We start from the raw sequence: 55,693 nt of genomic DNA on the forward strand, positions 1-55,693 counted from the left end.
GAATTTCTTGACGACCATAGAGCATTGGAACCACCTGATCCCATCCCGAACTCAGCAGTGAAACGATGCATCGCCGATGGTAGTGTGGGGTTTCCCCATGTGAGAGTAGGTCATCGTCAAGATTAAATTCCGAAACCCCTATCTGCGTATGCAGGTAGGGGTTTTGTTTTAAGTAGAAGTCACCAATTTTGCTGGCACGTTACCGCGTAACGGGTCGGTCACAGAATTTCTTGACGACCATAGAGCATTGGAACCACCTGATCCCATCCCGAACTCAGCAGTGAAACGATGCATCGCCGATGGTAGTGTGGGGTTTCCCCATGTGAGAGTAGGTCATCGTCAAGATTGAATTCCGAAACCCCTGTCTGCTAATGCAGACAGGGGTTTTGTCGTTTCAGGCCTGAGAAAAGCACCAATAAAACTAAATTCGCAAAAACAAAAAAGCCAGCCCCTGAAAATCCGGGGCTGGCTTTTTTATGCATAGAATTCAGAAATGAAAGCTGATCGTAGCTGCGACATTGTGTAGGTTTCCGTAGGAAGTCGCTGAAGTCAGCGTTGAGTGCTAACTGAACGCTCTAGTACACCGTTCGGCGGGTATCTGACGGAATTGCCGACCATTTTGTAAATGACCCTAAGATTTATCCGGGATGTGCCGACAGACTGGTGAGACATGCGTGCACCAAAGTAGAGCGGCCACAGAATGCCGCTCGTGCTGTACATGGAATGTTGCAACCCGGAACGCATCCCCACTTTCTGCATAGAAGTCCCATCAAATGAATCTCAAGTTCAGCCATAAAATCCTGTTGGCCGCCTCTGGCGTCGTAGTGCTGGCCTTTGCGTTGTTTACTTTGTACAACGACTACCTGCAGCGAAACACCATTCGGCAAAACCTCGAATCCTCGGTCGAACAAGCAGGTGACCTTACCGCCAGCAGCGTGCAGAACTGGATGAGCGGCCGCGTGCTGGTGCTGGAAAACCTCGCGCAGAACGTTGCTCATCAAGGCGCCAATGCGGATTTCCCGGGGCTGGTTGATCAACCGGCCTTTACCTCGAACTTCCAATTCACCTACGTCGGCCAGGCCAATGGCGTGTTCACTCAGCGCCCGGACGCGAAGATGCCGGACGGTTATGACCCACGTCAGCGTCCCTGGTACAAGCAAGCGGTTAGCGCCGACAAGACCATGCTGACTGCGCCCTACATGGCCGCCGTGGGTGGCCTGGTCGTGACCATCGCCATGCCGGTGAAAAAGAACGGCGAGTTGCTCGGCGTGGTTGGCGGTGACCTGAGCCTGGAGACCCTGGTGAAGATCATCAACTCGGTGGACTTTGGCGGTATCGGTCACGCCTTTCTGGTCAGTGCCGACGGTCAAGTGATCGTCAGCCCGGATAAAGATCAGGTCATGAAGCAGCTGAAGGACATCTACCCGAATGCGGGCGTGCGGATCGAAAAAGGTAACCAGGAAGTCACCCTGAATAACCAGGCACGGATCCTCTCGTTCACGCCGGTGAGCGGCTTGCCGAATGCCGAGTGGTACATCGGTCTGTCGATCGACAAGGACAAGGCCTACGCACCACTGAGCCAATTCCGCACCTCGGCGCTGATCGCGATGTTCATCGCCGTCACCGTCATTGCCGTGCTTCTGAGCCTGCTGATCAGCGTGCTGATGCGTCCCCTGACCACGATGGGCCGCGCCATGCAGGACATCGCTCAGGGCGAGGGTGACTTGACCCGTCGTCTGTCTGTGGAAAGCAAAGATGAATTCGGCGAACTGGGCGGCGCCTTCAATCAGTTCGTGGAGCGCATTCACGCATCGATTTCTGAAGTGTCGTCAGCCACGCGCCAGGTCCATGACCTCTCGCAGCGAGTAATGGCCTCGTCCAACGCGTCGATCGTCGGTTCCGACGAACAAAGTGCGCGCACCAACAGTGTGGCGGCGGCAATTAACCAATTGGGCGCCGCCACTCAGGAAATCGCCCGCAATGCTGCCGACGCTTCGCAGCACGCCAGCGGTGCGAGCGAGCAGGCCGATGATGGTCGTCAGGTGGTGGAAAAAACCATTCTGGCCATGACCGAGCTGTCGCAGAAAATCAGCCTGTCGTGCACCCAGATCGAAACCCTCAATGCGAGCACCGACAACATCGGGCATATCCTTGATGTGATCAAAGGCATCTCCCAACAGACCAACCTGCTTGCGCTGAACGCGGCCATCGAAGCGGCCCGCGCCGGTGAAGCCGGTCGTGGTTTTGCGGTAGTGGCGGACGAGGTGCGCAACCTGGCCCATCGCACGCAGGAGTCGGCCGAGGAGATTCACAAGATGATCACTTCGCTGCAGATCGGCTCGCGCGAAGCGGTGACCACCATGAACGCCAGTCAGGCCTCCAGCGAAGAAAGCGTCGAAGTGGCGAACCAGGCGGGGCTGCGATTGGTCAGCGTGACCAAACGCATTGGCGAAATCGATGGCATGAACCAATCGGTGGCGGCTGCGACAGAAGAACAGACGGCGGTGGTGGAAACGCTCAACGTCGACGTCAACCAGATCAACCTGCTGAACCAGCAGAGCGTCGCCAACCTCAATGAAACGTTGAAGGATTGCGATGCGTTGTCGATGCAGGCGAACCGTTTGAAGCAGTTGGTTGATAGCTTCAAGATCTGATTCAGATCTGTGAACCGAGTTATCGTTCTTCGCGAGCAGGCGATTCAGCTCGCCTGTCGCCACGATTTATTTCGAGGTTTTGCGGTTCTTTGCTTCGGGGCTGGCGAGGTAGCGGGTGATGACCTCGACGCCCCGATTAAGGTGTTGCTCAAGCAGTTGCACCGAGCGCTCGATGTCGCGGTCATCCACGGCGCGTAACAGCGCCCGGTGATCTTCCTGGGACAACTTGCCCAGGCCCATGGCTTCAAGGTTGAAGCGCAGGAAGCGTTCTTCTTCGTTCAGTCCATCTTCCACCAGCCTCAACAGCCGACGGTTAGGCGCCTTGCTGTAGAGCGCCATATGGAACAGGCGATTCAACCGGCCGATCTCGGTGTAGTCGTGTTCGGTTTCCAGTTCATCGATATAGCGGCCCGCCTGTTCTATGTCACTGTCAGTGAGCAGCGGAATCGAGCGGCGCAGGGCTTCGGATTCCAGCAGGATGCGCAACTCATAGGTTTCGGCGGCATCGCCCTGCACCAAGGGGGCAACCACCGCGCCTTTATGCGCGACCACATTGAGCAACGCCTGCGCTTCGAGCTGGCGCAACGCTTCGCGGACCGGCATGCGGCTGACCCCGAACAGGTCGGCGAGGTCCTGTTGACGGACCGCTGTGCCACAAGGAAGACGACCGTCGAGAATGGCGGCGCGCAGGGTTTCTTCGATGACCGAGCGGGCCAGGTGAGCGGGAATCGGCCCGTTGACCTTGATACTGCTAAGAGGGTTGGGCTTCTGTGTCACTACAACGCACCCTGTCTGACTGAGGTAATTTGGATCCAAGGGGACACTAGTGACTGCCTGGCGGGTTGTCAAACGCGCTTGGGAAACGGCTCACACCCCAAAGTTTAGCGTGCTCCCGGTGATCTCACCGCGCCATTGTCTTTTAACCGGCTAACCTTCACCATCAATCGATTCCAACTGCCTGACCTGGAAATTTCGCATTGGCGGTACGTTTCGCGATCCCTCGGACTTTGCGCTGGCTGTGCTGCGCGTTGCTGCTGGCCGGTACCTTGCCGGGCGGTCTGCATGCCGATTGGGATTTTTCCCAGATCAGCCGGCGCGCGCAGGCCTTGTACGGGCCACTTGGCGCGGGGCAGCAGCGCATTGATGCCTGGCAGAACCTGCTGGCGACGCAGAAGCAACTCAGCGAGCTGGAACAGCTCAACGTGGTGAATAAGTTCTTCAATAAACAGGTGCGCTACCAAGAGGACACCGACCTGTGGCGTCAGGTCGATTATTGGGAAACCCCGATTGAAGCCTTGTGGAAAGGCGCCGGTGACTGCGAAGACTACGCCATCGCCAAGTATTTCAGCCTGCGCCACCTCGGCGTTTCCAGCGACAAACTGCGGATTACCTACGTCAAGGCCGTCAGCCTGAACCGCGCGCACATGGTGCTGACGTACTATTCCAGCCCCGACGCGATGCCGCTGGTGCTCGACAGCCTGATCGACACCATCAAACCCGCCAGCCAACGAACCGATCTTTTGCCGGTCTACGCTTTTAATGCCGAAGGGGTGTGGTTGCCGGGCGCCAAGGGCAATAAAAAAGTCAGCGACACCAAACGCTTGTCCCGTTGGCAGGACGTGCTGAAGAAAATGCAGGCCGAAGGTTTTCCGGTCGAGACGACTAACTAGGAGCACGCGCTCAGATGTCTTTGTTCAAACAGCTGTTGATCGCTATCTGTCTGTTCCTGGTGGTCGCCTTCACCGGCAGCTTCATGGTCAGCCTCGAAAGCTCGCGCACTCAATACGTCAACCAGTTGCGCTCCCACGCACAGGACGCCGCGACGGCGCTGGCGCTGTCGTTGACGCCGAACCTCGACGATCCGGCGATGGTCGAGTTGCTGGTCAGCTCGATTTTCGACAGCGGTTACTACGCGAGCATCCGTGTGGTCGATCTGGCGGACGACAAGACGCTGGTCGAGCGCAGCGGCAGTCCGGCGGTGAACAACGTGCCGGACTGGTTCGTCAAACTGATCGGCCTCGAGCCGGCCGGCGGCGATGCGATTGTCAGCCGTGGCTGGGAGCAGGCGGCACGGGTCGAAGTGGTCAGCCATCCGATGTTCGCGGTAGCCAAGCTTTGGCAGAGCGCCTTGGGCAGCCTTGGCTGGTTGCTGCTGTGCGGCGCAGTGAGTGCGACGCTGGGCGCGTTGCTGTTGCGCCGGCAATTGAAACCGCTGGATTACATGGTCCAGCAATCGCGCGCGATTGCCCGCCGCGAATTCCTCAGCCTGCCCGACCTGCCGCGCACCCCGGAATTGCGCAGGGTGGTGCAGGCCATGAACCAGATGGTCGAAAAGCTTAAGGCGTTGTTCCAGGAGCAAGCTGAACGCAGTGAAAAACTGCGCGACGAGTCCTATCGGGACACGTTGACCGGATTGGCGAACCGGCGTTATTTCGAGATGGAATTGAACGCACGGGTGAGCAATCCTGAGACCGCCAGTTCGGGTTATTTGTTAATGCTACGGGTCAAGGATCTGGCCGGACTGAACCAGCGCCTGGGCGGTCAACACACCGATGAATTACTCAAAGCCGTCGGCCAGCAGCTGTCGCGTGAGTGCGCCAAATACCCGGAGACGCTGAACCTGGTGACCCGCGTGCGGGGCGGCGAGTTTGCCGTGCTGGCGCCGGGACTGATGCGCGCCGAAGCGCTGCAACTGGCGCAAAACCTCGACACTGCGCTGGCGAGCCTGCATGCAACCGGCGCCACCGATGTGGCGGCGGTGGCCTATATCGGGCTCGTGCCGTTTATCCACGGTGACTCGCCGCTCGCCGTGCTTGGTCTTGCTGATCAGGCACTGGCGCAGGCGGAAGGCCAAGGCGATTCGCGGTGGATTTGCCTGGATCACACGGCACCGGCGAGCCTTGGCGACGATCACCACGCCTGGCACCGCTTGCTCGATCAGGCACTGAATAAGCAGCGGTTTGAGTTGTATTTCCAACCGGTGGTGGCCAGCCACGACACCACGCTGGTGCTGCATTACAAAGTGCTGTCGCGCCTGATCGACGACGAGGGTCAGACGATTCCTGCGGGCCGCTTTCTGCCGTGGCTCGAGCGTTTCGGCTGGGCGGCGCGACTGGATCGGCTGATGCTGGAACGCGTGCTTGCGCAAATGGCTGACCATGAAGAGTCGCTGGCGCTGAACCTGTCGTCGGCGACCCTGACCCATCCGGCGTCACTGAACAAAGTCTTCGATATCTTGCGCGCTCATTCCAATCTCGGCTCACGGTTGACCCTGGAAATCGGCGAGGAACAACTGCCGGAGCAAGCGAAGCTGGAGCATTTGACGCAACGTCTGCGTGAACTCGGGTTCTCACTGGGCCTGCAACACTTTGGTGGTCGCTTCAGCATGATCGGCAACCTGGCGCGGCTTGGGTTGGCGTATTTAAAGGTGGATGGCGTGTACATTCGCGCGATCGATCAGGAAAGCGACAAGCGATTGTTCATCGAGGCGATTCAGCGCGCGGCACACAGCATTGACCTGCCGCTGATTGCCGAGCGCGTTGAGACCGAGGGGGAATTGGCGGTGATCCGCGAGATGGGGGTTTATGGCGTGCAGGGGCGGTTGGTGGGTGAGCCGAGGCCTTGGGGTTAGGCATCGGGAACTGAGGCGTTGCTCAGATCGCTTTCGCGAGCAGGCTCGCTCCCACACTTGATCTTTGGTGATCACAGAATCTGTGTTCACTGAAGATCCCCTGTGGGAGCGAGCCTGCTCGCGAAGGCGTCAGAAAAGACGCCACCAGAGCCAGTGTGGGAATGGTCTGACTGACGACAGCAGCGTCGGAGATTTCCTTCAAGTTGCGGCGGTGTTGGTGAACTTGTGGGGCCCATGGCCTGGGGATAGTCTGAGTTTGTCACTGAATTAACAGTGACACGGACGTGCAGGTCCGAGTAAAACCTTAATCCCAAAAAACGACACGGGCTATTCATCGGGCATTTATGCTCGCTGTGATCTCTCTATGGCGGCCGTGTGCGGGAGACCTTAGGGTCTGCCGAGGTTTTGGGATTGGGTGACTCGGTCTTGCACCCCGCACATAGCTGCCACCCTATTTGCGTGCAAGCGAACTGGGTTCAGCGTCCCTTTTCAGGAGGCACCCATGTCCAACATTACTTCCGATTCGCCAGGTCATTCTGGCCCTTCCGAGCCCGAGCCCGGCAAAGGCCACCTCTTCACCGTTTCCCCCCACGTCAACATCGAAACCCTGCTGGCGAACGCCTCAGAAGACCTGCTCTCCATCAGCGCCATCGCGGCCAACCTCGCCGATGATGTGGACGGCTCAAGCCGATCCGTCGCGCTGGCGCTTAACCGAATGGCCGAAGGGGTTCATTTGTTGGTGGAGCGGGCGCTGGATCACCTGGAATCGCCGGAGTTGTTGGCGTTTTTGTTCAAGAAGGATAAGCCTGCGGTGACATGAAGACCGCCATCGCGGGCAAGCCCGCTCCCACAGGTTTTGGGGTTGGTTACAAATGTGTGATCAACCGTTATCCCTGTGGGAGCGGGCTTGCCCGCGATAGCGTCAGAACAGACAACAAAAAAGGCTTAGATCAACCCCGCCTCATCCTCATCCACCAAATGGCTCAACCCTCCCATCTCCTCCCGGAACTGTGTCCGGTTCGACAGTTTGGCTTGCGCAGCCGCCGGCAGATCGGTAACGCGGATCACGCCTTTGTCGGTCAGCACCTGAATCAAGTCGTCGAGTACCCGGATCATGTCCAGGTCGCTCTGTCTCAATTGCTTGAGTTGCTTAATTTGCTGAAGTTGTTTTTGACTGGTCGCCATAACCTCGCTGGCAAACCACTCCTGCAGATCAGGGTGTTCAGCGGCCAGTGTTTCAGTGGATTCAGCATAAGCCTCAGCTTCCACGCGCATCAATTGACCATCGGCATTGCGTTGCACGTAGAACATTCAGCGTCCCTCACGAGTTGAGCAGCGTCATCCTGTCAGCAGCATAGGCGAAATACGCCATATGGTTATTCGCTAACGGTATTTAAATTTAAGTTCTTATACCTATAAAGTCACACTCCTGCGTACCTGCCGACCAATCGGCGCGCCGCCTGACACGAACCAACACGGGACCTCCGTGAGTTTCTGATCAACGTGCGCGCCCCTGAGCGTGCCGTGCGTGGGAGTGATTTATGTCTGCAGCTACTGCTACCCCTAGCGCCGCGAACATCGCGCGGCAAATCTTCGAGATCCGCCCGTTCAGCGGCGCCGTCGGTGCCGAAATCATCGGCCTCGATCTGTCCCGCCCGATCAATGACGAGGATTTTGCCCGCATCCACCGCGCGCACCTGGATCATCACGTGGTGGTGTTCCGCGACCAACGCATTACCCCTGAACAACACATCGACTTCAGCCGCCGTTTCGGCGTGTTGCAGATCCACGTGCTCAAGCAGTTCCTGCTGGCCGGGCACCCGGAAATTCTCATCGTTTCCAACATCATCGAGAACGGTCAATCCATCGGTCTCGGTGACGCCGGCAAATTCTGGCACTCCGACCTGTCCTATAAAGCACTGCCGAGCCTCGGTTCGATGCTGCACGCCCAAGAGCTGCCATCCGAAGGCGGCGACACCCTGTTTGCCGACATGCACAAAGCCTGGGACAACCTGCCCGAAGCGTTGCGCAAAGCCGTCGCAGGACGCAGCGCAGCGCACTCCTACACCGCACGCTACAGCGAGACCAAGTTCGAAGGCAACTGGCGCCCGACCTTGACGCCGGAGCAACTGGCGCAGGTCGCCGAAGTCGTCCACCCGATTGTTCGCACACACCCGGAAAACGGTCGCAAGGCGTTGTTCGTCAGCGAGGGTTTCACCACCCGCATCGTCGGTCTGCCGGACGACGAAAGCAAGCAACTGCTCGACGAGCTCTACGCCCACAGCGTGCTGCCGCAGAACATCTACCGCCATCACTGGCAGCCCCACGACCTGGTGTTCTGGGACAACCGCTCGCTGATTCATCTCGCCGCCGGATGCCCCAGCCATCTGCGCCGCAAGTTGTATCGCACCACCATCCAGGGCGACGCGCCTTTCTGATTTGTCGGAGAATTTTCATGTCCAAACGTCTTCCATTTGCACCGCTGGCCGCGGCCATCGGCCTGGGTTTCAGCCTGATCGCCGGCAGCCTGGTGGCGCCGACCGTAGCCCACGCCGAAGGTGAAATCCGCATCGCCGAACAATTCGGCATCGTTTATCTGCTGCTCAACGTAGTGCGCGATCAAAACCTGATCGAGAAGTACGGCAAGCAGGAAGGCATCGACATCCAGGTTGACTGGACGCAGCTGTCCGGTGGCGCGGCGGTCAACGATGCGTTGCTCTCCGGTTCGATTGATATCGCCGGCGCGGGCGTCGGTCCGCTGCTGACCATCTGGGACCGCACCCACGGCAAGCAGAACGTCAAAGCCGTCGCCTCCCTCGGCAACTTCCCGTATTACCTGGTGAGCAACAATCCCAAGGTCAAAACCATTGCCGACTTCACCGAGCAGGATCGCATTGCCGTGCCGGCGGTGGGTGTGTCGGTGCAGTCGCGCTTCCTGCAATACGCGGCGGCCAAGCAGTGGGGCGACAAGGAATTCAATCGCCTCGACAAGTACACCATCGCCGTTCCACACCCCGACGCCACGGCGGCGCTGATCGCCGGCGGCACCGAGTTGAGCGGGCACTTTTCCAACCCACCGTTCCAGGACCAGGCGCTGGCCAACCCGAACGTGCACGTGGTGTTGAACACCTATGACTTACTCGGCCCGAACTCGCCGACGGTGCTGTTCGCCACCGAGAAATTCCGCAATGAAAACCCGAAAACCTACAAAGCTTTCGTTGAGGCGTTGACCGAAGCCGCGCAGTTTGCCCAGAACGATAAAGGCGCCGCTGCCGACACTTACATCCGCGTGACCAAGGCGAAAATCGATCGCGCGGCCCTGCTGAAAATCATCGACAACCCGCAGTTCGAATTCAGCGTTACACCGAAAAACACCTACCCGCTCGCCGAATTTCTCTACCGCGTCGGCGCGATCAAAAACAAACCGGATTCGTGGAAGGATTACTTCTTCCAGGACGCCAAACCGCTGCAAGGGAGCTGACCGACATGAACGCCCCTTTGCAAGGCCACACGGTCAGCAAACCGACCGCAGCAACCCAGGCGTTGCTGTCGGTCGACAACGTCAGCCTCGAATACCGCACGCCGCAACGGGTGGTTCGGGCGACTCATCAAGTCAGTTTTGAAATCGATCCGGCGGACCGCTTTGTACTGCTGGGGCCGTCCGGTTGCGGTAAATCGACATTGCTCAAGGCTGTCGCCGGATTTATCCAGCCGGTTGAAGGGGAAATCCGTCTGCAAGGGCAGCGCGTCGATGCGCCGGGGCCGGACCGGATCGTGGTGTTTCAGGAATTCGATCAGCTGCCGCCGTGGAAAACCGTCAAACAGAACGTGATGTTTCCGCTGCTGGCGTCGAAAACCCTCAAGCGAAAAGAGGCCGAAGAACGCGCGCTGCACTACCTCGACAAAGTCGGGTTGGCGGCGTTTGCCGATGCCTATCCGCACACCTTGTCTGGCGGCATGAAAGCGCGCGTCGCCATCGCTCGTGCCTTGGCGATGCAGCCAAAAATCCTGCTGATGGACGAACCCTTCGCCGCCCTCGACGCACTGACCCGCCGCAAGATGCAGGAAGAATTACTGCTGCTCTGGGAAGAAGTGCGCTTCACTCTGCTGTTCGTCACGCACTCCATCGAAGAAGCGCTGGTGGTCGGTAACCGCATCCTGCTGTTGTCGCCGCATCCGGGGCGCGTGCGGGCGGAAGTGCACAGCCATCAATACGATTTGCACAGCCTCGGTGGCGTGGCGTTTCAGGAATCGGCACGACGGATTCATCGCTTGTTGTTCGATGAAGGCCAGTCAGCGGAAACCGAGCGCGAGCTGGATTTTTCCGACATTCGCATCGCTTATTGAGCCATTGAAAGGAGTGCCCGATGAGCCCGTTTTCATCTGTGCGTGAAGAATTTGAAACCGCTTTGCAACCGCTCACCAGCGTGCCGCTCGAGCGTGAATTGCCCCTCGGCCAGCGTCTATGGCAACAGGGCTGGGTGCGTAAAAGCCTGATCCTGATTTTGCTCGCGGTGCTGTGGGAAGTGGTGGCGCGGATTCAGAACAACGACCTGTTGCTGCCGAGTTTCGTGCAAACGTCCAGCGCGCTCTACGACGGCCTGCTCAGCGGCGAACTGCTGGGCAAGGTGTGGATTTCTCTGGTGGTGTTGCTCAAGGGTTACCTGATCGGCATCGTCCTGGCGTTTGGCCTGACGACCCTGGCGGTGTCGACGCAGTTCGGACGCGACTTGCTGAGTACGCTGACGTCGATGTTCAACCCGTTACCGGCGATCGCGCTGCTGCCGCTGGCGCTGTTGTGGTTCGGGTTGGGGCAGAACAGCCTGATTTTTGTGCTGGTGCATTCGGTGCTCTGGGCGCTGGCGTTGAACACCTACGCCGGATTTTTGGGCGTCTCGGAAACCCTGCGCATGGCCGGGCGCAATTACGGCTTGAAGGGCATGCGTTTTGTGCTGTTCATCCTGATTCCGGCGGCGCTGCCGTCGATTCTTGCCGGGCTGAAAATCGGCTGGGCGTTTGCCTGGCGTACGCTGATCGCCGCTGAACTCGTATTCGGCGCAACCAGCGGCAAGGGTGGATTGGGTTGGTACATTTTTCAGAATCGCAATGAGCTGTACACGGACAAGGTGTTTGCCGGGCTGGCGGTGGTGATCTTGATCGGGTTGCTGGTGGAGAATCTGGTGTTCGATACGCTGGAGCGGGTGACGGTGAAGCGGTGGGGGATGCAGCGGTAGTCAGGGAATTGAGTGTCATCGAAAAAGATCGCAGCCTTCGGCAGCTCCTACGTTGGAATACGGACATTCGTAGGAGCTGCCGAAGGCTGCGATCTTTTGATCTGCTAGCATTGCGCCCGGATCAATCCAGATCTGCCACGAGTGCTCAGCATGCAACTCCCGGACATGAATCTTCTGGTCGCCCTCGACGCTTTGCTCGACGAAGGCAGCGTGGTGGGCGCTGCGCGGCGGATGAACCTCAGCCCGGCGGCGATGAGCCGCACGCTCACACGCATCCGCGAAGCCATGGGCGATCCGATTCTGGTGCGTGCCGGTCGAGGCCTGGTGCCGACGCCCAAGGCATTGGAGTTGCGCGAGCAGGTGCGGGATCTGGTTGAGCAGGCTGCGTTGCTGTTCCGCTCCGCCGATGAAGTGGATCTGGGCAGTTTGCGGCGACGCTTCAGCATTCGCGCCAACGATTTTTTTGTGGGTGTGTATGGCGGCAAGCTGTTTGACACCATGGAGCGACAGGCGCCGCACTGCGAGCTGCGCTTCGTTCCGGAGGGCGATGGCGATGATGAAGCGTTGCGTGAAGGCCGCATCGATTTAAGCGTGAGCAACAATCGGCCGGTGATGCCGGAGGTCAAAGTGCAGAACCTGTTCCCCACGCACTTCGTTGGCCTGGTGCGTGAAGACCATCCGCTGTTCGACAAGGAAATCACCGCGGAGCGCTACGCCGGTTTTTCTCACATCAGCATGTCCCGTCGCGGCATCGCCCGCGGCCCGATCGACACGGCGCTCAATGCCCTGGGGCTGGAGCGGCGGGTGGCGGTGATTGCGCCGAGCTTCCATGCGGCGATGTTCGCGTTGCCCGATTCTGACCTGATCCTGCCGGTGCCGAAGGAAGCGTTGCTCAGCGTACGAAGGCTGGGCTTGAAACTGCGCTCATTCACGCTGCCGATCCCGTTGCCGACGATCATGTTGACCCAGGCGTGGCACCCGCGCTTCGACAAGGATCCGGCGCACCGCTGGATGCGTGAAACGTTGAAGGCGTGTTGCGATGAGACGTGGCAGGCTGCGCAACCTTGAAAAACCAGGATCGCAGCCTTCGGCAGCTCCTACAGGGTATCGCGTGCCCTGTAGGAGCTGCCGAAGGCTGCGATCTTTTGTTTCGACAGTTGCGTCAAGCGCACTTATAACTTGCCAATAAGTTGATTTTCGTCAGCTTCCGCACTTCTTAGAATGCTCCGCAATCCAACCCCCGGAGCTTTCAATCCATGACTTCCCTCACGGTCACGGCGCCTGTTGCCGCGACCAGCCCAGCCGCCGTGACGCCGCCGGTTTTCGGCCCGCGGATCATCATCGGTCTGGTGGGCGTGTTGCTGGCGGTGTTGGTGTCGGGCCTCAACGAGATGGTGACCAAGGTCGCCCTCGCGGACATACGCGGCGCATTGGCCATCGGCTACGACGAAGGCACTTGGCTGGTCGCCAGTTACACCGCGACGTCGGTGGCGGCGATGGCGTTCGCGCCGTGGTGCTCGGTGACGTTTTCGTTGCGCCGTTTCACCCTCTGCGCGATCAGCCTGTTCACCCTGTTGGGTGTGCTGTGCCCATTTGCCCCCAACTACGAAAGCCTGCTGCTGATGCGCACCTTGCAAGGTCTGGCGGGCGGTGCGTTGCCACCGATGCTGATGACCGTTGCCCTGCGTTTTTTACCGGCCAACGTGAAGCTCTACGGCTTGGCCGGTTATGCCCTGACGGCAACATTCGGCCCCGGGCTCGGCACCCCGTTGGCGGGGTTGTGGACCGAGCACGTCGGCTGGCAATGGACGTTCTGGCAAATCATCGCGCCGTGCCTGATCGCCATGGCGGCAGTGGCCTACGGTTTGCCTCAGGACCCTGTGCGGCTGGAGCGTTTCAAGCAATTCAACTGGCGCGGGTTGCTCTTGGGTTTTCCGGCGATCTGCATGCTGGTCATCGGTATCTTGCAGGGCAATCGCCTGGACTGGTTCGAGTCGAGCCTGATCTGCGGATTGCTCGGCGGCGGGTTGCTGTTGCTGGTGCTGTTTCTGATCAACGAATGGTCGCAGCCGATCCCGTTTTTCAAGATGCAGATGCTCGGCATCCGCAACTTGTCGTTCGCGTTGCTGACGCTGGCGGGCGTGCTGGTGATCTTGCTGGCGGTGATCATTATTCCGTCCAGTTACCTGGCGCAGGTCCAGGGTTATCGCCCGGTGCAGACCGCGCCGATCATGCTGCTGGCGGCGCTGCCCCAATTGATCGCGCTGCCGCTGGTGGCGGCGCTGTGCAACCTGCGCCGGGTCGATTGCCGGTGGGTGTTGGGCCTCGGCCTGAGCATGCTGGCGCTGTCGTGCGTCGGTGGCTCGCAATTGACGTCGGTGTGGATCCGCGACGATTTTTACGTGCTGCAACTGCTGCAAATCTTCGGGCAACCGATGGCGGTGCTGCCGCTGTTGATACTCGCGACCGGCAGCATCAGCCCGATGGAAGGGCCCTACGCTTCGGCCTGGTTCAACACCGTCAAAGGCCTGTCGGCGGTGATCGCCACCGGCGTGATCGAAGCGCTGACGACCTCGCGGCTGCACTTCCATTCGACCATGTTAGTGGACCGTCTCGGCAATTCGCCGCTGGTGGACAGCGACAGTGCGGGCCTCGCCCATCGACTGCATGAGCAGGCCGTGGTGCTGACGGCCTCTGATCTTTATCTGTGCATGACCGGCATCGCTCTGGCGCTGATCCTGCTGATTTTCTGGCTGCCGACGCGGGTGTATCCGCCGCGTGCGCCGACTTGAATGCTTCACTGAAACAGAAGGTTTTTATGACGACTCAATCCAAGCAAAAAGTCGCCGTGAGCGTTGCCGCCGTGGTGGCAATCGGTGTGCTGGTGTACCTGCTGGCACCGGTATTCGGCAAGCGTACGCAACAGACCACCAACGACGCTTTTGTCTCCGCCGACTTCACCTTGGTGGTGCCGCGCGTCGCCGGGTTTATCAAGGAAGTGCTGGTGGAAGACAACCAGCAGGTCAAGGCCGGGCAAATGCTGGCGCTGATCGATGACCGGGATTTGCGCGCCGCCGCTCAGGCCGCTGACGCCGAAACCCTGGTGGCGCGGGCGCAGTTGCAAAACGCTCGCGCCACGCTTGAGCGACAGACGTCGGTGATCGCTCAGGCGCAGGCCACCGTCGTGTCGGCGAAGGCTGAAATGGCCTTCGCCGAACATGAATTGAACCGCTACAACCACCTCGCCGGCGTCGGCGCGGGTACGGTGCAGAATGCCCAGCAAGCCCGCACGCGGATCGATCAGGCCAACGCGCGGTTGGCCAATGCGACGGCGGTGCTGGCGGCGGAACGCAAGCAAGTCGAGATCCTGGCCGCACAGCGCGACGCTGCGGACGGTGGCTTGAAACGGGCGCAAGCGGCGCTGGAAATGGCCAGCTACGAGTTGTCGTATACGCGCATCGTGGCGCCTCAGGACGGCATGGTCGGCGAGCGAGCGGTGCGCGTCGGCGCCTATGTCACGCCGGGCAGCAAGCTGCTGGCGGTGGTGCCATTGTCACAGGCCTATGTGGTCGCCAATTTTCAGGAAACGCAACTGACCGATGTAAAACCGGGGCAGGGTGTTCAGGTACGAGTGGACAGCTTGGGTGGCGAAGCGCTGCGCGGTCGCGTCGAGAGCATTGCCCCGGCGACAGGGGTGACTTTTGCTTCGATCAAACCGGACAACGCGACCGGGAACTTCACCAAGGTGGTGCAGCGGATTCCGGTGAAGATCGTCCTGGAACCGGGGCAGCCGTTGGCTGAGCGGCTGCGGGTGGGGATGTCGGTGGAGGCGAGTATTGATACAGCGGGCACGCATGATCATGAGGTTGTTCAGCGATGAAGATTTTCGTTGGCTGTTCTGACGCCTTCGCGAGCAAGCTCGCTCCCACATTAGATCTATGCACTACGCAAAATTCGCACTCAAAAAGAGATCCCCTGTGGGAGCGAGCTTGCTCGCGAAGAGGCCGTCAGCTTCACTTCACTTTTTGCGCCCTGCTGGTCATGAGCCTCACCGCCTGCACCGTCGGCCCGGACTTCAAGAAGCCCGAGGCTCAGCAGATTTCCGAATGGTCCAAGCCACACAATGCGGCTGCCAGCCAAGCCGTCGCCCAGGACATGGACGAACGCTGGTGGGAAGTTTTTCGCGACCCGCAACTTACCGCCCTGACCCAGCGCGCGCTGACCGACAACCTCGACCTGAAGCTCGCCAGCAGCCGCTTGCAGCAAAGCCGCGCCGCACGTCAGGTGATCACTGCCGAGCGCTACCCGAACACCGCCGCCACCGGCAGTTACGGGCGTAAACGCAACAGCGGCGAAGGCCTGAGCGATCCATCGGGGCATGACGGCAACTCGGCCTTCAACCTGTGGGATGCAGGGTTTTCGGCCTCTTGGGAACTGGACTTCTGGGGTCGCGTGCGGCGCGAAACCGAAGCGGCCGACGCCACGCTGGAAGTCGCGGAAAACGACCAGCGCGGCGTGTTGCTGTCGGTGCTCGCTGAAACCGCACAGGACTACATTCAGCTGCGCGGCGTGCAAAATACCCGCGCCGTCACCGAGCAGAACCTCGACGTCGCCCGCCACAGCCTGAAGCTGTCGCAACTGCGCCTGGCAGACGGTGTCGCCACCGACCTGGACGTCGCCGAAGCTGCGGCGCAAGTGGCGGCCATCGAGTCGCGCCTGCCGGCATTGGAGCAGCGCCAGGCACAGCTGATCAATGCCCTGAGTTTGTTGATGGGCGAACCGCCACAAGCGCTGCATGCCGAGTTATCCACAGACGCGCCGGTGCCGCAAACCCCGCGTCAGGTTGCCATCGGCCTGCCGTCGCAACTGGCCGAACGGCGCCCGGACATCCGCCAGGCCGAAGCGCGCCTGCATGCGGCCACCGCCAACATCGGCGTGGCCAAGGGCGATTTTTATCCGCGCATCACCCTGTCGGGCAACCTCGGCTCGCAAGCCATGCAACTGAGCGACTACGGGTCATGGGGTTCACGGGCATTTGGCATCGGCCCGCAATTGAGCCTGCCGCTGTTCGATGGCGGTCGCCTGCGCGGTGTTCTCAACCTGCGTGAAGCGCAACAACAGGAAGCCGCGATTGCCTACCAGCACACCGTGCTGCGGGCCTGGCATGAAATCGACGATCAGCTAAGCGCGTACAACGCCAGCCAGCTGCGCCGCGACAGCCTAGCCGAAGCCGTTCGCCAAAACCAGATCGCCCTGCGCACTGCGCAACAGCAATACGTGGAAGGGGTGGTCGATTTCGTCAACGTCCTCACCGTGCAAGGCGAGTTGCTGGCGACGCAGCAGCAGTGGGTCGAGAGCTCGACCGGGGTTTCGTTGGCAATGGTTGGGTTGTACAAGGCGTTGGGCGGGGGATGGGAGTCGGTGTATCCCATTTCCGTGCAGCGTTGATAACTGTAGGAGCGAGCTTGCTCGCGATGGTCGTTAACGAAAACGCGTAGTGATTGTGAAAACGCGGCGCCCGAAGTTTTTCGCGAGCGAGCTCGCTCCTACAAAGGGCATTTTCGTTTTCAGGGTTATGGTTTCGACGACAAATCCGCCATCCCCTTGAGCAATTCAATCGGCAGCGGAAAGACGATGGTCGAGGTTTTGTCTCCGGCAATCGAGCTCAGGGTCTGCATGTACCGCAGCTGCATGGCGCCCGGTTGGCGGCCGAGCATTTCGGCGGCTTGCATGAGTTTTTCCGAGGCCTGCAATTCACCTTCGGCGTGGATGACTTTGGCCCGGCGTTCGCGCTCGGCTTCGGCTTGTTTGGCGATGGCGCGGACCATCGATTCGTTGAGGTCGACGTGTTTGATCTCGACGTTGGCGACTTTGATGCCCCAGGCGTCGGTCTGAGCGTCGAGAACTTGCTGGATATCGATGTTCAGGCGTTCGCGCTCGGCCAGCAGTTCATCGAGTTCGTGCTTGCCGAGCACCGCGCGCAAGGTGGTCTGGGCCAGTTGGCTGGTGGCCATCAAAAAGTCTTCGACCTGGATGATCGCCTTCTGCGGGTCGAGCACGCGGAAGTACAGCACCGCGTTGACCTTGACCGAAACGTTGTCGCGGGTGATCACGTCTTGCGGCGGCACGTCGAGAACCACGGTGCGCAAATCCACCCGGACCATTTGCTGCACCACTGGAATCAGCAGGATCAGGCCGGGGCCTTTGACCTGCCAGAAACGGCCGAGCTGGAACACCACCCCGCGTTCGTATTCGCGCAGGATACGGAAGGTCGATCCCGCCAGCGCGATCAGCAACAGCAGCAGTGCGGCAAAACCCAGTTGCAGGCCCATGGTTAGTCTCCAGCCGGCGCCGCGTCAGCCGCGGCCACTTGCAGCAGTAATCCCTTGCGTGCCACCACCCGGACGTGTTGCCCGCGTTGCAGCGGCGTGTTGCTCAGTACCTGCCACTGTTCTCCTTGCAGGTGCACCCAGCCGTTACACGCATTGTCGGGCTGCAAAGACATCACGCGGGTGACGCTGCCGACCAGGCCGGCATCGCCACTGACGGTGTGGCGCGGTCGGGTTTTCAGGGCGTGAATCAGCAGGAAGATCAACAGCAACGCGCTGATCAATCCCAAGCCGACCATCAAGGGCACAGGCACTTCGGTGTTGGTCAAAATCACCGCACCGATGACAAACATCACAATCCCGCCCAGCCCGATCACGCCGTAATTGGGCAAGGCCGCTTCTGCGATCAGAAACGCGATGCCAAACGTGATCAGCCAGATGCCGATGGGGTTGGGCATAAGAATCACGGTGTCCGCCGCGAATGCCGATCCGCTCAGGGCCAACAGCAACGCAACTGCACAACAACGAGTGTTCACGTGACCCTCCATGTGGGAGCGAGCCTGCTCCGGGCGGCGTTCCGACGATGAACTTGAGAGCGCCGCGCTGATCCAGACAACCCGCGTCACCGTTAACGCCCATCGCTCTACTCAGTCTAGTCCAGCTGCGAATTGTACGAATTTTGACCCGTTGTCGACGGTGTTCCGGCGGGCAGATTTCCCCCGCGAAGGCGCCACCCGGCCTAAACTTTCCAATGGCGAAACAAGGTTTATCCCATCGTCCGCGAACCTCATTGCGGACACCGAGGTGCATCATGCGTATGGCAAGAACGGTGCAGAGCAGCCTGGAAAAGGCGCGCTGCGAATTCGACATCGTCACCCACCCCCACTCGGCCAGCAGCCTCGAAACGGCGCGGGTCGCGGGCATTCCCGCCGAGCGGGTGGCCAAATCGGTGATCCTCGACGACCACCATGGTCATTACCTGATGGCCGTGTTGCCGGCGAGTGAGCACCTGGACCTGAGCAAAGTGCGCAGCAGCGGCGAGTGGCAGGTCACCCGGGAAAGCAACCTGGCGCATCTGTTCGGAGACTGTGAACGCGGCGCCGTGCCGGCGTTGGGTGAGTCTTATGGGCTGGACATGGTCATCGACCCGATGCTGACCCGCCAGAAAGACATCTACCTGGAGGCCGGCAACCACAACAACCTGCTGCACATGAGCATGCCCGAGTATCTGAAAATGGTGCCGCATGCCGAGGTGCGGGAGTTGAGTCATTGAGTAATGTGTCGTCAGTGACACCGCTATCGCGAGCAGGCTCGCTCCCACAGGGGCACGCGTTCAACTGTGGGAGCGAGCCTGCTCGCGATAGCGGAGTAACTACCCTCAATCAATTGCCACAAAAAAGGTATTCAACATGGAATCCCCAACCCACAGCCTCCCCGCCCTCTTCAAACAACTCGGCCTGGACAGCGACCCCGTCAGCATCGACCAATTCATCGCCACCCATTCACCGCTCAAACCGGAACTGCATCTGGCGGATGCGTTTTTCTGGAGCAAGAGCCAGGCGGCGTTTTTGCGCGATGAGATTCTCGATGACGCGGATTGGGCGGAGGTGGTGGATCAATTGGATGTGTTGATGCGGAAGGGGCGGGGGGTGTAAAGAACATCGAAAACTCAGTTCCTTGGTTTCCACAGGTTGCTCACGGACGACAAATAGACCAGAATTGCGACCTTATTTGAGGTCTTATTTATGCAGAATGTTCTGGCCGACATGGCCGTTAGTGTGTCCGAACTGAAGAAAAATCCTTCTGCCGTTTTAAGCGGCGCTCATGGCGGACCCGTCGCAGTGCTAAATCACAATCGAGTCATGGGGTACATGGTCCCGGCTGATGTATTTGAAGCCATGATGGAGCGCCTCGATGATCTCGAATTGGCAGAAATCATTCGCTCCCGTAAGCACGAGAAACCAGTCCCGGTAAACCTGAATGACTTATAGGCTCGAATTCCTGCCATCTGCCCGCAAGGAGTGGGAGAAGCTGGGACACACGCTGCGTGAACAATTTAAAAAGAAACTGGCAGAACGACTTGAAATGCCTCGGATCCCGGCAGACGCGCTGCATGGAATGCCTGACTGCTACAAAATTAAACTGAAGTCGTCGGGATACAGATTGGTCTACGAGGTAATTGATGAGCGGGTGGTGATTTCTGTGGTGGCAGTTGGTAAGCGCGAACGCAGCTCTGTTTACGAGCGGGCGAAGAAGCGTTAGCAGGGCTCTCGAGCTGTTTACTTAGCGACTTTCGCTCGTCTGAGGGCGAATTGCTTTTCCATCTCCTCGTTGCTGATACCCCTCTACATCTCTAGCGAGAGTCGCGCTGCGTCTACTTTCTTTTGTAGGAAACAGCGATAAGTGTCGGCGATTCAACTACCCGTGCAAGGGTCCGCCTTCGGTGTTGAGCGTTCGGTCATTGGGTCCTCCTTAAGTCAGGCCCGCACAGGGAACGTGATCCTTTCTAATATCGGCTGTCTCAAGGCCATAAAATTGTTACAAAACTTGACCAGCTTTCCCCTCCAGTGCCATATTGATAGTTAGCAAACTAACAGTGTGCCTTGCCCCTCGTGCCGAAAAACCTCGACGCTCTCCAGATGAACATCAGCAGCTCCATGGTGGTGGCCGCCAGGCATTGGCGGAAGATCTGCCAGACCACGCTGGTCAACTATGGAATTTCTGAAGCCTGCGCCGTTCCGTTATTGATGATCGGGCGGTTGGGTGAGGGTGTGCGCCAGGTGACGGTGGCGCAGGCGGCCGGGATGGAGAGCCCGTCGCTGGTGCGTTTGCTCGATCAGCTGTGTCATGCGGGCTATGTCCGTCGCACCGAGGATGCCCTTGATCGGCGCGCCAAATGCCTGAGCCTGACCGACTCTGGCCGGGAACTGGTGCAAGCCGTCGAAATCGAGTTGGTGCGCCTGCGTCGTGAAGTGCTGGAAGGCATCGCCCCCGGTGATCTGGAAGCAGCGTTGCGGGTTTTGCGAGCGTTTGAGGCGGCCAACGCGCCGTCGGTGGTGAGCCCATGAACGGGTTTTTCGCCGGCGTTCCCTCGGCGCGAGACTGGTTTTACGGTGTGCGCACCTTCGCGGCGTCGATGATCGCGCTGTACATCGCCATGCTCATGCAAATGCCCCGTCCGTATTGGGCGATGGCCACGGTTTACATCGTCTCCAGCCCCTTCGTCGGCCCGACCAGTTCCAAGGCGCTGTACCGCGCCGTCGGTACATTTCTCGGCGCGGCGGCGGCGGTGTTTTTCGTGCCGATGTTCGTTCAGAGCCCTTATGTGTTGGTGGTGGTTATCGCGCTGTGGACCGGGATTCTGTTGTTCCTGTCGCTGCACCTGCGCACCGCCAACAGTTACGCCTTGATGCTTGCCGGCTACACCTTGCCGCTGATCGCCTTGCCGGTGGTGGATAACCCGTTGGCGGTGTGGGACGTGGCTGAAGCGCGCACGGAAGAAATCTTCCTCGGCATCGCCGTCGCGGCGGTGGTCGGCGCGATGTTCTGGCCTCGGCGGCTGGCGCCGGTGTTCAACGATTCAGTGAACAAATGGTTCGCCGATGCCTCGACTTACAGCCTGCGATTCCTCAGCCGCAGCGTGCAGCCGGACGAAGTCAGTGCCCTGCGTTCGTCAATGGTGGTGACCTTCAACACCCTGGAATTGATGATCGGCCAGTTGCCTCACGAGGGCGCGCGCCCGCAAACCGTGCGCAACACCAAGGAACTGCGCGGGCGCATGATCCACCTGCTGCCGGTGATTGACGCCCTCGACGACGCGCTCTACGCCCTCGAGCGGCGCACGCCGGAGCTGGTGGACAAATTTGCGCCGTTGCTGGCCGACGCCACCGAATGGCTTGATCACAAAGATGCCGACCTCGCTCGCTGGCAAGCGCTGAAAGACCAGGTCGAAGCGCTGCAACCGAATGCCGAAGCGCTGGACGATCGCAAACAACTGCTGTTCTCCAACGCGCTGTATCGCCTCGCCGAATGGATTGATCTCTGGCAAGACTGCCGCAGCCTGCAATACGCAATTCAGTGCGAAAGTCAGGACAGCTGGCGCGCGGTGTATCGGCACTGGCGCCTCGGTCGCCTGTCGCCTTTTATCGACCGTGGGCTGATGCTTTACTCGGCGGTGTCCACGGTGACGGCGATCATCGTCGCGTCGGTATTGTGGATTCTGCTCGGCTGGACCGACGGTGGCGCTGCGGTGATTCTGGCGGCCGTGGCGTGCAGCTTTTTTGCGTCGATGGACGATCCTGCACCGCAGATCTATCGGTTCTTTTTCTGGACCGCGATGTCGGTGTTATTCGCCAGCCTTTATTTGTTTCTGGTCCTGCCCAATCTGCATGATTTCCCGATGCTGGTGCTGGCGTTCGCCGTGCCGTTCATTTGCATCGGCACCCTGACGGTCAAGCCGCAGTTCTATCTCGGCATGCTGCTGACGCTGGTCAACACCTCGTCGTTCATCAGTATCCAGGGCGCATATGACGCGGACTTTCTCGCCTTCGCCAACTCCAACCTGGCCGGTCCTGTCGGTTTGCTGTTTGCCTTTGTCTGGACCCTGATCGCCCGGCCGTTCGGGGCGGAACTGGCGGCCAAGCGGCTGACCCGTTTCAGCTGGCGCGACATTGTCAGCCTCACCGAGCCGGCCTCGCTGGCCGAGCATCGACGCCTCGGTGTGCAGGTGCTTGATCGCTTGATGCAGCATTTACCGCGCCTGGCCATGACCGGCCAGGACACCGGCATCGCATTGCGCGAAGTCCGCGTGGCGCTGAACCTGCTCGACTTGCTCGCCTACACCCCGCGCGTGCTGGGCGTACCGCAAACCCTGTTGCATCAGGTTGTGGCCGAGGTCGGCGACTATTTCAAGGCCTGCCTCAAGGCTGACGAGCGTTTACCGGCGCCCAGTGCATTGTTGATGACCATGGACCGCACCCGCCGCGCCCTCAACCGCGAATGCGATGACGGTGCCCGCCTGCACCTGCTGCACGCCCTGAGCGGCTTGCGTCTGGCGTTGCTGCCCGGTGTTGAATTCGTCGGCGCCGGCGAACTCGAAGAACCGCTTCCCCATGGCATCGATGGAGCGCCTTTATGATCGGTGATCTGGACATCAGCGGGGTGTTCCTGCCCACGCTGCTGGTGCTGATGGGCATTACCTATGTGATTTTCCTGTTGGTGCACGGGTTGCTGACACGCCTGCACTTTTACCGTCTGGTCTGGCACCGGGCATTGTTCAACGTGGCTCTCTACGCCCTGCTGCTCGGCGCCGTGGACTCACTCAGTCGATACCTGATGACATGAAAAAACCTTTTTTGACCCTCGGCCGCGTGGTCCTGACCTTGCTGATCGTGACCTTCGCCGTGGTCGTGGTCTGGCGCATGGTGATGTATTACATGTTCGCCCCCTGGACCCGCGACGGCCACATCCGTGCCGACATTGTGCAGATTGCGCCGGACGTGTCCGGGCTGATCCAGCAGGTCGACGTGCGCGACAACCAGTTGGTCAAGCGCGGCCAGGTGCTGTTCAGCATCGATCAGGACCGTTTCAAACTCGCTCTGCGTCAAGCCAAAGCGGCGGTCGCTGACCGCCGGGAAACCCTGGCCCAGGCGCAACGCGAGGCCAAGCGTAATCGTGGCCTCGGCAATCTGGTGCCGGGCGAGCAACTGGAAGAAAGCCAGTCTCGGGTGGCCCGCGCCGAAGTGGCGTTGATGGAAGCGCAAGTGGCGGTGGACAGCGCCCAGCTTAACCTTGACCGCTCGACCATCCGCAGTCCGGTGGACGGCTACGTCAACGACCGAGCGCCGCGCGCGCAGGAATTCGTCACCGCCGGGCGGCCAGTGTTGTCGGTGGTGGACAGCAATTCGTTTCACATCGACGGCTATTTTGAAGAAACCAAACTGGACGGCATTCATGTCGGCCAGTCGGTCGATATCCGCGTCATCGGCGACCGTGCGCGACTGCGCGGCCACGTGGAAAGCATCGTCGCCGGCATCGAAGACCGCGATCGCAGCAGCGGCAGCAACCTGCTGCCCAACGTCAACCCGGCCTTCAGTTGGGTGCGGCTGGCGCAGCGGATTCCGGTGCGGATCGCGTTTGATGACGTGCCCGCAGACTTCCGCATGATCGCCGGGCGCACCGCGACGGTGTCGATCATCGACGATCAGCCGCAGGCGTCGGCGCAATGAGCAGGGCCTCGGGTTTGGCGGTGGCCGGATTAGGCCTGTTGCTGTCGGCGTGTCAGGTGGTCGGTCCGGATTATCACTTGCCAGACGAAGCCGCTGTGCACCGTGCAGACTTGCAGGGCGAGTTGGCCGTGCATGACAACGATGTCGTTTCGGCACCGGTGCCTGGCGATTGGTGGCGACTGTACAAAGACCCGCGCCTGGATCAGCTCGTGCAGCAAGCCATGGCCTCCAACACCGATTTGCGCGTGGCAGCGGCGAACCTTTCCCGTGCCCGCGCTCAGGTCGATGAAGCGCAGGCGGCGGGTGGCTGGAGTGGCGGCGTGAAGATCGGCGCCCAGCGTTTGCAGGAGTCTGGCGAAGCCTTCTTGCTGGCGGATAAAGTACCCGTGGCCAACGTTGGCGACATCGGCATCACCACCTCGTATCAGTTCGACCTGTTCGGCACTTTGCAGCGTGGTATCGAAGCGGCCAAGGCCAATGCCGATGCGACTCAAGCCGCAGCGGACACGGCGCGAATCACTTTGGTGGCGGACGTCGTTCGGGCTTACACCCAAGTGTGCGCGGCCAACGAAGAGCGGGAAATCGCCCAGCATTCCCTCGACCTGCAAGCCCAGGGCACCACGCTGATCCAGCGTTTGCGCGACGCCGGGCGTGGCGATGAAACCCAGGTCACCCGCTCGCAAACCCAATTCAAATCCTTGCGCGCCGACATGCCGCGCTATGAGGCGGCGCGCCAGGCCGGGTTGTTCCGCTTGTCGATGCTGCTGGCGAAACCGGTCGAACAACTGCCGGCGGGCACCGCCACGTGTGCCGAGCTGCCGAAGATCGCGCAACTGCTGCCGGTCGGCGATGGCGCCACCCTGCTTAAACGCCGCCCCGATGTGCGTCAGGCCGAACGCCGACTGGCCGCCGCGACCGCCGGCATCGGCATCGCCACCGGCGAGTTGTACCCGGACATCAGTATCGGCGCGACCGTCGGCACCGTCGGCATTCTGGAAAACCTCGGCAAACCGGCCACCAACCGTTGGGGCTTCGGTCCGCTATTGAGCTGGACGGTGCCGTCGAATGGCTCCCGTGCACGCATTCGCGAAGCCGAAGCGGCGACCCAAGGCGCGCTGGCGCATTTCGATGGGGTGGTGCTCAACGCCATTCGCGAGACCCAAACCGGTCTGGCCCAATACTCCGCGCTGCTGCAGCGTCGCGATGCCTTGGCGGACGCCGAGCAATCGGCGCAACTGGCGGCAGATCAGACTCACCGCTTCTTCACCGCCGGTCGCGCATCGTTCCTGGCCGACCTGCAAGCCACCCGCACCTACACCGATGTGCGGGCGCAATTGGCCTCCGCCAACACGCAAGTTGCCATGAGCCAGATCGATTTGTTCCTGGCCTTGGGCGGCGGCTGGGAAAGCGGACGAACGCAAGGCTCGAATACCGGCAAACCCTGAGGCCGTTGCTATGCTTTGATGTGTTGGGCTGAGGCGCCACGAGCCACGCCAGTCCGCAGATCAAGGCTCGCGTTGGTCATGGGGACTCTAATAATGAAAAACCCTTATGCTCCCGGCTTCTGGTGCGCTATCGCAGCGTTGGTTCTGCTGTCGGCCACCTATTTCTACGGCATCATGCTGGCTCACCAGATCGACAAGGCGCTGGTGTTTCTCGACAGCGCTGCCGCGCTGATCGCGGTGATGGGTATCGTGGTGGTGGCCTGGGCGTCCGTCCAGGGCCAGCGGGTGAAGAAAAGACAACTCGAGCAAGGCAAAACCCTGGTGCTGATCTGGGACACCAAGGTCGCTTTGCGCCGGGTCGAAACAGTGTTCGACCGTTATTTCTGGGGCAGTTACTGGCAACCGGGGCGCACGTTCCAGGAAGTCATGGGCGAACTTACCGGCACGCCGCTGGAAAAAAGCCTCGAAACGCTGAAGAAGCAATGTCTGGAGCTGGACAAGCAAATCGCCGAGGACGGCTGGCACTGGCTGAACAATGCCCGTGAACTGTCCGACGTCGCCGCGGCCATGGCCCGCGAGCGCTATCAACTGGATTTCTGCGACCCGCGCGCAGAAGTGACGGGCGGGGCGGTGATCAATCGGGATTTTGAAGTGCTGGTGTATACGTGGACGGCTCGTCTCAAAAGCTTCGATCATCAGCTGGATGCGATGGAAGTCCAATATTCCTGAATGGTTGTTGGCCGAACTGACGCCATCGCCAGCAAGCCGGCTCCCACAGGGTCCCCCGTAATCCTTGTGGGAGCGGGCTTGCCCGCGATGGCGATTTTGTGTGCGCCGAAACTCCCGACCCTTGCGCACGGTCCATAGACACTCTTTCACCGTTTATCATTGGGCCACCGGGTGCGCCCAGTGCTAATCTCCTTCGCACTTTCAGCGCAGTCGTTACCGCAGCCTGTCATGGGTTCAGGGAAGACGACCACACTTCAAACAACGGACATTGATCAGGTTATTCATGAATAAATCAGCAGGCGTGCTCCTTGGAATTGTCGTGGCCATCGGTGCAATCAGCGCCGGCGGTGCCTGGTTTACCGGCACCAAGATCGAAGGGGTACTGAACACCTCGATCGCCGACGCCAACAAAGAACTGCAAGCTGCGCTGGTCGGCTCCAACGGCACCGCCACGCTGGAACTGGTGTCGCTGGAGCGTCATGTATTCAGCAGCACCGCGCATTACCGCCTGAAGGGTGAAGGCGAGATGTTCGGCGAAGCGCCAATTGAATTGCTCTTCGTCGATCACATCGAGCACGGCCCGCTGCCGTTCTCGCGCCTGATGTCGCTGAAGTGGTTGCCGGTCATGGCCACCAGTCATTACGAGCTTGAAAAGACCCCGCTCACCGAGAAGTGGTTCGCCGCTGCCAAGGACAAGTCGCCGCTCAAGGGCGTGGTCAACATCGGCTATGACAACGCCACCAACGGCACGCTCGAGTTACTGCCGCTGGACGTGGCGCTCGATGACAAGTCGCACCTCAAATTCTCCGGTCTGAACCTCGACGTCGATGCCAGTCCTCAAGCGAAGAAACTCAAAGCCAATGGCTACATGGATACGCTGACATTGAGCACCGTGGCTGAAGATCAGACCCCGGTTAAGGTTGAACTGAGCGGATTGACCGTCGCCAGCAACCTGGTGAAAAGCACTTATGGCTACTACACCGGCGAGAACACCCTTGAGCTGACCGACAGCAAGACCACCTTCGGTGCGAAGCAGTCGGTGCTGGGCTTGAAAAAATTTGAAATGAAGAACCAGACCGAGGAATCGGGCACCAGCGCTTCGGGGCGTGCCGATTACAAGGTCGGCGAAGTGTCGTTGAACGGTAAAACAGTCGGCTCCGCGAAGATGGCCATGAGCCTGAAAAATCTCGACATCCCGGCCACCATGTCGCTGATGCAAATTTACCAGACCAAGCTGCAACCGTACGAGAAGGCCGCCGCCGAAGCAGCCGCTGCCGGTGAACCGGCACCAGAGCTGGTGCTGACTCCGGCTGAAGAGGCGCAGGTGAAGTCCGGGCTGGAAAAACTGCTGGCGGCCGGTCCGCAGTTGGCGCTGGAAAACCTGTCGCTCAACACCGCTAACGGTGAAAGCCGCGCCAACCTGGTGCTCGACCTCACCAAGCCGAAATCCATGGACCTGCCGCCAGATCAATTGACCCAGCAACTGATCGCTCTGCTGGATATCAATCTGAAAGTGTCCAAACCGATGCTGGTGGATTTGCTCAGTGTGCAGGGTCAAATCGACGGTCAGACTGACGCCAAGCTCATCGCCGATCAGGCCACGGCCACTGCGGACATGTTCGGCGCCATGGCAGTCGGCACGCAGTTCGCCAAACTGGACGGCAACGACATTGTCACGCAACTGCATTACGCCAATAACCAGGTGGAATTCAACGGCCAGAAAATGACCTTCGAAGAGTTTGTCGGCTTCGTGATGAGCAAGCTCGGCGGTGTTGAAGTCGCCCAGTAAATCGCCCATTGCACTGCCCCGTAGGAGCTGCCGAAGGCTGCGATCTTTTGATCTTCAAAGACAAAAGATCGCAGCCAGCGGCAGCTCCTACGGGTATTTAAAGCATCAGGTTCTGATCAGTCGCCAGGCCTCGTCCATCGAAAGCGGCTGTTTCATCCGCTCGGCCAGCATCGCTATCGCCCGTTCTTCCTCGCAGGCGATGGCGGCGGCTACGACACCGTTTTTGCCGAACAACCCGATAAAGGGCGGGTGATAGGGGTCACCCTTGAACTCGACCTCATCCCACTCCTCGACGTAACCGAGGTAGTCGTAGTTTTTGCCGAAATGGTACGTCCAGAAGTACGGCACATTCAGGTAACGCTCGTCCCCGCCCAGCATATTCGCCGCCGCGATTCGCGCATGTTGCTGTGCCAGGCGCCAATGCTCGATGCGCTGTGGCTGGCCGTGGAGCGGGAAGGTCGCGATGTCGCCCGCCGCCCACAGTCCTTCGATCACGCGCATCCCGCCGTCGACCTTCAGTGAATGATCTTTCTCCATGGGCAAGTCTTTAAACGGTCCTGTTGCGGGGCTGACGCCAATGCCGACCAACACCAGATCCGCCGGCAAACGCTGCCCGTTCTGCAATATCACCGCTTCAACCCTGGCAGTGCCCTCAATCTGCGCGGCTTCACTGTCGGTTTGAAACGCCACACCGTGAGCCATGTGGCGGGCGAGAATCGCTTTGCCGACCGTTTCGCCGAACTGCTTCGCGAAGGGCACGGGGTGGCGGGCCAGTACGGTGACGTCGAGGCCGTATTCGCGCAGGGCCGCAGCGGATTCCATCGCAATAAAACTGTCGCCGATGATCACCGCTCGCTGGCCGGGCTGGGCGGCGGTCAGGATCTTTTGCGCCTGATCTTTCGAACGCAGCAAGAACACCTGCGGCAGGTCGGCACCGGGCAAATCGAGCGGGTTGGGAGTGCCGCCGGTGGCGATGAGCGCGGCGTCATAGGTCAGCGTCTGCCCGTCCTTGAGTTTTACAGTGCGATTCTGTGAATCCAGGCTTGCCACTTCACCGTGGATTCGCTCGATGCGTTGCTCGCGATAAAAATCGTCATCGCGCAATGGCGGCACTTCTTCTGGCGGCATCTGTCCGGCGATCACGAATTTGCTCAGCACGGTTCGGTCGTAGCCGGCGTCCGGTTCGCGGTCGATCAGCAGCACTCGGCCGCCGAAACCTTTTTCACGCAGGGCCGCAGCACCCGCCGTGCCGGCGGCCCCAGCGCCGATAATCACAAACGTGCGTTCATCGTCAGCCGGTGGTGAGTGGGCATCGGGTAGCGGAAGTTCGTCGACCCACACCTCGTCATCGCGCAGCTCCAGCGGGTAGCGCTTGAGGCTGTCCAGCGCCGGCGGTTCGCACAATCCGCCATCCTCGATCCGGAACGCCGCCTTGTGCCACGGACAGATCAGGCGCCCGTGACACAGCGCGCCTTCGGCCAGCGGCGCCCCGGCGTGTGGGCATTCGCCCTGATAGGCGCGCAACGCCTCGCCCACGCGCAGCAAGACGATTTTGCTGTCGCCGATCCGGACTTCTAGGCCACGGTTTGCGGGCACATCGGCGAAACGGGCAACGCGGTGCAGTGCCATGATTGCTCTCCAGAGAAGCTTTCACTTTTGAGTTTGGCGTTTATCCCCAGGTTCAGACAATTCCCACTGCCACCGCACGAACGGTCCGGCTATAGTTTGCACGCCGACCACGGCCCCACCCGCACAAGGTGCTCCGGTATGACCCGATTGACCTCTCTGAACCCTTGGCTGGCGGCCGTTGCAGTCGCCCTTTGCGTGCAGTTTCCGGCGCATGCTGCGGAGCGCTTCACCGTCAGCATTCCCGGTGTTTCCGATAACCGCCTGTTCACCTCGATAGCCGCCAGCGATGCTGCTGGTTGCGGCGGCAAGAACCAGTCCCCGGCCCTGAGCTGGACTGCCGCGCCACCGGGCACGTTGAGCTACGCCATCGTCATGCACGACCCGGATGGCCAGAAAGGCCTGGGCGTCGATCATTGGGTTCATTACGGCATCAAGGCCGCCACTCGCCAAATCCCGGCTGGCGTTGGCGCCAAGTCTGCATTTGAAGGCGTGGCCGGCACCAACAGCAAAGGCACAGTCGGCTACATCGGCCCTTGCCCGCCGGTCGGTGACAGCTCCCACCACTACATCATTCAGCTGTACGCCCTGGACCTCGCGCCGGACGCCTTGCCCGCCGGCCTGACCCGCGCGCAGTTGCTGGAAAAAATCAAAGGCCATGTGTTGAAAAACAGCAGCGTGGTGCGGCGTTATCACCGCTGAATTTTTTTCAGCGGGTTTAACCCGAACCGGTCGGGCTGCCCGTCTCAGAGGATGAATGGATCAATTCATCCCGAGGTCAGCCCCCATGTCCCTTCCTCTGCATTTCCTCCGCCCGGCCGCTCAGGGTTTCGCCGTTGGGCTATTGCTGGCTGTTGCCGGTTGCGGGGCATCGTCCACGCCTGATTCCGAGGCGGCTGCTGTTCCACCTCCGGCTCAGGCTGATTTGGTGCGCACTGAGGCGGTCATGGCTGACGCAACCATGGCCAAACGCAGCATGCTGCCGGCGCCGAGCTTTGCACCCGAGGTTTCACCAGAGGGTTATCGGGACGAACCGCGGGAGCACTATCAAGCGCTGGCGGATAACCCGATTCACAGCGTGGCCAACGCGCCGGTCTCAACCTTCAGCGCCGACGTCGACACGGGCGCTTACGCCAACGTCCGCCGCTTGCTCAATCAGGGTCGCCTGCCACCCGAGGGCGCGGTGCGGCTGGAGGAGATGGTCAATTACTTTCCCTACGATTACGCGTTGCCCACCGATGGCTCGCCGTTCGGCGTGACCACTGAACTGGCGCCGTCACCGTGGAACCCGCACACCCGCCTGATGCGCATCGGCATCAAGGCCTCGGACCTTGCGGTGGCTGAGCTGGCGCCGGCCAATCTGGTGTTTCTGGTGGACGTGTCCGGCTCGATGGATCGCCGCGAAGGTTTGCCGCTGGTCAAAAGCACGCTGAAATTATTGGTCGATCAATTGCGCGCGCAGGATCGCGTATCGCTGGTGGTCTACGCCGGCGAATCGCGCGTGGTACTCGAGCCCACTTCCGGACGGGAAAAAGCGAAAATCCGGACAGCTATTGATCAGTTATCCGCAGGCGGATCCACCGCCGGCGCATCCGGGATCGATCTGGCCTATCAAATGGCGCAGCAGGCCTTTATCCCCAAAGGCATCAACCGCATCCTGCTGGCCACCGACGGTGACTTCAACGTCGGTATCAGCGACTTCGACAGCCTCAAGCAAATGGCTGTGGATAAACGCAAGACCGGCGTGTCCCTGACCACCTTGGGTTTTGGTGTGGATAACTACAATGAACACCTGATGGAACAACTGGCCGACGCCGGCGATGGCAACTACGCCTACATCGACAATCTGCGTGAGGCGCGCAAGGTGCTGGTGGATCAGCTCGGCTCGACCCTCGCGGTGGTGGCGAAAAACGTGAAGCTGCAAGTGGAATTCAATCCGGCGCAGGTCAGCGAATATCGGTTGTTGGGCTATGAGAATCGGGCGTTGAAGCGTGAGGATTTCAGCAACGACAAGGTCGATGCCGGAGAGATCGGTGCAGGACATACCGTGACCGCGTTGTACGAAATTGTGCCCAAGGGCGAGAAGGGCTGGCTGGAGCCGTTGCACTATGGCAGTGCCGAGTCGGCTGTGTCCGCCAAGTCTGGAGAATTGGCGATGCTGCGCGTGCGTTATCAGCTGCCGGAAGGTGGGAATAGTCGTCTGATCGAGCGTCCGATTGTGCCTGCTTCAGAGGGCAAGGCCAGCGATGACCTGCGATTTGCAGCGGCTGTCGCGGCGTTTTCCCAGCAGCTCAAGGACGGACGCTATACCGGCGAATTCAGTCTGAAGGACACCGAGGCATTGGCTCGTGGTGCGCGGGGCGAGGATCGTTTTGGCCTGCGCGCAGAATTCGTGCAACTGGTGGAATTGGCGCAGAGTTTGCGAACCACCACGGCCTCCAATAGCGAGCCACAGAAAGGAGGCTACAACTGACATGTCTGCTCACGAATCGAGCGACGAATCACTGCTGGCCCGCTATCGCGCAGGCGACGGGCCAGCGTTCGAGATTCTGTACGCCCGTCACCGGCAAGGGCTGTATCGGTTCCTGCTCGGCTTGAGCGGCAAATCCGAACTCGCCGAAGAGGTCTATCAGGACACCTGGCTAAGCCTGATCCGCAGCACCAGTCAGCCACAAGGCAGAGCGAATTTTCGTACCTGGCTTTACCAGATCGCCCGCAATCGCCTGATCGATCACTGGCGCAAACACGGGATCCACAACCCCTTGCACGACAGCTATGACGAACAGACCCATGCTCAGGCGGATGACACCGGCGATCCCGAACAACTGCTGAGCCTGAGCCGCGACAACCAGCGCCTCGAATCCGCCCTGCAAAACCTGCCCGCCGACCAGCGCGAAGTGTTCCTGCTGCGCGCCCACGGCGATCTCGACCTGCCACAGATCGCCACCCTCACCGACACACCGCTGGAAACCGTCAAAAGCCGCTTGCGCTACGCCCAGCAAAAACTGCGTCGGCTGCTGGCCGAAGAGGTACTGACATGACAGACGCCCGCAAACCATCGGAAGACCAAGTGCTTCAGCATTTCCGCGAACACTCGAGCGGCGAGCCGCCGGCACATCTTGATGCCTTCATCCTGGCCGCCGCACAGCGTGAAGCGCCTGCGCCGAAACCGAGTATGTGGCAACGCTGGGTTCAGGCTTGCCAGAAACCCCGTTGGCAAGTGGCTTTTGCCAGCCTTGTCGGCGTCGCGCTGATGCTGGCGTTGGTGCAGCGAACTCCAGAGCCGACACCGAGTTACGATTTCGCCCCCAAAGCGTCTGCGCCGGTAGCCAGAAAAGAGGCCGGGCAAGCATCCTCGTCGGTTGCGCGCTCACTTTCAGCCCCGGCCCCTGCGGCACCGATGGCAGATTTTGCGCCACCTGCACAGAGCGAATCGATCAGCGCCGAAATGGCCGAAGAAGCAAAAGTCAGCAAACGCGCTGCCGCTCCAGTGGAAACTTTCGATGAGCAATTGCTTGAAGTCCTGCGCCTGCAAAATGCCGGTCAGACACGCGAGGCGGATGCGTTGTTGGCGACATTGCAAAAACGCTTTCCCAATGAAAACCTCGCCGATCGACTCAAAGCGCTGCAAAAAAACCAAGGCAAAAAACACTAATCCCTTGTAGGAGCAGCCGGTCGACGCTCGATTGCTCGCGATGGTCGTTAACGATAACGCGTGTTTTGCGGATAAGTGCGTCGTCTTGAAGTTCATCGTCGGAACGCCGCCCGGAGCAAGCTCGCTCCTACAGAGTCAAAGAGTGCTCGGCAATTTGGCATCCACCCGCAAAAGCGCGCACTATCGGCCTATAGCCGATGCGTTGGAGGATGCCGTGGCAAAAAAAATCGACCGCATCGCCCAAATGTTCAATTGCCCGCAAAAGGGTGAGGAATTGCGGCGAGCGATTACCGAAAGTCGTAAGGAGTTTCTTCTGGCCAAGCAGGCAGAGGCAGCGCCTGAAGAAGACGTTCTTGATGAGGAAGAGATCGAGGACGAAGAGGATGATGAATACGACGAGTTTGACTGGACGACTGAGTGACATTTCTTGGAAGAATGATCACCTGTAGGAGCGAGCCTGCTCGCGATGGGCCTTAACGATGACACGGGCAATCTGATTGTCCCTTGCTGTCCGGAAGACCATCGCGAGCAGGCTCGCTCCCACAGGAAAGCCCCACAGGTCAGTGATTTTGGGCTTGTTTAAAAGGGCTTCGGTTTACTTCCTGCAAGCTACAAATTCTTGCGTCATTGCCTACGGCTAAGCCAGAATCCGCCGGCTTGTGCGCTTTGGGAGCGGTCTGTAATTTGAATCGCGTCACTGGTTGTCAGTGATCGGGTTTAGCAGCCCGCCGTGGTTAGTGAAGTGCATAGCATCCTCTTCAGTCAGGTTACTAACCTGCACTTTATGGTAGCTGTGCGTGGGGCGCCTTCGGGCGCGCCGGTTTGCTAACTCCCCGGTCTGCTAACCCGCGCACAGCCGCCACCCATCGTTTAGCAGCGACGTGTGAACGGCTCCACTTCTGGAGTTAGTCAAATGTCCAAAATAGTCCCCGACCCACCAGCCACCGAACCAGAGCAACCTGAACGCAAAGGCTCGCTCTTCACCGTCAGCCCCAATATCAACACCGAAACCCTGCTCGCCAATGCCTCGGAAGACCTTTTGTCGATCAGCGCCATAGCCGCCGACCTCGCCGACAATGTAGACGGTTCGCGCCGCTCCAAAGCCCTGGCACTCAGCCGCATGGCCGATGGCGTTCACCTATTAGTGGAACGAGCGCTGGATCACCTGGATGAGCCAGAAATGGCGGCGATTTTCGCCAGGCAGCAAAACCGCCGTGACCTGTAGGAGCGAGCCTGCTCGCGATGGACGTTAACGATGATGCGGGCATTCTGAATGCCCGCGTTGTCCAGATGCTTCGGCGTTTCTCCTCAAACTCGGAGTAATCGCCGCAGCGGCTACTGGTCAGAACGCGTTGACCGTACCTATTTAGGTACCTTGGAGCCTACCCGTGGAGCAACTACTAGCTAGCCGCTCAGTCAGCATCACAGAACTCAAGCGCAGTCCAAGCACTGTGATTGAGCAGGCCGGCTCAGAGCCTGTGGCGGTGTTAAACCACAATCGCCCAGCCGCCTATCTTCTACCGCAAGCGACTTATCAACGACTTCTTGATCGATTACAGGCTGCCGAAATTCGTGAGGCAATCGCTGCTGGTAGAAACGACGAGCGCCCGCCTATTGACGCAGACACGGTTTTTGCAGAGCTGGACGCGATTATTGATAACGTCGCGGCCGAGCAAAATCGTAGATGAGGCAACTGAAATTCGCCGCAATGGCGCGTGAGGACTTGCAGCAAATCGCCCGTTTTATCGCTAAAGACAGTCCCGTCAGGGCAAGGTCTTTTGTCGGTGAAATCAGCCCCCTATGTGAGCGACTTCGTTGATCAGCCTGATGAGATGGGGGTTTCTCAGGAGGATTACGCGAAGGGTTTGCGCAGAATTAGCCACGGTTTGTATTTGATATTTTACTCCCGGGCGCAAAACGACCTTTTGATCGAGCGGGTATTGCACAGCGCCAGAGACATAGGCCAACAGCTCGGTACGCCCGCTCAAGATTAGTAAGTGTCGCCGTTGTGCCACGCTTCCCATCTGCACGAAAAGGCTCGCCCTTCACAGTCCGCCCCAACATCAATACCGAAGCTCTGGTCGCCAGCGCCTCTGAAGACCTGCTGTCGATCAGCGCCATCGCCCCGACCTCGCCGACGATGAGATTAGGCCGAAACCGCAGGGGTAAATCAGGATTGCCAGGGGCTGTTAGCTTCATGTGTATCAAACAAAAAAAGCCCGCAGGAGGGCGGGCAAACCGTAGTTTCTTGAATGAGCAAGGCGAATGTACAGGTTGGCGTTCGGGCGTGAGGTGAAGAAAAGTTCATCTGTCGGCGGATGGGTGACGCAGGCATGCAGCGCTGCATCCACCCATTGAAATCCACCCGATGTCAGAAGTTGTACTTGAAACTGGTCATGACATTGCGCGGGGCACCGTAGACACCGTACAGGCCGGACTGGCTGTAGTACTCGCGGTCGAACAGGTTGTTCAGGTTCACCGACGCACTTAGGTTGTGGCTGATGTCGTACCGCGCCAACAGGTTGGTGACTGCATAGCTGCCTTGGCTGAAGGTGTGCAGGTCGGCGCCCACTTTGCTCTGCCAGTTCACGCCGCCGCCCACCGTGATTTTGTCCAGTGGCCCTTGCAAGCGGTAGGTGGTGAACGTCTTGAGGCTATTGCGTGGCAGGTTGGTGCTGATGCGCTGGTCGTCGGCATCGGTGGTCACCGAGTAGGCATACCCGGCAGATGCTTGCCAGCCCTCGGCCAGTTCGCCGTTCAGCTCCAGCTCGATACCTTTGGAGGTGGTGTCCTGCTCGGCGCTGTAGACGTTATCGTGTTGCCAGATCGCCAGGTTGTCCTGCTCCAGTTTGAACAGCGCCAGACTGGAATTGAGCTTGCCGTCCAGATGCGTGCCCTTGATGCCGATCTCATAGCCTTTGCCTTCCATTGGGTCCAGAGGCTTGTTGTCTTCGTCGGTCACCCATGACGCTTGCGGGTTGAAAATCTTGGTGTAGCTGGCGTATACCGACCAAGTGTCGTTGAGGTCATAGACCACGCCGGCGTAGGGAATGAACACTCCGTTTTCTTCCCGGTTGACCTCAGTTTCTTCAACACCGTAAGGGCGGTCCGAGGTGTCGCGCTTCCAGTTGATCACGCGGCTGCCGAGGATCAGGCTCAGATCATCCATGACGCTGAATCGCGAGGTCAGGTAAGCGGCGTATTGGTCTTCGTCGATCGACGACTTGCCGCTCTCGGTGAACTCCGGTTTGGCAGAGTTACCATCCCAGTTGTACAGGTTGTCGATGGCGCCCGCCGGCGAACCGGCGTAGTCGTAACGCCAGCCACCCCAGCTCGGTACGTTCTCTTTGTACTTGGACAAAGTCATGCCGGTGATCAATTCGTGCTCTCGCCCGAACAGGCCGAACGGGCCGGTGACGTAGAGGTCGAGGTTGTCCTGGCGCGGTGTGCCGGAGAAGCGCACCGGCAACTGCGAAAGACCGCTGCCATCCTTGTTGAGATCGCCCATGGCGAAGTTGAACAGCTCGTCGAATTGGTTTTCGGCGTGGGTGAGTTCGATCTTGCCGCTCCAGCCATTGCCCAGTTGCTGCTCGATGGAGGTAAAGAAACTGGTCTGCTCGTGATCGTTATACGACCAGTCCGGTGCGGCGTTGATCGAGCGTTTGAGGTTGGTGCGCTCACCGGTGCTGAAGCGGGTCGGCAGGCCGGAGCGCAGCGGCGAGTCGACATCGGTGCGCTGATAGCTAAAGCCCATGGTCAGCAACGTATCTTCGGTCAGGTCGAACTCGGTGATGCCGTAGATCAGTTGCGATTGCAGGTTGTAGCGGTCGATCCAGGCTTTTTCGGTATTGTAGTCGGCGACGAATCGCCCGCGAACATTGCCCGTTTCGGTCAGCGGCCCGGATACGTCGAAACCGGTGCCATAGCGATCCCAGTTGCCGGCCTCGCCGGTCACGCTGGCCTGGGCTTCGGCGGTGGGGCGTTTGCGGATCAGGTTGATGGTCGCGCTCGGGTTGCCCATGCCGCTGATCAAACCGGTGGCGCCACGCACGATTTCGATACGGTCGTACATCGCCATGCTTTGCGCATAGTTATCGAGGCGGGTGTTGGTGGGAACGCCATCGATCTCATAGTTCTGAATCGCAAAGCCGCGCGACCAGTAGGCGTCAGTCTCCGACCCCAAGCCATCGCGCACGACCGTGATGCCGGGCGTGGCTTCCATGGCGTCGGTGAGGTTGGTCAGGCGCTGGTCGTCCAGACGCTGGCGAGTCATGACCGTCAGCGATTGCGGGGTTTCCCGCGGGGTGAGGTTCAGGCGTGTCGAGCTACTGGACGAGTAGGTGGTGTAGAGTCCGGTGCCTTCGGTGGTCGAACCCGGTGCCTTGCCGGAAATCGACACCGCACCCAGTTGCAAGGTACCGCCCGTACTGGCTTGCAGTGAGTAGTTGTCATTGCTGCCGCGACTGCTCTCAATGCCGGTTCCGGCGAGCAGGACCGCCAGGCCTTGGTCCGCATCGTAACGCCCCTTGAGTCCAGACGTGGTTCGCCCTTCGGTCAATGAGGCGGGATAGGACAGCAGGATGTGCGCAGTCTGGCCGAAGCGGCTCAATGCCGGTGCGAGCGGCCCGGCGGGGATGTCGAAGTCCTGCTGCGTCTGCTCGGCGGCGGCAGCCCAATTCGGCAACATCAGCATCGGAGTGGTTGCAGTCATGCAGGCGATGCCTTGCACCACTGCGCCAGCCAGGTTTTGCTTGAGTGAAAAGTGCCAGCCCTGGCGTTTGCGTGCGGTGAAGTCCACGAGTTGTCCCCCATTGAATTGAGTGTCTGGGGTTTAAGTCTCGCGAGAATCGAAAACGGACCACCCAAGCGCAAAATAATGTGAGCGTCAGGCCATTCGGGGTTTCAGCGTGACCCAGTAGCGGGTGAATTGCTGGACGTCGAGTTGCAGGGTGTCGGCAACGGCAAGGATGATTCGCTCGGTATTGGCCAAGGGGAATGTCCCGGAAACCCGGATATCCGCAATCGCCGGATCGCAAGCCAGATGCCCGCGTCGGTAGCGGCTCACGTCCTCGAGGAAATCTGCCAGACGCAGGCCTTGGGCAACCAGCATGCCTTGGGTCCACGCAGGGGCAGTCAGCGCGTCGGTTTGCCGGAGCATCAAGCCCTGATCATTGAAGCTGACCTGCTCGCCAGCCTTCAGCGCAACCGGCTCACGGCGTTGCAGGGAAGGGCTGATCACCAGCGTGCCCTGATAAACGCTCACATGAGTGAACCCCGCACGCTGCCGGACGCTGAACCGCGCCAACGTCGCTTCGAGTCGTCCGTCAGCGGTATCGATCGACAGCAGGCGGCCATCGGCAATGTTGTCGCGGGTGATCAGCATCTCGCCACGCAGCAGTTTGACGCGATGGCTCTCGCGCTCGAACACCACGTTGATGGCGCTGTCGGTGTTGAGTTGCACCTGTGTGTTGTCGGTGAGCACGACGCGGCGTTGCTCGCCGATCCGGCTGTGGTAATCGGCGGTCAAGTCTTGCAGGAGAGCGGTGTCTTTCAAACTCCAGGCACCTGCGCCAACAGCCAGTAATACGCTGAGTTGCTTTATGGCCGCGCGCCGTGACAGCGTCGGCCGCAGCGTTGCCTGGGCCAGCGCACGTTGGCCCGGGCTGCGGACCTCACTCATGCGTTGGGCGAAAACCTCGGCCCGCTGCCAGGCGCGTTCGTGCAAAGGTTGCGCCTGACGCCAGTTCATCCAGGCAGCTCGAGTCGCTTCGCTGACGTCGTGCTCCTGAAGCTCCAGATACCAATGCATGGCCTGCTCGGCCATGTCCCCGGAAATCGAAGGCCTGTCGTTGCCGTTCACAGTAGGTCCAGGCTTTCATCGAGCATGATGCACATCGCCCCGGCCTTGACGATGTAACGCTTGACCGTGGTGATCGACACGTCGAGTCGCTCGGCGATTTCGCCGTGGCTCAAACCGTCAACCTGCGACCAGAGAAACGCTTCGCGCACCGGACGCTCCAGACCTTCCAGGGCGGCATCGAGGGCAATCAGGGTTTCCAGCAGAATCGCCTGGGTTTCCAGGCTCGGTGCCACCTGCTCTGGCATCGCAGCGAGCGCCTCAAAGTAGGCGCGTTCGAGTTTTTGCCGACGGTAATGATTGGACAGAACGCTCTGCGCCACTTTCGCCAGGAAGGTACGTGGGGCGTGCAATTGCGGAACCTGCTCCTTGGCCAGCAGGCGCATGAATGTGTCCTGGGCCAGGTCTGCCGCGCTTTGCGAGCAGTTCAGCCGGCGCCTTAGCCAGTTCTGCAGCCAGCTGTGCTGTTGGCGGTAAAGCACGGCCACATCGCAGAAGCTCGGTTCGGAATTTGAGAGCATGGTGTGCAGGCGCCGGATGAGTAAATATCACAAATGATAATACTTATCATATAGATCGGCAGGGCTAGGCTGCAAGAAGTGTGTGCGGGGATTTTCGAACTCGGCGTTGCCACTGCCGACAGATGAGGGCGACAGTGGCGAGAGGCAGCGTTACTCGATGCGCTCAGGGCAAATGATCGGCCGCAAATCCGGCTTCCGAACGCGCACGTAAATGGCCCTTGCGACAGGCCGGCTGGAAAACCTCGAAATCGCGTTCGTTCTGATCGGTGTAACCCTTGGCATATTGACAGAGCGCATCGGCCAGCGCCTCGTCCTTGCCGATGTAGCCGCTGGTCTGCGCGGCGTGTCCTGACGACTTGGCGTGGGCGCGGGCCAGGGCTCGACCACAGAGCCGACCGTAGGCTGCGAAGCCTCATCATCAAAGATTTCGAGTTCGACCGAGACTTTCATGTCGCGCAACTGGCATACGTAGAAGTGACGACCGCTGGGGCCGGTGGTCCAGCCGAGGAACAGGTCGCTGGCTTGCGTAGGGATGACGCAATGATAACAGTGACCGAGCGATTGCCATCTAACGTAACAGACGACCTCACTAGCGGCCTTTCTCCTCCGTCAGCTGTCGGCCCAGGCTGTGTGAAAAACGCATCCGCTGTTGTTGCCGATGTTGGCCCCGTAATCATTGATCTTAATTGTTACGGAGGCGCAGATGAAACGCCATGCGTTCACACGGGATGCTGTGCGGGTGCATTCATATACACCCAGAAACAAGAAAGCCCGCACAGGGCGGGCTTCTTGGGGTGTTTCCGATCATGTGGAAACTTGTAGATGGTGCACCAGGCGGGATTCGAACCCACGACCACTGCCTTCGGAGGGCAGTACTCTATCCAGCTGAGCTACTGGTGCAAGCGGGCGCCATGATACTCATATGCACTGCGGGCGTCCATGCTGCTGAATCAACAGCGCTTTCTCAAAGCGTAACCTGCGTTTGCTACGCTGATCTGAAATTTGTGGCAAATGCGGCGTTTTCGTTCTTTTTTTCGAACAGGCTATTGTCCTTTACCCCCTTTGATCCTAGGATTCGTTTGAGATTTCAAACGCTCTTGTCTGGGTGCTGAACCGCACGAGTTCATTCCGTGCGCTATTTATGTGCTTCAGCCCGGTGGATGATTTCCCTGACGGCAGCCTTTTGGGCGCCTTTCTACAATCATAATTTGCTCCGCGCCTGCCGCGGTGCTGTTAAGGAAAGCCGACATGCAGCTTAAAGACACCCAGTTGTTCCGCCAGCAAGCCTTTATCGATGGCGCTTGGGTTGATGCGGACAATGGTCAGACGATCAAGGTCAACAACCCGGCAACGGGCGAAATTCTGGGCACTGTGCCGAAAATGGGTGCTGCCGAAACCCGTCGTGCCATCGAAGCCGCTGACAAAGCGCTGCCGGCCTGGCGTGCACTGACCGCCAAGGACCGTGCGAACAAGCTGCGTCGCTGGTTCGAGCTGATCATCGAGAACCAGGACGACCTGGCTCGCCTGATGACTCTGGAACAAGGCAAGCCATTGGCCGAAGCCAAGGGCGAAATCGTTTACGCCGCTTCCTTTATCGAGTGGTTCGCTGAAGAAGCCAAGCGCGTCTACGGTGACGTGATTCCGGGCCACCAGCCGGACAAACGTCTGATCGTGATCAAGCAACCCATCGGCGTGACCGCGGCCATTACCCCGTGGAACTTCCCCGCTGCCATGATCACCCGTAAAGCCGGTCCGGCCCTGGCCGCCGGTTGCACCATGGTGCTCAAGCCTGCTTCGCAAACTCCGTTCTCGGCCTTCGCCCTGGCTGAACTGGCCCAGCGTGCCGGCATTCCTGCTGGTGTGTTCAGCGTGGTGTCCGGCAGCGCCGGCGACATCGGCAGCGAGCTGACCAGCAACCCGATCGTGCGTAAATTGTCCTTCACTGGCTCGACCGAAATCGGTCGCCAGTTGATGGCGGAATGCGCCAAGGACATCAAGAAAGTGTCCCTGGAGCTGGGCGGCAACGCGCCGTTCATCGTGTTCGACGATGCGGACCTGGATAAGGCCGTTGAAGGCGCGATCATTTCCAAGTACCGCAACAACGGCCAGACCTGCGTCTGCGCCAACCGTCTGTACATTCAGGATTCGGTGTACGACGCGTTCGCCGAAAAGCTGAAAGTGGCCGTGGCCAAACTCAAGATCGGCAACGGTCTGGAAGACGGCACCACCACTGGCCCGCTGATCGACGAAAAAGCCGTGGCCAAGGTTAAAGAACATATCGCGGACGCCGTTTCCAAAGGCGCCACCGTGCTGTCCGGCGGCAAGTCCATCGAAGGCAACTTCTTCGAGCCGACCATCCTGACCAACGTGCCGAACAACGCTGCCGTGGCCAAGGAAGAAACCTTCGGTCCATTGGCGCCACTGTTCCGCTTCAAAGATGAAGCCGAAGTGATCGCGATGTCCAACGACACCGAGTTCGGCCTGGCTTCTTACTTCTATGCGCGTGATCTGGGCCGTGTGTTCCGTGTGGCGGAAGCTCTGGAATACGGTATGGTCGGCGTCAACACCGGGCTGATCTCCAACGAAGTCGCGCCGTTCGGCGGCATCAAGGCGTCGGGCCTGGGCCGTGAAGGCTCCAAGTACGGCATCGAAGATTACCTGGAAATCAAATACCTCTGCCTGGGCATCTAATCAGCCCGGCAAGGCATTGCTTCAAGCGGAAAGGGCACGAGAGCGCTGACCCTTTCTGCGTTACAACCGGAATTTTCTCTGTGGCCTGGGGCGCTGTGGCAGTCGATCATCGAATGCTGCCGCAGTTATCTCCCGCCACATTTTCCTTGAACGACGCCGCCCGATGAGCGGTGAATGAGGACTGTATGAGCAAGACTAACGCATCCCTGATGAAACGCCGCGAAGCCGCTGTACCACGCGGTGTTGGCCAGATTCACCCGATCTTCGCCGAGTCCGCGAAGAACGCCACCGTGACTGACGTTGAAGGTCGCGAGTTCATCGACTTCGCCGGCGGTATCGCCGTACTCAACACTGGCCACCTGCACCCGAAAATCATCGCCGCCGTGACCGAGCAGTTGAACAAGCTGACTCACACCTGCTTCCAGGTGCTGGCTTACGAACCGTACGTAGAGCTGTGCGAAAAAATCAACGCCAAGGTGCCAGGAGATTTCGCCAAGAAAACCCTGCTGGTGACCACCGGCTCCGAAGCCGTCGAAAACGCCGTGAAAATCGCCCGTGCCGCCACTGGCCGTGCCGGCGTAATCGCGTTCACCGGCGCTTACCACGGTCGCACCATGATGACCCTGGGCCTGACCGGTAAAGTCGTGCCTTACTCGGCCGGTATGGGCCTGATGCCAGGCGGCGTGTTCCGCGCGCTGTACCCGAACGAGCTGCACGGTGTGAGCGTCGACGATTCGATCGCCAGCATCGAGCGCATCTTCAAGAACGACGCCGAGCCACGTGACATCGCCGCTATCATCATCGAGCCGGTGCAGGGCGAAGGCGGTTTCTACGTCGCGCCTAAAGAGTTCATGAAGCGTCTGCGCGCACTGTGCGACCAGCACGGCATTCTGTTGATCGCTGACGAAGTACAGACCGGCGCTGGGCGTACCGGTACCTTCTTCGCCATGGAACAGATGGGCGTTTCCGCCGACCTGACCACTTTCGCCAAATCCATTGCTGGCGGCTTCCCGTTGGCCGGTGTGTGCGGCAAGGCCGAATACATGGACGCCATCGCTCCAGGCGGCTTGGGCGGCACTTACGCCGGTAGCCCGATCGCTTGCGCCGCGGCCCTGGCCGTGATGGAAGTGTTCGAGGAAGAACATTTGCTGGACCGCTGCAAAGCCGTCGGCGAGCGTCTGGTCACTGGCCTCAAAGCCATCCAGGCCAAGTACCCGGTGATCGGCGAAGTCCGTGCCCTGGGCGCTATGATCGCGGTCGAGCTGTTCGTTGACGGCGACAGCCACAAGCCAAACGCGGCGGCCGTGGCATCGGTTGTGGCCAAGGCACGCGACAAGGGTCTGATCCTGCTGTCCTGCGGCACCTACGGCAACGTTCTGCGCGTCCTGGTACCGCTGACCTCGCCGGACGAGCAACTGGACAAAGGCCTGGCGATCATCGAAGAGTGCTTCTCGGAGCTGTGATTTCAGGCTCTGATCGATTTGTGCGCTGATCGACAAAAAACCCGCCTCGGCGGGTTTTTTCTTGCCTGCGCAAACCATCGCGCTTCTTGTAAGGGTCAGGATTGACTAAGGTGCAAGCAGTGCAAATGGAGCCTGCAAATGACCGCTGTCGTTTTACCCGCTGTACCGCGTGTGTTGATTGCCGAGGCTGACCCCTGGTCCCGGGATCTGCTCAAGCAAGTGTTGTTGAGTGTGCGCTGTGATGCCCGGCTGGACCTGTGTGCCAATGGTCAGGAAGCGCTGCAGCTGTTGGCGGACAACCCCTACGATCTGGTGATCGTCGACTGGGAGTTGCCCGGTGTCGATGGGTTGAATGTTTTGCGCAATGTCCGTCAACGCAAGCGTAATCCGCCCTTGCCCTTCATTCTGATGAGCAGCCGCAACGACAGCGCAAGCGTGCGCGAAGCTTTGCCGCTGGCGCCTACCGCGTACCTGACCAAACCTTTGAACATGGAAAGTCTGACCCAGCGGTTGCAGGGTTTGCTGTTGGATGGCGGTGAAGAGGTGTTCTGCGAGGTGCCGATGCTGGCGCCGGGCATGACGTTGTCGGTGTTCCTGGAGCGACGACGTGAACTGGCCGACGGCGCGCCGCTGATGACTGACGTGCAACTGGCGGTCAAGCGCAGCCTCAACCCGAACGGTCTCGACCTGACGCGGCTGGCCGATGAAATTCGCACCGACCCGCAGGTAACGGCCGTTCTGATCGCTGCGGCGAACAGCGCGGCCCAGCATCATGGCGCCCCCGTACAAACCCTGGCTCAGGCGCTGCACCGGCTCGGCACCGGCCAAAGCATGAACCTGATTCTGGGGCTGGCGCTCAAGCGCAGTGCGCGGCTCAGCGATCCGTTGCTCGCCGATTACGCCGAGCGTTACTGGAATCTGTCTCTGCACACCGCCGAATACGCCCGGACGCTCGCGCGTTTGCTCGATCTGGATCAGGAACGCTGCTACTGCGCGGGCATGTTGCATCGACTCGGCGATCTGGCGTTGCTGCGCTGTTTGCAGGAATGGAAGCAGGCCGGTGGCGAGCTGGATGAGTGGGAAGAGGTGGGTGAAGCGCTGGCCGGATTCGGTGCGGCCTATGGGTCGGCGCTGCGAACCCGTTGGCGCTTGCCACTCGAACTGCGGGAGCTGATTGCGGCGGTGTATCACCTCGGTGGCGGGGTTTACTCCCGCGAAGCGCTGGTGATGAACATGGCGGCGCAGATGGTTCGGCTGACTGAGCATGAGGGCATCGAGGCGTTGGCCAAGAGCCGGACGGCGAGGTTGCTGAAGATCGGGTTGCCGGAGTTGATGCGACTGCGCAAAAAGTAAAGTCCGGCGCAGTTCCTCTGTAGGAGCGAGCTTGCTCGCGATGGTGTGTCAGTCACATCGGTGTTGACTGACACACTGCGCAAGAAGTAAGCGATACACAAACCCTGTGGGAGCGGGCTTGCCCGCGATAGCGGTTTCTCGGCCAACATCGATGTTGAAAGTCAGTACGTCATCGCGGGCAAGCCCGCTCCCACAGGTTTCGTGGTGAGCCAGTCAGGCAGAGATAATTCGGTTTTTGCCCTGGCGCTTGGCTTCATACATCGCCGCATCCGCCCGGGCAAACAGGCTTTCGACGCTTTCATCCTCAGCCGTCAGGCTGGTCAGGCCCTGACTGACGGTGATGCCGAACGTCTGGTGGTCATGACTGAAACTCAACCGCTGAATCTCCCGTTGCAAGCGTTCGGCCACTTGCATGGCCATGTCTGGCGCGCATCCGGGAAACACGGCGGCGAATTCCTCACCGCCAATCCTCCCGAACACATCCCCTCGACGCAGGGCTCCACGGCCGGTCTCGGCGATGCGTTGCAGTACGTTATCGCCTACCGGGTGGCCGAACGTGTCATTGATCCCTTTGAAGTTATCGATGTCCAGCAACAGAAACGCCAGCGGTGCGCCTTGTTCCCGAGCCATTTCGAATTCACGGTGGGCGCAGTCGAAGAAATGCCGACGATTGCTGCTTTGGGTCAGGACATCAGTGGTGGCCAGGCGATGCAGCTCGCTCTCCATGAGCTTCTTGTCGGTGATGTCTTCGGCAATGCCGACGATGATGACCGGCTGTCCGGGTTCGGGCTGGCGGTTGATGAAGCATTTGTCGCTGAGCCAGCGCACCTGGCCATCGGCATCGATGATGCGGTACTCGCGGTCCTCAACTGCACCTTTTTCCAGCACGTCTGCAAGGCTGCGCTCGGCGTACTCCAGATCGTCCGGGTGAATGCTGTCGCGCCACTGATTGGCGTCGGACAGCAGCAGGCCGGCGGAACGGCCAAAAATTCGCTCATAGGCGGGGCTGACGTAAAGCACTTGCCGAGTCTCCCAGTTGAATGCCCAAAGCACTGCGTTGACGCTCACCAGCAGGGAGCTGAACAGTTGTTCGCGTTCACTCAGGCGCGCGACTTCACCTTGCGCATGCATCAACGCCATCAGGGTTTTCGCGGCCTCGGGCCACTGGGGTAGGGATGTGTCTTGCAGGTTCTTGATGACCATCGGCACAAATCTCAAAGGACGTGCCGAGAATTCGACAGCGGCCATAACAAAGCCCGCCGTAGTGGCGAAGTGTCTTTGAGATAGGGGATTTGGAGCTTAGTTCCCGGTCTTTGTGGCGAGGGAGCTTGCTCCCGCCGGGCGGTACTGGTGACGCGTTTTCAGATAAAACGCGTCGTCAGGATTGGCGTCTGCTGCGCAGCCGAGCGGGGATAAATCCCCTCACCACAAGCAAGCCCCTCAACAGAGGCTCAGGCGGTGGCGGCGGGGCGCAGGGAGTAGGTTTTCAGCTGGTCGGCGAAGTCGCGCAGGGATTGAATACCGCTGGCTTCGGCTTCGTGTATCCAATCCTTGATGGCGGCCAGCATGTCGTGACCATTCGAGCTGGTCTTGACCCAGATCTGCTGCAACGCCAGTCGTTTATCGTAAATGACCTTCAACGCCTGGCTGTGCTCGAGCATGGTCTGGATGCGCAGGTGGTGCTTGTCATCCAACAGGCTGGTTTCCCGCGAGAGCAGGCGTTTGGCCCGGTGGAACTGATGACGGACCGAGTGATCGACCTTTTCCAGCTCCTGTTTGACCAACGGCGCAATAACCAATTTGCGGTACTGGGCCATGATCTGGAAGCGGTTGTTGAGGATGGCCATGGCGGTGTCCATGTCCAGGCTGCCCTTGCCTTCAACCCGGTGCGCAATCGGCGCAACCCGCTGAACCTTGGCCAGGCGCAGGAAGCTGAAAACCTGGATCCAGGCCCAGCCGAGGTCGAATTCCCACTTCTTCACCGACAGTTTTGCCGAATTAGGGTAGGTGTGATGGTTGTTATGCAGTTCTTCGCCACCGATCAGGATGCCCCACGGCACCAAATTGGTCGCCGCGTCGCGGCATTCGAAGTTGCGATAGCCGATGGCATGGCCCAGGCCATTGACCACTCCGGCGGCCCAGACCGGGATCCACATCATCTGGACAGCCCAGATGGTGATGCCGATGGTGCCGAACAACAGCAGGTCGATGACGCCCATGATCGCGATGCCCAACAGCGGGAATCGGCTGTAGAGGTTGCGTTCGATCCAGTCTTCGGGGCAGTTCTTGCCGTAGATGCGCAGCGTCTCCGGGTTTTCCGCTTCGGCGCGGTACAGTTCGGCACCTTTGCGCAGAACGGTGGACAAGCCCTTGACGACCGGGCTGTGCGGGTCATCGACAGTTTCGCATTTGGCGTGATGCTTGCGGTGGATGGCGGTCCACTCGCGGGTGTTCTGCGCCGTGGTCAGCCACAGCCAGAAGCGGAAAAAATGTTTCAGGCCGGCATTGAGCTCAAGCGAGCGATGGGCTGAATAACGATGCAGATAGACCGTGACGCCGATAATCGTGACGTGGGTCATCAGCAGGGTGACTGCCACCAGTGACCATGGCGACAAGCCGAGAAAACCTTCGTACCACATAGGCTATAGGGCCCTCGAAAAAGAAAAAAACAGCCGTTGCATTATCACTAAGCCCACAGATAAAACCAGTCACCCTTTCAGATAAGAGTGGCTGGATGTTTCTTTAAACTATAATTCCATCCTTTTTGAAGGGACATGGACGGCCTAATGTCTGCCATCTATCGCGATGCCATGCGTGCAGCGCTGCTTTACCTGCTGCTCTCCGTCGCTTGGCTGGGGCTTGGTGGCTATTTATTGGACAGTTTCTTTGATAACTCCGATGAGTTACTGCGATGGAAACTGATCAACGGTTACGCGTGGGCCGCGTTAAGCGCCGGTCTGATTTTCATCGCTCGGGCGCGATTGTTCCGTTGCCTGGGGATCGGCGCGACATTGCGCGAGCGTGATGAAGACCGGGAGCGCTTGCGTCAGGCCGCTGCCGTGTTTGATTGCACCCGCGAAGGCGTGCTGGTCACGAACCGCAGCGGAGTGATCGTTCACGTAAACCGGGCTTTCATGGAAATTACCGGCTATCAACAGGATGAAGTGCTGGGGCAGCGCCCGAGTCTGTTCAAGTCCGGGCATCACCCGGCGGCGTTCTACCAGGCGATGTTCGCCACGCTCGACAGCCTCGGCGAGTGGAGCGGGGAAATCTGGAATCGCCGTAAAAGCGGCGAAATCTACCCGCAATGGCAGACCATCCGCCTTGTGCATGACGACCTGGGGCAGGTCAGCCACTACGTCGCCGTATTTTCCGATATCAGCGCGATCAAGCATTCCGAGCACGAACTTAAACACCTGGTACACCACGATCCGCTGACCGATCTGCCCAATCGCCTGCTGTTTACCGACCGCGCCGAGCAGGCGCTGGCTTCAGCGCAGACCCACAAGCGTGGCTGCGCGTTGCTGATGATCGATCTGGATCACTTCAAGATGATCAACGACAGTCTGGGGCACACCGTCGGCGACCAGCTACTCAAGGCCGTGGCCGAGCGTTTGAATGCGCTGTCCGGCCCGGATATCACCCTGGCCCGGCTGGGCGGTGATGAGTTCGCGGTGCTGGTTGAAAGTTGCCCGCAGTTGATTCACGCGGCAGCGCTGGCCCAGCGGGTCGTCGACGGTCTGAAGGAGCCGTTTCACATTGAGGACCATCGGCTGTTCATCAACGCCAGTATCGGCATCAGCCTGTTTCCCGGCGATGCCTTGAGCGCCGAACAACTACTGCGCAACGCTGACTCGGCGTTGTTCAAGGCCAAAAGCGCGGGACGCGATGGCTATGCCCTCTATACCGAAGAATTGACCGCCCATGCGCAGCAACGGGTCGAAACCGCATTCGAGTTGCGCCGTGCGCTGGAGCAGCAAGAATTGCGGGTGTATTACCAGCCGGTACACGACCTCAAGACCCGCCGCGTGGTCGGCGTCGAGGCGCTGGTGCGCTGGGAGCATCCGCAACGGGGTCTGGTGTCGCCGGCAGAATTTATTCCCATTGCCGAGCGCGCGGGGTTGATCGCCGGAATCGATGCGTGGGTGATGCGCCAGGCGTGCCGGCAATTGTGTGACTGGCAGCAGGCCGGGGTGGTGTTGTCGTTTGTCGCGGTGAATGTTTCATCGCGCCTGTTTGCGCGCCGGGAGCTGTATCAGCAAGTCGCGCAAGTGCTGCACGAAACCGGACTGGATCCGGCCTGTCTGGAGCTGGAAGTCACCGAAAGCGCGGTCATGGACGACCCGGAGGTGGCGCTGGAGCAGATGCATCGTTTGCGCGAGCTCGGCGTGCGGCTGGCCATCGATGATTTCGGCACCGGGTATTCGTCGTTGTTGCGACTCAAGCGTCTGCCGGTGCAGAAGCTGAAAATAGATCAGGGCTTCGTCGCGGGTTTACCGTGGGATGAGGACGACGCGGCGATCGTGCGCGTGATCATCGCGCTGGCGCAAAGCATGGGCATGCAGGTGCATGCCGAAGGGATCGAGCAGGCCGATCAGGCGGGGTTCCTGCTCGCTCACGATTGCGATGTCGGCCAAGGGTATTGGTTCGGGCGACCGGTGCCGGCTGAACAGCTGGACTGGATGCGCGCTCCGGTGATCGAGTAACTGGCCGACTTGCGCTCCGGTGATCGAGTAACTGGCCGACTTGCTCTCCGTGGCGAGGGAGCTTGCTCCCGCTCGAGCGCGGAGCGCTCGTCCTTCATCCGGGTATTTTCCTGTCAACAGTGCTGGGGCTGCTGCGCAGCCCGACGGGAGCAAGCTCCCTCGCCACAGACGTTTGGCGTCGTTCGGCGCAAAAGTCCTTGCTGGTGCAAGTTGGTTTTCTGGTTATATAAACATTCTTAAATAGTCTTTTTAAGAATATCCGCACCTATCTACTATTGGTTCCACGCCGCAAGCAGTGCCGCCACTGCCAGGCAACCTCTGAGTCGAAGGAGCAGCACCATGAGCGCATCCCTGCGTAGCGTTGACGGTCAAGACGAAGCCACCATTCTGCGCGAGATCCAGAGCGCCTTGCGTGACCTGCGCTTCGGCGCCGTGGAAATCACCGTGCACAACGCTCAGGTGGTTCAGATCGAACGCAAGGAAAAATTCCGCTTGCAGAACCCTAGCAGCAAGCCGAGCTGAGCCAGAGATCAAAAGATCGCAGCCTTCGGCAGCTCCTACGGGGGATTGTGTAGGAGCTGCCGAAGGCTGCGATCTTTGAACAGGCACCCGATTCCAGATCATAAAAAAGCCAACACACTTAGAATTCCAGGAGCTTTCACCATGTCGTCGATTCGTCATTTCGCTTTGGCCGCCCTGGCCAGTGCCCTTTTTGCGGGTTCCGCGGTTGCCAAGGATTATGAGCTGCTCAACGTGTCGTACGACCCGACGCGCGAGCTGTATCAGGATTACAACGCTGAATTCGTCAAGTTCTGGCAGAAAGATAACGCCGGCGATACGGTGAAAATCCAGCAGTCCCATGGCGGTTCGGGCAAGCAAGGTCGCGCCGTAATCGACGGTCTGCGCGCCGACGTCGTGACACTGGCCCTGGCCGGTGATATCGACGAAATCGCCAAGCTGGGCAAAACCCTGCCGGCGGACTGGCAGAAGCGTCTGCCGGAAGCGAGCACGCCGTACACCTCGACCATCGTGTTCCTGGTGCGCAAAGGCAACCCGAAAGGCATCAAGGACTGGGGCGACCTGGTCAAGAATGACGTGTCGGTGATCACTCCCAACCCGAAAACCTCGGGCGGCGCTCGCTGGAACTTCCTCGCGGCGTGGGCCTATGGCCTGAAAGCCAACGGCGGCAACGAAGCCAAGGCCAAAGAATACGTACAAACCCTGTTCAAGCACGTGCCAGTGCTGGACACCGGTGCTCGCGGTTCGACCATCACCTTCGTCAACAACGGTCAGGGCGATGTGTTGCTGGCCTGGGAAAACGAAGCCTTCCTGGCGTTGAAGGAAGACGGCGGCGCCGACAAATTCGAAATCGTCGTGCCTTCGCTGTCGATCCTGGCGGAACCGCCAGTCGCGGTCGTCGACAAAAACGCCGAGAAAAAAGGCAACGAGCAAATCGCCGAAGCCTACCTCAAACACCTGTATAGCCCGGCCGGTCAGGAGATTGCCGCGAAAAACTTCTACCGTCCACGTGACAAGGACGTCGCCGCCAAGTACGCCCAACAGTTCCCGAAACTGGAGCTGGTGACCATCGACAAGGACTTCGGCGGCTGGAAAAGCGCGCAACCGAAATTCTTCAATGACGGTGGCGTGTTCGACCAGATCTACTCGGCGCAGTAATCTGAGCCAGGCCGCACCACGAGCCATATGCCAGGGCGCGTACTGTGTGGGAGCGAGCCTGCTCGCGAAAGCGGGGTGTCAGACGACGTAAATGTTGACTGACGCTCCTTCTTCGCGAGCAGGCTCGCTCCCACATTGGTGCGTTTAGCGGATCGTTTTTTAACCAGGGACTTTTATGTCGCGTCGTATCTCCCCCGTCATACCCGGCTTCGGGCTGACGCTGGGCTACACCTTGGTGTACCTCAGCCTGATTGTGCTCATTCCACTGGCGGCCATGTTCATACATGCCTCCCAACTCACCTGGGATCAGTTCTGGGCGATCATCTCGGCGCCTCGCGTGCTGGCGGCCTTGAAGCTGAGCTTCGGCACTGCGCTGTATGCCGCGATCATCAACGGCATCATCGGCACGCTACTGGCTTGGGTGCTGGTGCGCTACACCTTCCCCGGTCGCAAGATCATCGATGCGATGATCGATTTGCCCTTCGCATTGCCCACTGCCGTGGCCGGTATCGCACTGACGGCGCTGTATGCGCCTAACGGTTGGGTCGGTCAGTTTGCTGCAGACCTGGGTTTCAAGATTGCCTACACCCCATTGGGCATCACCCTCGCGCTCACTTTCGTGACACTTCCATTCGTAGTACGTACCGTACAGCCGGTTCTCGCCGACATCCCCCGTGAAGTCGAAGAAGCAGCGGCGTGTCTCGGTGCGAAACCGTTGCAGGTGTTCCGCCATATTCTGGTGCCCGCGCTGTTGCCCGCCTGGCTTACCGGGTTTGCATTGGCCTTCGCTCGCGGAGTCGGTGAGTACGGTTCGGTGATCTTCATCGCCGGCAACATGCCGATGAAAACCGAAATCCTGCCGTTGCTGATCATGGTCAAGCTCGACCAGTACGATTACACCGGTGCCACGTCCATCGGCGTACTGATGCTGGTGGTTTCCTTCGTCCTGTTGCTGCTGATCAACTTGCTGCAACGCCGCATCGAAACCCCATAAGGAGGCGCACACATGTCCCAATCGTCTATTGCTGCTGCTTCCTCGAACGCTGCCCGCCGTGGCAGTGCCAGTTCGCGGCGTATCCTTATCGGCCTTGGCTGGCTGGTGTTTGCCCTGTTCCTGTTGCTGCCGCTGGTGATCGTGGTGTCCCAGGGGCTGAAAATGGGCGTCGGCGCATTTTTCACCGCAATCTTTGAGCCCGATGCGCTGTCGGCGTTGAAACTCACGGTGATCGCCGTGCTGATTTCGGTGCCGCTGAATCTGGTGTTCGGCGTCAGCGCCGCGTGGTGCGTGAGTAAGTATTCGTTCCGCGGCAAGAGCATTCTCGTCACGTTGATCGACTTGCCGTTTTCGGTATCGCCGGTGATTGCCGGTCTGGTCTACGTGCTGATGTTTGGCGCGCAGGGCCTGTTCGGGCCGTGGTTGCAGGATCACGATATCCAGATCGTCTTCGCCTTGCCGGGCATCGTGCTGGCGACGATCTTCGTCACCGTGCCGTTCGTGGCCCGCGAGTTGATCCCGCTGATGCAGGAACAAGGCACTCAGGAGGAGGAGGCTGCCCGGTTGCTGGGCGCCAATGGCTGGCAGATGTTCTGGCACGTCACCGTTCCCAATATCAAGTGGGGCCTGATCTACGGCGTGGTGCTGTGTACCGCGCGGGCGATGGGTGAGTTCGGGGCGGTATCGGTGGTTTCCGGGCACATTCGCGGGGTGACCAACACCTTGCCGCTGCACGTCGAGATCCTCTACAACGAATACAACCACGTGGCCGCGTTTGCGGTAGCGAGCCTGTTGCTGATCATGGCGCTCTTCATCCTGCTGCTGAAGCAGTGGAGCGAAAACCGTATTAACCGCCTGCGCGCCAGCGCCGCGGAGGAATAATTCATGTCGATCGAAGTGCGTAACGTCAGCAAGAATTTCAATGCGTTCAAGGCGCTGGACAACATCAGCCTGGACATTCAAAGCGGTGAACTGGTCGCGCTGCTCGGCCCGTCAGGTTGCGGCAAGACCACGCTGTTGCGGATCATCGCCGGTCTGGAAACCCCGGACCAGGGCAACATCGTGTTCCACGGCGAAGACGTGTCCGGCCATGACGTGCGTGATCGCAACGTCGGTTTCGTGTTCCAGCACTACGCTTTGTTCCGCCACATGACGGTGTTCGACAACGTCGCATTCGGACTGCGGATGAAGCCGAAGAACCAGCGCCCGAGCGAAAGCCAGATCGCCGTGAAGGTCCACGAATTGTTGAACATGGTACAACTGGACTGGTTGTCGGATCGCTACCCGGAACAACTCTCCGGCGGTCAGCGTCAGCGTATTGCGTTGGCTCGTGCCCTGGCGGTGGAGCCAAAGGTGTTGCTGCTCGACGAACCCTTCGGTGCCCTCGATGCGAAGGTGCGCAAGGAGCTGCGTCGCTGGCTCGCGCGGTTGCACGAAGACATCAACCTGACGTCCGTGTTCGTGACCCACGATCAGGAAGAGGCGATGGAAGTGGCCGACCGTATCGTGGTGATGAACAAGGGTGTGATTGAGCAGATCGGTTCACCGGGTGACGTCTACGAAAATCCGGCCAGCGATTTCGTTTATCACTTCCTCGGCGATTCAAACCGTCTGCATCTGGGTGAGGACAACCACGTGCTGTTCCGTCCGCACGAAGTGTCGCTGTCGCGTCATGAACTGGAAGACCACCACGCGGCCGAGGTGCGGGACATTCGTCCGTTGGGCGCGACGACTCGAGTAACATTGAAGGTCGAAGGGCAGAGCGAATTGATCGAAGCGGAAGTGGTGAAGGATCACGACAGCCTGACCGGACTGGCGAAGGGCGAGACGCTGTTCTTCAAACCGAAGGTCTGGCAGAAAGTCGCCAACCTCTGAGATCAAAAGATCGCAGCCTGCGGCAGCTCCTACAGTGATCTGTGTGGTTCACAAATCCCTGTAGGAGCTGCCGCAGGCTGCGATCTTTTAAAGCGGCCTAAGCCGCCGCCCTTTTTGGATTGACCCGCACACCGCCGGTCCGCGCCTCGATCTGCGCCTTCAACTCACTGCGCATCCCCAGCAAAAACGCCAGTTCAACCACCACGAACAACGGCCCCACAATCAAACCCGTCACATCATCGACAAACGCCGGTTTGCGTCCTTCGTAGTGATGCCCGACAAATTGAATCGCCCAGCCCACCACAAACATCCCGACCCCGCTCGCCAGCCACACCCATGTGCTTTGTTGCGCGAGTACGTGACCGGCCCAAACGCACAACCCCAGCAACGCCGTCATCAACAACCCGAGGCGCAACTCCAGGCGCAGGTAAAACCAGGCTGACGCCAGCGACACCAGTATCGCCGGCGATAACCAGCCCCCGCCCCATTGCGGGCGGGACAGCAACACCGCCACCGCCACGACAATCAGCGGGATGCCGATAAAGTGGCTGGCGATATTGCGCGGGTCGCGGTGATAGGCGGCGTACTGACTGAGATGGTCAACGAGGCTTTTTTTCATTGTTAGTCCTCCTGTAGGGTGACGGATCTTGCCTCGGGTTGGCTTTTCGCTCTGTCAGCCAGGCGACAATCTCCAGGAGTATTGATGGACATGCAGGTCTGGCGTGCGCGCCTGGAGTCGGGGCAGTGGTTCAGTCATCTGCCTGTTCCCTTACAGGATAGTCTGCTGGCGGCAGCCCGCTTGCGGCGGTTGGCGTCGGGGCAGTTGCTGTTCAAACGCGGCGATCCGCCGTGCGGGTTGTACGCGGTGCTCGAAGGTTCGGTGCGCATCGGCGCCGTGAGTGAGCAGGGCAAGGAGGCGCTGCTGAGCCTTGTGGAGTCGCCGCACTGGTTCGGCGAAATCTGCCTGTTCGACGGCCAGCCGCGCACCCACGATGCCTTTGGCGTGGGTCATTGCATCCTGTTGCACATCCCGCAATCGGCGGTGTTGGCATTGCTCGACGAGCAGCCGGTGTACTGGCGGCAACTGGCGTTGCTGATGAGCCAGAAACTGCGCCTCACGTTCATCAACCTTGAACAGCTGAGCTTGATGCCGGCGCCTGCACGGTTGGCGCATCGCTTGCTGATGATCGCCGACGGTTACGGGCAAATCGACCCGCCCAAGCGGGTGCTGCAACTG

Annotated in this window: 52 protein-coding genes, 1 tRNA gene, 2 rRNA genes and 2 pseudogenes (1 of these 57 cut by a window edge); 44 read left to right on the forward strand and 13 right to left on the reverse strand. The window is 59.8% G+C overall.

Annotated elements, in window-relative coordinates; genetic code table 11:
• Positions 1-6 precede the first annotated feature (6 nt).
• The 3 genes from rrf (F8N62_RS20440) to F8N62_RS20450 all read left to right on the forward strand — a co-directional run bounded on the left by rrf (F8N62_RS20440) (position 7) and on the right by F8N62_RS20450 (position 2,654).
• Positions 7-122: ribosomal RNA gene (gene rrf / locus F8N62_RS20440) — 5S ribosomal RNA — on the forward strand.
• Between the two features lie 107 nt (positions 123-229).
• A 5S ribosomal RNA gene (gene rrf, locus F8N62_RS20445) occupies positions 230-345 on the forward strand.
• Positions 346-773: 428 nt separating this feature from the next.
• Positions 774-2,654: a methyl-accepting chemotaxis protein gene (locus F8N62_RS20450; protein ID WP_150712379.1), complete on the forward strand. Its 1,881-nt coding sequence runs from the start codon at positions 774-776 to the stop codon at positions 2,652-2,654.
• 66 nt (positions 2,655-2,720) lie between these two features.
• Here the strand turns inward: F8N62_RS20450 and F8N62_RS20455 are convergent, their stop codons facing one another.
• Positions 2,721-3,431 (reverse strand): GntR family transcriptional regulator, encoded by a 711-nt coding sequence (locus F8N62_RS20455; protein ID WP_150712380.1) that lies wholly within the window; start codon positions 3,429-3,431, stop codon positions 2,721-2,723.
• 200 nt (positions 3,432-3,631) lie between these two features.
• Between F8N62_RS20455 and lapG the strand changes: the two genes are divergently transcribed.
• The 3 genes from lapG (at position 3,632) to F8N62_RS20470 (ending at position 7,105) form a co-directional block, all read left to right on the forward strand.
• Entirely contained in the window at positions 3,632-4,324 is a 693-nt protein-coding gene (gene lapG, locus F8N62_RS20460) for a cysteine protease LapG (protein ID WP_150712381.1), read from the forward strand.
• Between the two features lie 14 nt (positions 4,325-4,338).
• A complete protein-coding gene (lapD, locus tag F8N62_RS20465) occupies positions 4,339-6,285 on the forward strand; it encodes a cyclic di-GMP receptor LapD (RefSeq protein WP_150712382.1) in 1,947 nt (648 codons plus the stop codon).
• A 502-nt stretch (positions 6,286-6,787) separates the two neighbouring features.
• On the forward strand, positions 6,788-7,105 hold the full coding sequence (locus F8N62_RS20470) for a DUF6124 family protein (RefSeq protein ID WP_150712383.1): 318 nt from the start codon (positions 6,788-6,790) through the stop codon (positions 7,103-7,105).
• A gap of 125 nt (positions 7,106-7,230) precedes the next feature.
• Here F8N62_RS20470 and F8N62_RS20475 read toward each other — a convergent pair whose 3' ends face one another.
• Positions 7,231-7,596: a tryptophan synthase subunit beta gene (locus F8N62_RS20475; protein ID WP_150712384.1), complete on the reverse strand. Its 366-nt coding sequence runs from the start codon at positions 7,594-7,596 to the stop codon at positions 7,231-7,233.
• 230 nt (positions 7,597-7,826) lie between these two features.
• Between F8N62_RS20475 and F8N62_RS20480 the strand changes: the two genes are divergently transcribed.
• The 8 genes from F8N62_RS20480 (at position 7,827) to F8N62_RS20515 (ending at position 16,967) form a co-directional block, all read left to right on the forward strand.
• Positions 7,827-8,723, forward strand: coding sequence for a TauD/TfdA dioxygenase family protein (locus tag F8N62_RS20480; protein WP_150712385.1), 897 nt, complete (start codon positions 7,827-7,829; stop codon positions 8,721-8,723).
• A 17-nt stretch (positions 8,724-8,740) separates the two neighbouring features.
• Positions 8,741-9,766 carry an ABC transporter substrate-binding protein gene (locus F8N62_RS20485; RefSeq protein WP_150712386.1) on the forward strand — a complete coding sequence of 342 codons (1,026 nt, stop codon included), beginning with the start codon at positions 8,741-8,743 and terminating at the stop codon, positions 9,764-9,766.
• A gap of 5 nt (positions 9,767-9,771) precedes the next feature.
• Positions 9,772-10,632 (forward strand): ABC transporter ATP-binding protein, encoded by an 861-nt coding sequence (locus F8N62_RS20490; protein ID WP_150712387.1) that lies wholly within the window; start codon positions 9,772-9,774, stop codon positions 10,630-10,632.
• Between the two features lie 20 nt (positions 10,633-10,652).
• On the forward strand, positions 10,653-11,519 hold the full coding sequence (locus F8N62_RS20495) for an ABC transporter permease (protein WP_150712388.1): 867 nt from the start codon (positions 10,653-10,655) through the stop codon (positions 11,517-11,519).
• Between the two features lie 150 nt (positions 11,520-11,669).
• Complete coding sequence (locus F8N62_RS20500) at positions 11,670-12,587, forward strand: LysR family transcriptional regulator (protein WP_150712389.1); 918 nt, start codon at positions 11,670-11,672, stop codon at positions 12,585-12,587.
• 188 nt (positions 12,588-12,775) lie between these two features.
• Positions 12,776-14,311, forward strand: coding sequence for an MFS transporter (locus F8N62_RS20505; RefSeq protein ID WP_150712390.1), 1,536 nt, complete (start codon positions 12,776-12,778; stop codon positions 14,309-14,311).
• Positions 14,312-14,337: 26 nt separating this feature from the next.
• Positions 14,338-15,399, forward strand: coding sequence for an HlyD family secretion protein (locus F8N62_RS20510; RefSeq protein WP_150712391.1), 1,062 nt, complete (start codon positions 14,338-14,340; stop codon positions 15,397-15,399).
• On the forward strand, positions 15,396-16,967 hold the full coding sequence (locus F8N62_RS20515; RefSeq protein ID WP_150712392.1) for an efflux transporter outer membrane subunit: 1,572 nt from the start codon (positions 15,396-15,398) through the stop codon (positions 16,965-16,967). The genes F8N62_RS20510 and F8N62_RS20515 overlap by 4 nt, the downstream gene beginning before the upstream one ends.
• A 125-nt stretch (positions 16,968-17,092) precedes the next feature.
• On the opposite strand, the gene F8N62_RS20520 is transcribed toward F8N62_RS20515, so the two are convergent.
• Together F8N62_RS20520 and F8N62_RS20525 are read right to left on the reverse strand one after the other, a co-directional pair.
• Complete coding sequence (locus tag F8N62_RS20520) at positions 17,093-17,851, reverse strand: slipin family protein (protein ID WP_150712393.1); 759 nt, start codon at positions 17,849-17,851, stop codon at positions 17,093-17,095.
• 2 nt (positions 17,852-17,853) lie between these two features.
• Entirely contained in the window at positions 17,854-18,384 is a 531-nt protein-coding gene (locus F8N62_RS20525) for an NfeD family protein (protein ID WP_191632410.1), read from the reverse strand.
• A gap of 275 nt (positions 18,385-18,659) precedes the next feature.
• Here F8N62_RS20525 and F8N62_RS20530 point away from each other — a divergent pair, with 275 nt between their 5' ends.
• From F8N62_RS20530 to F8N62_RS20580, 11 genes are all read left to right on the forward strand, one after another.
• Complete coding sequence (locus F8N62_RS20530) at positions 18,660-19,121, forward strand: aminoacyl-tRNA deacylase (RefSeq protein ID WP_150712395.1); 462 nt, start codon at positions 18,660-18,662, stop codon at positions 19,119-19,121.
• A gap of 136 nt (positions 19,122-19,257) precedes the next feature.
• Complete coding sequence (locus F8N62_RS20535) at positions 19,258-19,503, forward strand: DUF2789 domain-containing protein (RefSeq protein ID WP_150712396.1); 246 nt, start codon at positions 19,258-19,260, stop codon at positions 19,501-19,503.
• A gap of 90 nt (positions 19,504-19,593) precedes the next feature.
• On the forward strand, positions 19,594-19,839 hold the full coding sequence (locus tag F8N62_RS20540; protein ID WP_150712397.1) for a type II toxin-antitoxin system Phd/YefM family antitoxin: 246 nt from the start codon (positions 19,594-19,596) through the stop codon (positions 19,837-19,839).
• A complete protein-coding gene (locus F8N62_RS20545; protein WP_150712398.1) occupies positions 19,829-20,110 on the forward strand; it encodes a type II toxin-antitoxin system RelE family toxin in 282 nt (93 codons plus the stop codon). The genes F8N62_RS20540 and F8N62_RS20545 overlap by 11 nt, the downstream gene beginning before the upstream one ends.
• A 377-nt stretch (positions 20,111-20,487) precedes the next feature.
• Complete coding sequence (locus tag F8N62_RS20550; protein ID WP_150712399.1) at positions 20,488-20,916, forward strand: MarR family winged helix-turn-helix transcriptional regulator; 429 nt, start codon at positions 20,488-20,490, stop codon at positions 20,914-20,916.
• On the forward strand, positions 20,913-22,985 hold the full coding sequence (locus F8N62_RS20555; protein ID WP_150712400.1) for an FUSC family protein: 2,073 nt from the start codon (positions 20,913-20,915) through the stop codon (positions 22,983-22,985). Before F8N62_RS20550 ends, F8N62_RS20555 begins: the two co-directional genes overlap by 4 nt.
• On the forward strand, positions 22,982-23,191 hold the full coding sequence (locus F8N62_RS20560) for a DUF1656 domain-containing protein (protein ID WP_045059488.1): 210 nt from the start codon (positions 22,982-22,984) through the stop codon (positions 23,189-23,191). The genes F8N62_RS20555 and F8N62_RS20560 overlap by 4 nt, the downstream gene beginning before the upstream one ends.
• The gene (locus F8N62_RS20565) at positions 23,188-24,075 is read left to right on the forward strand and encodes an HlyD family secretion protein (RefSeq protein WP_150712401.1); all 888 of its coding nucleotides are present in this window, start codon (positions 23,188-23,190) and stop codon (positions 24,073-24,075) included. The genes F8N62_RS20560 and F8N62_RS20565 overlap by 4 nt, the downstream gene beginning before the upstream one ends.
• The gene (locus F8N62_RS20570; protein WP_150712402.1) at positions 24,072-25,520 is read left to right on the forward strand and encodes an efflux transporter outer membrane subunit; all 1,449 of its coding nucleotides are present in this window, start codon (positions 24,072-24,074) and stop codon (positions 25,518-25,520) included. Before F8N62_RS20565 ends, F8N62_RS20570 begins: the two co-directional genes overlap by 4 nt.
• A 93-nt stretch (positions 25,521-25,613) precedes the next feature.
• Positions 25,614-26,249, forward strand: coding sequence for an NADH:ubiquinone oxidoreductase subunit N (locus F8N62_RS20575; RefSeq protein WP_150712403.1), 636 nt, complete (start codon positions 25,614-25,616; stop codon positions 26,247-26,249).
• A 283-nt stretch (positions 26,250-26,532) separates the two neighbouring features.
• Positions 26,533-28,038: a YdgA family protein gene (locus tag F8N62_RS20580; protein WP_150712404.1), complete on the forward strand. Its 1,506-nt coding sequence runs from the start codon at positions 26,533-26,535 to the stop codon at positions 28,036-28,038.
• Positions 28,039-28,143: 105 nt separating this feature from the next.
• Here the strand turns inward: F8N62_RS20580 and F8N62_RS20585 are convergent, their stop codons facing one another.
• Positions 28,144-29,667 (reverse strand): FAD-dependent oxidoreductase, encoded by a 1,524-nt coding sequence (locus F8N62_RS20585; protein WP_150712405.1) that lies wholly within the window; start codon positions 29,665-29,667, stop codon positions 28,144-28,146.
• A gap of 138 nt (positions 29,668-29,805) precedes the next feature.
• Between F8N62_RS20585 and F8N62_RS20590 the strand changes: the two genes are divergently transcribed.
• The 9 genes and pseudogenes from F8N62_RS20590 to F8N62_RS32330 all read left to right on the forward strand — a co-directional run.
• Positions 29,806-30,366, forward strand: a complete 561-nt coding sequence (locus tag F8N62_RS20590) for a YbhB/YbcL family Raf kinase inhibitor-like protein (RefSeq protein WP_150712406.1) — start codon at positions 29,806-29,808, stop codon at positions 30,364-30,366.
• An 85-nt stretch (positions 30,367-30,451) separates the two neighbouring features.
• A complete protein-coding gene (locus tag F8N62_RS20595; protein ID WP_150712407.1) occupies positions 30,452-32,137 on the forward strand; it encodes a vWA domain-containing protein in 1,686 nt (561 codons plus the stop codon).
• 1 nt (position 32,138) lies between these two features.
• A complete protein-coding gene (locus F8N62_RS20600) occupies positions 32,139-32,705 on the forward strand; it encodes an RNA polymerase sigma factor (RefSeq protein ID WP_150712408.1) in 567 nt (188 codons plus the stop codon).
• Complete coding sequence (locus tag F8N62_RS20605) at positions 32,702-33,319, forward strand: hypothetical protein (protein WP_150712409.1); 618 nt, start codon at positions 32,702-32,704, stop codon at positions 33,317-33,319. The genes F8N62_RS20600 and F8N62_RS20605 overlap by 4 nt, the downstream gene beginning before the upstream one ends.
• Before the next feature lie 154 nt (positions 33,320-33,473).
• Positions 33,474-33,740 carry a hypothetical protein gene (locus tag F8N62_RS20615; protein ID WP_150712550.1) on the forward strand — a complete coding sequence of 89 codons (267 nt, stop codon included), beginning with the start codon at positions 33,474-33,476 and terminating at the stop codon, positions 33,738-33,740.
• 492 nt (positions 33,741-34,232) lie between these two features.
• On the forward strand, positions 34,233-34,544 hold the full coding sequence (locus F8N62_RS20620; protein ID WP_150712410.1) for a DUF6124 family protein: 312 nt from the start codon (positions 34,233-34,235) through the stop codon (positions 34,542-34,544).
• A gap of 163 nt (positions 34,545-34,707) precedes the next feature.
• Positions 34,708-35,007, forward strand: a complete 300-nt coding sequence (locus tag F8N62_RS20625; RefSeq protein ID WP_150712411.1) for a type II toxin-antitoxin system Phd/YefM family antitoxin — start codon at positions 34,708-34,710, stop codon at positions 35,005-35,007.
• Positions 35,008-35,027: 20 nt separating this feature from the next.
• On the forward strand, positions 35,028-35,138 hold the full coding sequence (locus F8N62_RS32325) for a type II toxin-antitoxin system RelE/ParE family toxin (protein ID WP_224791392.1): 111 nt from the start codon (positions 35,028-35,030) through the stop codon (positions 35,136-35,138).
• 189 nt (positions 35,139-35,327) lie between these two features.
• Positions 35,328-35,461, forward strand: a pseudogene (locus F8N62_RS32330) (DUF6124 family protein); the annotation flags it as partial.
• Positions 35,462-35,690: 229 nt separating this feature from the next.
• On the opposite strand, the gene F8N62_RS20640 reads toward F8N62_RS32330, so the two are convergent.
• From F8N62_RS20640 to F8N62_RS20660, 5 genes and pseudogenes are all read right to left on the reverse strand, one after another.
• Entirely contained in the window at positions 35,691-38,030 is a 2,340-nt protein-coding gene (locus tag F8N62_RS20640) for a TonB-dependent siderophore receptor (RefSeq protein ID WP_412071980.1), read from the reverse strand.
• A gap of 174 nt (positions 38,031-38,204) precedes the next feature.
• Positions 38,205-39,179: a FecR domain-containing protein gene (locus tag F8N62_RS20645; protein ID WP_224791390.1), complete on the reverse strand. Its 975-nt coding sequence runs from the start codon at positions 39,177-39,179 to the stop codon at positions 38,205-38,207.
• Positions 39,176-39,697, reverse strand: a complete 522-nt coding sequence (locus F8N62_RS20650; protein WP_150712413.1) for a sigma-70 family RNA polymerase sigma factor — start codon at positions 39,695-39,697, stop codon at positions 39,176-39,178. Before F8N62_RS20650 ends, F8N62_RS20645 begins: the two co-directional genes overlap by 4 nt.
• Positions 39,698-39,860: 163 nt before the next feature.
• A pseudogene (locus F8N62_RS20655) lies at positions 39,861-40,219 on the reverse strand (DUF2252 family protein); the annotation flags it as partial.
• Between the two features lie 301 nt (positions 40,220-40,520).
• Positions 40,521-40,597 (reverse strand) — tRNA-Arg (locus F8N62_RS20660).
• 348 nt (positions 40,598-40,945) lie between these two features.
• On the opposite strand from F8N62_RS20660, the gene gabD reads away from it, so the two are divergent.
• The 3 genes from gabD to F8N62_RS20675 all read left to right on the forward strand — a co-directional run bounded on the left by gabD (position 40,946) and on the right by F8N62_RS20675 (position 45,204).
• Positions 40,946-42,388, forward strand: coding sequence for an NADP-dependent succinate-semialdehyde dehydrogenase (gene gabD, locus F8N62_RS20665; RefSeq protein ID WP_150712414.1), 1,443 nt, complete (start codon positions 40,946-40,948; stop codon positions 42,386-42,388).
• A gap of 185 nt (positions 42,389-42,573) precedes the next feature.
• Positions 42,574-43,851 (forward strand): 4-aminobutyrate--2-oxoglutarate transaminase, encoded by a 1,278-nt coding sequence (gabT, locus tag F8N62_RS20670; protein ID WP_150712415.1) that lies wholly within the window; start codon positions 42,574-42,576, stop codon positions 43,849-43,851.
• A 138-nt stretch (positions 43,852-43,989) separates the two neighbouring features.
• Positions 43,990-45,204 carry a response regulator gene (locus F8N62_RS20675; RefSeq protein WP_150712416.1) on the forward strand — a complete coding sequence of 405 codons (1,215 nt, stop codon included), beginning with the start codon at positions 43,990-43,992 and terminating at the stop codon, positions 45,202-45,204.
• A gap of 213 nt (positions 45,205-45,417) precedes the next feature.
• Here the strand turns inward: F8N62_RS20675 and F8N62_RS20685 are convergent, their stop codons facing one another.
• The gene (locus F8N62_RS20685; RefSeq protein WP_150712553.1) at positions 45,418-46,407 is read right to left on the reverse strand and encodes a GGDEF domain-containing protein; all 990 of its coding nucleotides are present in this window, start codon (positions 46,405-46,407) and stop codon (positions 45,418-45,420) included.
• A 248-nt stretch (positions 46,408-46,655) separates the two neighbouring features.
• Positions 46,656-47,843, reverse strand: a complete 1,188-nt coding sequence (gene desA, locus F8N62_RS20690) for a delta-9 fatty acid desaturase DesA (RefSeq protein WP_150712417.1) — start codon at positions 47,841-47,843, stop codon at positions 46,656-46,658.
• A gap of 147 nt (positions 47,844-47,990) precedes the next feature.
• Here desA and dibA point away from each other — a divergent pair, with 147 nt between their 5' ends.
• From dibA to F8N62_RS20720, 6 genes are all read left to right on the forward strand, one after another.
• Positions 47,991-49,910: a phosphodiesterase DibA gene (dibA, locus tag F8N62_RS20695; RefSeq protein WP_150712418.1), complete on the forward strand. Its 1,920-nt coding sequence runs from the start codon at positions 47,991-47,993 to the stop codon at positions 49,908-49,910.
• A 339-nt stretch (positions 49,911-50,249) separates the two neighbouring features.
• The gene (oscA, locus tag F8N62_RS20700) at positions 50,250-50,432 is read left to right on the forward strand and encodes a sulfur starvation response protein OscA (RefSeq protein WP_150633166.1); all 183 of its coding nucleotides are present in this window, start codon (positions 50,250-50,252) and stop codon (positions 50,430-50,432) included.
• 141 nt (positions 50,433-50,573) lie between these two features.
• Positions 50,574-51,587, forward strand: coding sequence for a sulfate ABC transporter substrate-binding protein (locus F8N62_RS20705; protein WP_150712419.1), 1,014 nt, complete (start codon positions 50,574-50,576; stop codon positions 51,585-51,587).
• A 175-nt stretch (positions 51,588-51,762) separates the two neighbouring features.
• Positions 51,763-52,581 (forward strand): sulfate ABC transporter permease subunit CysT, encoded by an 819-nt coding sequence (cysT, locus tag F8N62_RS20710; protein ID WP_150712420.1) that lies wholly within the window; start codon positions 51,763-51,765, stop codon positions 52,579-52,581.
• A 12-nt stretch (positions 52,582-52,593) separates the two neighbouring features.
• Complete coding sequence (gene cysW, locus F8N62_RS20715; protein ID WP_150712421.1) at positions 52,594-53,463, forward strand: sulfate ABC transporter permease subunit CysW; 870 nt, start codon at positions 52,594-52,596, stop codon at positions 53,461-53,463.
• 3 nt (positions 53,464-53,466) lie between these two features.
• Positions 53,467-54,456, forward strand: a complete 990-nt coding sequence (locus tag F8N62_RS20720; RefSeq protein ID WP_150712422.1) for a sulfate/molybdate ABC transporter ATP-binding protein — start codon at positions 53,467-53,469, stop codon at positions 54,454-54,456.
• Between the two features lie 97 nt (positions 54,457-54,553).
• Here F8N62_RS20720 and F8N62_RS20725 read toward each other — a convergent pair whose 3' ends face one another.
• A complete protein-coding gene (locus tag F8N62_RS20725) occupies positions 54,554-55,075 on the reverse strand; it encodes a DUF962 domain-containing protein (RefSeq protein ID WP_150712423.1) in 522 nt (173 codons plus the stop codon).
• Between the two features lie 84 nt (positions 55,076-55,159).
• On the opposite strand from F8N62_RS20725, the gene F8N62_RS20730 reads away from it, so the two are divergent.
• Positions 55,160-55,693, forward strand: the 5' portion of a protein-coding gene (locus F8N62_RS20730; RefSeq protein WP_150712424.1) for a Crp/Fnr family transcriptional regulator. 153 nt of this gene lie beyond the right edge of the window; only the first 534 of its 687 coding nucleotides appear in the window; it begins with the start codon at positions 55,160-55,162; the stop codon falls past the right edge of the window.

Origin of the sequence: Pseudomonas fluorescens, from assembly GCF_902497785.1 — a bacterium.
Classification (GTDB): Bacteria; Pseudomonadota; Gammaproteobacteria; order Pseudomonadales; family Pseudomonadaceae; genus Aquipseudomonas; species Aquipseudomonas fluorescens_BO.

Excerpts from the sequence above, each read along its gene's own strand:
- F8N62_RS20450 (WP_150712379.1), top strand. The coding sequence starts at position 774 with ATGAATCTCAAGTTCAGCCATAAAATCCTGTTGGCCGCCTCTGGCGTC.
- lapD (WP_150712382.1), top strand. The coding sequence starts at position 4,339 with ATGTCTTTGTTCAAACAGCTGTTGATCGCTATCTGTCTGTTCCTGGTG.
- F8N62_RS20470 (WP_150712383.1), top strand. The coding sequence starts at position 6,788 with ATGTCCAACATTACTTCCGATTCGCCAGGTCATTCTGGCCCTTCCGAG.
- F8N62_RS20475 (WP_150712384.1), bottom strand. The coding sequence starts at position 7,596 with ATGTTCTACGTGCAACGCAATGCCGATGGTCAATTGATGCGCGTGGAA.
- F8N62_RS20480 (WP_150712385.1), top strand. The coding sequence starts at position 7,827 with ATGTCTGCAGCTACTGCTACCCCTAGCGCCGCGAACATCGCGCGGCAA.
- F8N62_RS20485 (WP_150712386.1), top strand. The coding sequence starts at position 8,741 with ATGTCCAAACGTCTTCCATTTGCACCGCTGGCCGCGGCCATCGGCCTG.
- F8N62_RS20490 (WP_150712387.1), top strand. The coding sequence starts at position 9,772 with ATGAACGCCCCTTTGCAAGGCCACACGGTCAGCAAACCGACCGCAGCA.
- F8N62_RS20495 (WP_150712388.1), top strand. The coding sequence starts at position 10,653 with ATGAGCCCGTTTTCATCTGTGCGTGAAGAATTTGAAACCGCTTTGCAA.
- F8N62_RS20500 (WP_150712389.1), top strand. The coding sequence starts at position 11,670 with ATGCAACTCCCGGACATGAATCTTCTGGTCGCCCTCGACGCTTTGCTC.
- F8N62_RS20505 (WP_150712390.1), top strand. The coding sequence starts at position 12,776 with ATGACTTCCCTCACGGTCACGGCGCCTGTTGCCGCGACCAGCCCAGCC.
- F8N62_RS20510 (WP_150712391.1), top strand. The coding sequence starts at position 14,338 with ATGACGACTCAATCCAAGCAAAAAGTCGCCGTGAGCGTTGCCGCCGTG.
- F8N62_RS20515 (WP_150712392.1), top strand. The coding sequence starts at position 15,396 with ATGAAGATTTTCGTTGGCTGTTCTGACGCCTTCGCGAGCAAGCTCGCT.
- F8N62_RS20520 (WP_150712393.1), bottom strand. The coding sequence starts at position 17,851 with ATGGGCCTGCAACTGGGTTTTGCCGCACTGCTGCTGTTGCTGATCGCG.
- F8N62_RS20530 (WP_150712395.1), top strand. The coding sequence starts at position 18,660 with ATGCGTATGGCAAGAACGGTGCAGAGCAGCCTGGAAAAGGCGCGCTGC.
- F8N62_RS20535 (WP_150712396.1), top strand. The coding sequence starts at position 19,258 with ATGGAATCCCCAACCCACAGCCTCCCCGCCCTCTTCAAACAACTCGGC.
- F8N62_RS20540 (WP_150712397.1), top strand. The coding sequence starts at position 19,594 with ATGCAGAATGTTCTGGCCGACATGGCCGTTAGTGTGTCCGAACTGAAG.
- F8N62_RS20545 (WP_150712398.1), top strand. The coding sequence starts at position 19,829 with ATGACTTATAGGCTCGAATTCCTGCCATCTGCCCGCAAGGAGTGGGAG.
- F8N62_RS20550 (WP_150712399.1), top strand. The coding sequence starts at position 20,488 with ATGAACATCAGCAGCTCCATGGTGGTGGCCGCCAGGCATTGGCGGAAG.
- F8N62_RS20555 (WP_150712400.1), top strand. The coding sequence starts at position 20,913 with ATGAACGGGTTTTTCGCCGGCGTTCCCTCGGCGCGAGACTGGTTTTAC.
- F8N62_RS20560 (WP_045059488.1), top strand. The coding sequence starts at position 22,982 with ATGATCGGTGATCTGGACATCAGCGGGGTGTTCCTGCCCACGCTGCTG.
- F8N62_RS20565 (WP_150712401.1), top strand. The coding sequence starts at position 23,188 with ATGAAAAAACCTTTTTTGACCCTCGGCCGCGTGGTCCTGACCTTGCTG.
- F8N62_RS20570 (WP_150712402.1), top strand. The coding sequence starts at position 24,072 with ATGAGCAGGGCCTCGGGTTTGGCGGTGGCCGGATTAGGCCTGTTGCTG.
- F8N62_RS20575 (WP_150712403.1), top strand. The coding sequence starts at position 25,614 with ATGAAAAACCCTTATGCTCCCGGCTTCTGGTGCGCTATCGCAGCGTTG.
- F8N62_RS20580 (WP_150712404.1), top strand. The coding sequence starts at position 26,533 with ATGAATAAATCAGCAGGCGTGCTCCTTGGAATTGTCGTGGCCATCGGT.
- F8N62_RS20585 (WP_150712405.1), bottom strand. The coding sequence starts at position 29,667 with ATGGCACTGCACCGCGTTGCCCGTTTCGCCGATGTGCCCGCAAACCGT.
- F8N62_RS20590 (WP_150712406.1), top strand. The coding sequence starts at position 29,806 with ATGACCCGATTGACCTCTCTGAACCCTTGGCTGGCGGCCGTTGCAGTC.
- F8N62_RS20595 (WP_150712407.1), top strand. The coding sequence starts at position 30,452 with ATGTCCCTTCCTCTGCATTTCCTCCGCCCGGCCGCTCAGGGTTTCGCC.
- F8N62_RS20600 (WP_150712408.1), top strand. The coding sequence starts at position 32,139 with ATGTCTGCTCACGAATCGAGCGACGAATCACTGCTGGCCCGCTATCGC.
- F8N62_RS20605 (WP_150712409.1), top strand. The coding sequence starts at position 32,702 with ATGACAGACGCCCGCAAACCATCGGAAGACCAAGTGCTTCAGCATTTC.
- F8N62_RS20620 (WP_150712410.1), top strand. The coding sequence starts at position 34,233 with ATGTCCAAAATAGTCCCCGACCCACCAGCCACCGAACCAGAGCAACCT.
- F8N62_RS32325 (WP_224791392.1), top strand. The coding sequence starts at position 35,028 with ATGGCGCGTGAGGACTTGCAGCAAATCGCCCGTTTTATCGCTAAAGAC.
- F8N62_RS20640 (WP_412071980.1), bottom strand. The coding sequence starts at position 38,030 with ATGACTGCAACCACTCCGATGCTGATGTTGCCGAATTGGGCTGCCGCC.
- F8N62_RS20650 (WP_150712413.1), bottom strand. The coding sequence starts at position 39,697 with ATGCTCTCAAATTCCGAACCGAGCTTCTGCGATGTGGCCGTGCTTTAC.
- gabD (WP_150712414.1), top strand. The coding sequence starts at position 40,946 with ATGCAGCTTAAAGACACCCAGTTGTTCCGCCAGCAAGCCTTTATCGAT.
- gabT (WP_150712415.1), top strand. The coding sequence starts at position 42,574 with ATGAGCAAGACTAACGCATCCCTGATGAAACGCCGCGAAGCCGCTGTA.
- F8N62_RS20675 (WP_150712416.1), top strand. The coding sequence starts at position 43,990 with ATGACCGCTGTCGTTTTACCCGCTGTACCGCGTGTGTTGATTGCCGAG.
- F8N62_RS20685 (WP_150712553.1), bottom strand. The coding sequence starts at position 46,407 with ATGGTCATCAAGAACCTGCAAGACACATCCCTACCCCAGTGGCCCGAG.
- desA (WP_150712417.1), bottom strand. The coding sequence starts at position 47,843 with ATGTGGTACGAAGGTTTTCTCGGCTTGTCGCCATGGTCACTGGTGGCA.
- dibA (WP_150712418.1), top strand. The coding sequence starts at position 47,991 with ATGTCTGCCATCTATCGCGATGCCATGCGTGCAGCGCTGCTTTACCTG.
- oscA (WP_150633166.1), top strand. The coding sequence starts at position 50,250 with ATGAGCGCATCCCTGCGTAGCGTTGACGGTCAAGACGAAGCCACCATT.
- F8N62_RS20705 (WP_150712419.1), top strand. The coding sequence starts at position 50,574 with ATGTCGTCGATTCGTCATTTCGCTTTGGCCGCCCTGGCCAGTGCCCTT.
- cysT (WP_150712420.1), top strand. The coding sequence starts at position 51,763 with ATGTCGCGTCGTATCTCCCCCGTCATACCCGGCTTCGGGCTGACGCTG.
- cysW (WP_150712421.1), top strand. The coding sequence starts at position 52,594 with ATGTCCCAATCGTCTATTGCTGCTGCTTCCTCGAACGCTGCCCGCCGT.
- F8N62_RS20720 (WP_150712422.1), top strand. The coding sequence starts at position 53,467 with ATGTCGATCGAAGTGCGTAACGTCAGCAAGAATTTCAATGCGTTCAAG.
- F8N62_RS20725 (WP_150712423.1), bottom strand. The coding sequence starts at position 55,075 with ATGAAAAAAAGCCTCGTTGACCATCTCAGTCAGTACGCCGCCTATCAC.